The 57,671-nt window shown below is 54.4% G+C and carries 42 protein-coding genes (1 of these 42 running past the window's edge); 13 read left to right on the plus strand and 29 right to left on the minus strand.

The annotated features are described in order from the left end of the window. Positions 1–235 precede the first annotated feature (235 nt). From PXG97_RS16130 to PXG97_RS16155, 6 genes are all read right to left on the minus strand, one after another. Positions 236–1,519, minus strand: a complete 1,284-nt coding sequence (locus PXG97_RS16130) for a M16 family metallopeptidase (RefSeq protein WP_276498824.1) — start codon at positions 1,517–1,519, stop codon at positions 236–238. A 21-nt stretch (positions 1,520–1,540) separates the two neighbouring features. Beyond that, a complete protein-coding gene (porV, locus tag PXG97_RS16135; RefSeq protein ID WP_276498825.1) occupies positions 1,541–2,674 on the minus strand; it encodes a type IX secretion system outer membrane channel protein PorV in 1,134 nt (377 codons plus the stop codon). A 50-nt stretch (positions 2,675–2,724) separates the two neighbouring features. Then, positions 2,725–6,177: a type IX secretion system sortase PorU gene (gene porU / locus PXG97_RS16140; RefSeq protein WP_276498826.1), complete on the minus strand. Its 3,453-nt coding sequence runs from the start codon at positions 6,175–6,177 to the stop codon at positions 2,725–2,727. Between the two features lie 107 nt (positions 6,178–6,284). Further along, positions 6,285–6,536 carry a phosphoribosylformylglycinamidine synthase subunit PurS gene (gene purS / locus PXG97_RS16145; RefSeq protein WP_276498827.1) on the minus strand — a complete coding sequence of 84 codons (252 nt, stop codon included), beginning with the start codon at positions 6,534–6,536 and terminating at the stop codon, positions 6,285–6,287. Beyond that, a complete protein-coding gene (gene pssA, locus PXG97_RS16150) occupies positions 6,533–7,240 on the minus strand; it encodes a CDP-diacylglycerol--serine O-phosphatidyltransferase (protein WP_276498828.1) in 708 nt (235 codons plus the stop codon). The genes purS and pssA overlap by 4 nt, the downstream gene beginning before the upstream one ends. A gap of 21 nt (positions 7,241–7,261) precedes the next feature. Then, positions 7,262–7,897 carry an MBL fold metallo-hydrolase gene (locus tag PXG97_RS16155; protein ID WP_276498829.1) on the minus strand — a complete coding sequence of 212 codons (636 nt, stop codon included), beginning with the start codon at positions 7,895–7,897 and terminating at the stop codon, positions 7,262–7,264. 84 nt (positions 7,898–7,981) lie between these two features. Between PXG97_RS16155 and PXG97_RS16160 the strand changes: the two genes are divergently transcribed. Genes PXG97_RS16160 through PXG97_RS16175 form a run of 4 tightly spaced genes read left to right on the plus strand, consistent with a single transcriptional unit; the run spans position 7,982 to position 14,009 of the window. Next, a complete protein-coding gene (locus PXG97_RS16160) occupies positions 7,982–9,073 on the plus strand; it encodes an NAD(P)/FAD-dependent oxidoreductase (protein ID WP_276498830.1) in 1,092 nt (363 codons plus the stop codon). A gap of 4 nt (positions 9,074–9,077) precedes the next feature. Then, the gene (locus PXG97_RS16165) at positions 9,078–12,284 is read left to right on the plus strand and encodes a hypothetical protein (protein WP_276498831.1); all 3,207 of its coding nucleotides are present in this window, start codon (positions 9,078–9,080) and stop codon (positions 12,282–12,284) included. Between the two features lie 16 nt (positions 12,285–12,300). Beyond that, positions 12,301–13,458 carry a serine hydrolase domain-containing protein gene (locus tag PXG97_RS16170; protein WP_276498832.1) on the plus strand — a complete coding sequence of 386 codons (1,158 nt, stop codon included), beginning with the start codon at positions 12,301–12,303 and terminating at the stop codon, positions 13,456–13,458. Next, the gene (locus PXG97_RS16175; RefSeq protein ID WP_276498833.1) at positions 13,455–14,009 is read left to right on the plus strand and encodes a hypothetical protein; all 555 of its coding nucleotides are present in this window, start codon (positions 13,455–13,457) and stop codon (positions 14,007–14,009) included. Before PXG97_RS16170 ends, PXG97_RS16175 begins: the two co-directional genes overlap by 4 nt. An 87-nt stretch (positions 14,010–14,096) precedes the next feature. On the opposite strand, the gene PXG97_RS16180 is transcribed toward PXG97_RS16175, so the two are convergent. Then, positions 14,097–15,638, minus strand: coding sequence for a SulP family inorganic anion transporter (locus PXG97_RS16180; RefSeq protein WP_276498834.1), 1,542 nt, complete (start codon positions 15,636–15,638; stop codon positions 14,097–14,099). 296 nt (positions 15,639–15,934) lie between these two features. Beyond that, positions 15,935–16,627, minus strand: coding sequence for a phosphoribosylformylglycinamidine synthase subunit PurQ (gene purQ, locus PXG97_RS16185; protein ID WP_276498835.1), 693 nt, complete (start codon positions 16,625–16,627; stop codon positions 15,935–15,937). A 132-nt stretch (positions 16,628–16,759) separates the two neighbouring features. On the opposite strand from purQ, the gene PXG97_RS16190 reads away from it, so the two are divergent. Continuing rightward, positions 16,760–17,641, plus strand: coding sequence for a YicC/YloC family endoribonuclease (locus PXG97_RS16190; RefSeq protein WP_276498836.1), 882 nt, complete (start codon positions 16,760–16,762; stop codon positions 17,639–17,641). Positions 17,642–17,715: 74 nt separating this feature from the next. Here the strand turns inward: PXG97_RS16190 and PXG97_RS16195 are convergent, their stop codons facing one another. The 17 genes from PXG97_RS16195 to PXG97_RS16275 form a co-directional block, all read right to left on the minus strand. Then, a complete protein-coding gene (locus tag PXG97_RS16195; RefSeq protein WP_276498837.1) occupies positions 17,716–19,014 on the minus strand; it encodes a M28 family metallopeptidase in 1,299 nt (432 codons plus the stop codon). A gap of 681 nt (positions 19,015–19,695) precedes the next feature. Continuing rightward, a complete protein-coding gene (locus tag PXG97_RS16200) occupies positions 19,696–20,031 on the minus strand; it encodes a VanZ family protein (RefSeq protein ID WP_276498838.1) in 336 nt (111 codons plus the stop codon). Between the two features lie 64 nt (positions 20,032–20,095). Beyond that, positions 20,096–20,476, minus strand: coding sequence for a glycine cleavage system protein GcvH (gcvH, locus tag PXG97_RS16205; RefSeq protein WP_276498839.1), 381 nt, complete (start codon positions 20,474–20,476; stop codon positions 20,096–20,098). 59 nt (positions 20,477–20,535) lie between these two features. Continuing rightward, positions 20,536–27,708, minus strand: a complete 7,173-nt coding sequence (gene sov, locus PXG97_RS16210; protein WP_276498840.1) for a T9SS outer membrane translocon Sov/SprA — start codon at positions 27,706–27,708, stop codon at positions 20,536–20,538. A gap of 19 nt (positions 27,709–27,727) precedes the next feature. Further along, on the minus strand, positions 27,728–28,318 hold the full coding sequence (gene ruvA, locus PXG97_RS16215) for a Holliday junction branch migration protein RuvA (RefSeq protein ID WP_276498841.1): 591 nt from the start codon (positions 28,316–28,318) through the stop codon (positions 27,728–27,730). Next, positions 28,319–30,592: an NADP-dependent malic enzyme gene (locus tag PXG97_RS16220; protein ID WP_276498842.1), complete on the minus strand. Its 2,274-nt coding sequence runs from the start codon at positions 30,590–30,592 to the stop codon at positions 28,319–28,321. It abuts the gene before it with no gap. A gap of 258 nt (positions 30,593–30,850) precedes the next feature. Further along, positions 30,851–32,380 (minus strand): lytic transglycosylase domain-containing protein, encoded by a 1,530-nt coding sequence (locus PXG97_RS16225; RefSeq protein WP_276498843.1) that lies wholly within the window; start codon positions 32,378–32,380, stop codon positions 30,851–30,853. An 8-nt stretch (positions 32,381–32,388) separates the two neighbouring features. Further along, a complete protein-coding gene (gene gatA, locus PXG97_RS16230) occupies positions 32,389–33,825 on the minus strand; it encodes an Asp-tRNA(Asn)/Glu-tRNA(Gln) amidotransferase subunit GatA (protein WP_276498844.1) in 1,437 nt (478 codons plus the stop codon). Beyond that, the gene (locus PXG97_RS16235) at positions 33,822–34,040 is read right to left on the minus strand and encodes a Sec-independent protein translocase subunit TatA/TatB (protein ID WP_276498845.1); all 219 of its coding nucleotides are present in this window, start codon (positions 34,038–34,040) and stop codon (positions 33,822–33,824) included. The genes gatA and PXG97_RS16235 overlap by 4 nt, the downstream gene beginning before the upstream one ends. Positions 34,041–34,081: 41 nt before the next feature. Continuing rightward, positions 34,082–34,297, minus strand: a complete 216-nt coding sequence (locus tag PXG97_RS16240; protein ID WP_276498846.1) for a Sec-independent protein translocase subunit TatA/TatB — start codon at positions 34,295–34,297, stop codon at positions 34,082–34,084. A 777-nt stretch (positions 34,298–35,074) separates the two neighbouring features. Further along, complete coding sequence (locus PXG97_RS16245) at positions 35,075–36,310, minus strand: murein hydrolase activator EnvC family protein (protein ID WP_276498847.1); 1,236 nt, start codon at positions 36,308–36,310, stop codon at positions 35,075–35,077. A gap of 80 nt (positions 36,311–36,390) precedes the next feature. Next, the gene (gene lolB1, locus PXG97_RS16250; protein WP_276498848.1) at positions 36,391–37,140 is read right to left on the minus strand and encodes a lipoprotein insertase outer membrane protein LolB1; all 750 of its coding nucleotides are present in this window, start codon (positions 37,138–37,140) and stop codon (positions 36,391–36,393) included. Further along, positions 37,133–38,890, minus strand: coding sequence for a tetratricopeptide repeat protein (locus PXG97_RS16255; protein WP_276498849.1), 1,758 nt, complete (start codon positions 38,888–38,890; stop codon positions 37,133–37,135). Before PXG97_RS16255 ends, lolB1 begins: the two co-directional genes overlap by 8 nt. Before the next feature lie 3 nt (positions 38,891–38,893). Further along, entirely contained in the window at positions 38,894–39,901 is a 1,008-nt protein-coding gene (locus PXG97_RS16260) for a sugar phosphate nucleotidyltransferase (protein ID WP_276498850.1), read from the minus strand. Between the two features lie 154 nt (positions 39,902–40,055). After that, positions 40,056–40,505, minus strand: a complete 450-nt coding sequence (gene dut / locus PXG97_RS16265) for a dUTP diphosphatase (protein WP_276499083.1) — start codon at positions 40,503–40,505, stop codon at positions 40,056–40,058. An 18-nt stretch (positions 40,506–40,523) separates the two neighbouring features. Next, positions 40,524–42,020 (minus strand): lipopolysaccharide biosynthesis protein, encoded by a 1,497-nt coding sequence (locus tag PXG97_RS16270; protein ID WP_276498851.1) that lies wholly within the window; start codon positions 42,018–42,020, stop codon positions 40,524–40,526. 34 nt (positions 42,021–42,054) lie between these two features. After that, the gene (locus tag PXG97_RS16275) at positions 42,055–42,837 is read right to left on the minus strand and encodes an enoyl-CoA hydratase/isomerase family protein (protein WP_276498852.1); all 783 of its coding nucleotides are present in this window, start codon (positions 42,835–42,837) and stop codon (positions 42,055–42,057) included. A 271-nt stretch (positions 42,838–43,108) separates the two neighbouring features. Between PXG97_RS16275 and PXG97_RS16280 the strand changes: the two genes are divergently transcribed. Together PXG97_RS16280 and PXG97_RS16285 are read left to right on the plus strand one after the other, a co-directional pair. Beyond that, complete coding sequence (locus PXG97_RS16280) at positions 43,109–44,068, plus strand: DUF3078 domain-containing protein (RefSeq protein ID WP_276498853.1); 960 nt, start codon at positions 43,109–43,111, stop codon at positions 44,066–44,068. Between the two features lie 92 nt (positions 44,069–44,160). Then, on the plus strand, positions 44,161–44,511 hold the full coding sequence (locus PXG97_RS16285; RefSeq protein WP_276498854.1) for a hypothetical protein: 351 nt from the start codon (positions 44,161–44,163) through the stop codon (positions 44,509–44,511). 296 nt (positions 44,512–44,807) lie between these two features. On the opposite strand, the gene infB is transcribed toward PXG97_RS16285, so the two are convergent. The 3 genes from infB to PXG97_RS16300 form a co-directional block, all read right to left on the minus strand. Next, positions 44,808–47,801, minus strand: coding sequence for a translation initiation factor IF-2 (gene infB, locus PXG97_RS16290; RefSeq protein ID WP_276498855.1), 2,994 nt, complete (start codon positions 47,799–47,801; stop codon positions 44,808–44,810). A gap of 121 nt (positions 47,802–47,922) precedes the next feature. After that, entirely contained in the window at positions 47,923–49,176 is a 1,254-nt protein-coding gene (nusA, locus tag PXG97_RS16295) for a transcription termination factor NusA (RefSeq protein ID WP_276498856.1), read from the minus strand. Between the two features lie 7 nt (positions 49,177–49,183). Beyond that, positions 49,184–49,657 carry a ribosome maturation factor RimP gene (locus PXG97_RS16300; protein ID WP_276498857.1) on the minus strand — a complete coding sequence of 158 codons (474 nt, stop codon included), beginning with the start codon at positions 49,655–49,657 and terminating at the stop codon, positions 49,184–49,186. Between the two features lie 345 nt (positions 49,658–50,002). Here PXG97_RS16300 and PXG97_RS16305 point away from each other — a divergent pair, with 345 nt between their 5' ends. The 3 genes from PXG97_RS16305 (at position 50,003) to PXG97_RS16315 (ending at position 53,744) form a co-directional block, all read left to right on the plus strand. Next, positions 50,003–51,136 carry an endonuclease/exonuclease/phosphatase family protein gene (locus tag PXG97_RS16305; RefSeq protein ID WP_276498858.1) on the plus strand — a complete coding sequence of 378 codons (1,134 nt, stop codon included), beginning with the start codon at positions 50,003–50,005 and terminating at the stop codon, positions 51,134–51,136. A 108-nt stretch (positions 51,137–51,244) separates the two neighbouring features. Beyond that, positions 51,245–52,741: a cysteine--tRNA ligase gene (gene cysS, locus PXG97_RS16310; protein WP_276498859.1), complete on the plus strand. Its 1,497-nt coding sequence runs from the start codon at positions 51,245–51,247 to the stop codon at positions 52,739–52,741. Then, positions 52,731–53,744 carry a M28 family peptidase gene (locus tag PXG97_RS16315; RefSeq protein ID WP_276498860.1) on the plus strand — a complete coding sequence of 338 codons (1,014 nt, stop codon included), beginning with the start codon at positions 52,731–52,733 and terminating at the stop codon, positions 53,742–53,744. Before cysS ends, PXG97_RS16315 begins: the two co-directional genes overlap by 11 nt. A 108-nt stretch (positions 53,745–53,852) precedes the next feature. On the opposite strand, the gene PXG97_RS16320 is transcribed toward PXG97_RS16315, so the two are convergent. Next, positions 53,853–54,515: a hypothetical protein gene (locus tag PXG97_RS16320; RefSeq protein ID WP_276498861.1), complete on the minus strand. Its 663-nt coding sequence runs from the start codon at positions 54,513–54,515 to the stop codon at positions 53,853–53,855. A gap of 159 nt (positions 54,516–54,674) precedes the next feature. On the opposite strand from PXG97_RS16320, the gene PXG97_RS16325 reads away from it, so the two are divergent. The 3 genes from PXG97_RS16325 to PXG97_RS16335 form a co-directional block, all read left to right on the plus strand. Further along, positions 54,675–55,976, plus strand: coding sequence for an amidohydrolase family protein (locus PXG97_RS16325; protein WP_276498862.1), 1,302 nt, complete (start codon positions 54,675–54,677; stop codon positions 55,974–55,976). 90 nt (positions 55,977–56,066) lie between these two features. After that, positions 56,067–57,281, plus strand: coding sequence for an amidohydrolase family protein (locus tag PXG97_RS16330; protein WP_276498863.1), 1,215 nt, complete (start codon positions 56,067–56,069; stop codon positions 57,279–57,281). Positions 57,282–57,571: 290 nt separating this feature from the next. Beyond that, positions 57,572–57,671, plus strand: the start of a protein-coding gene (locus PXG97_RS16335; protein ID WP_276498864.1) for a class I fructose-bisphosphate aldolase. 959 nt of this gene lie beyond the right edge of the window; only the first 100 of its 1,059 coding nucleotides appear in the window; it begins with the start codon at positions 57,572–57,574; the stop codon falls past the right edge of the window.

Consider the following 57,671-nt stretch of genomic DNA (forward strand, 5'->3'; position numbering starts at 1 on the left):
CTTCTTCTTTTTCCCACCCCACCCACCCCACCGCCGCCAGCCTAACCGGCAAAGGAGACAGGCCAGCCAAGGCCGCAAAGCCAACTTCTCCCCCCCAATCCCAGTATAGCCTCTGGGCACGTTGAGAACGCGTTGAAAAAATGCAGGCCACCTACATTTATGGGAAACATATAAAAAGCCCCTGCCAGCGAGGGCAGGGGCTTTATTGTTTTAGCGAAGGAAGATAACTATAAAATTACTCTCTCCTGCCTGCTACAGCAGTGTATAGTTCTTCTTCCTTATAGTACTGGTTTGCAAGCGCCTGTAGCTCAGGTGCTGTTACCGTGCGAATTGTTGTTATGTAGTTATTATAGTGCTCAGGAGATAACTCGTGCAACACGACGCGCTTATATCTGTCACATTGGTCGAAGATAGTGGAGATGTCGTTGAGGAATTTTCCCAGCATGTAGTTTCTTACTGTTTCCAGCTCTTCTGCCGGTATTTCTTCTTTCTGCAGCAGTCTTACTTCTTTCAAAACCTCCTCAATGGTGTTTTCAGTCACGGCATAATTCACATCTGTTCCGATGTAAAAAACACTATCCTGTTCTTTGGGAGAGATAACAGAATAGATTCCATAAGTATAGCCTTTGTCTTCGCGGATGTTGCGCATCAACCTCGATCCAAAATAACCGCCTAACACCTCATTTAGCACCAACAGTTTCTGGTAGTCGGGGTGGTTGAGATTAGGAAACCTTTTACCAATACGGATAGAGGACTGAAGGCTGTCGTCAACCTTAACGAGTTTATATTGATCTGTAGGTGCCGCATCTACAAAAGGTGCCGTTACTGAGGCGGTAGAAGGCTGCAGTTGCAAAGCAGCGATTTCGTGCTCCAGCTGTTTCTGTAGCAACTCATCTATGGCACCACAGGCGAATACCTCTAATTCCTGTGTTAAAAATCTCTTTCGGTAGTAGGCTTGTACATCTTCTTTGGTGATGGCCTCCAGCACCCCATCGTCGAATCCAAAAGTATAGGGGTGGCCTGGACCATAAACCTGCTGCGTAAAGCTGTGCGTGGCCAGGTAGTTATTCTTTTGTCGCTGTACTTTTAACGATTGTATCGTCCGCTGCTTCAGTAGGTTAAACTCCTCCTCCGGAAAGGCAGGGTTCTGCAGTACATCCAGCACAAGGGCCAGTAGCTCAGAAGTATACTTGGCAAGGCAATAGAGGGTAAATTCGGTACGGTCGTAGCCATGGTTGTTGTCAAAAGAAGCGCCATAATAGGCTACTTTGTCCGCTATCTGCTTTGCGGTATGGTTAATGGATCCCTCCAGCAGCATTTTAGCCGCCAAGTCAGAGGAGCCTTTCTTATCCTCAAACCACTTGCCGGCCTTAAAAACAAAATCCAGCCTTACTACAGGCTGGGTTTCGCTTTTGATGACATGCAGTCTCGCTCCATTGCTCAGGTGGTTTACCTCGGCTATCTGGATACTGACGGCATCTATCTCATATGTTTCAGGAGCTTTTGTTCTGTCAAGCATTCTATTCTTTAAAAGTATTTACTATTCAAGGTTTAAGGCAAGCGTAAAGCGCCAGGTATCTGCCAGCGGATTGCCTTGGTCATTCGGGATAAGGTATGCAGCATCTAAGCCAAACTTCTGGTAGCGAATTCCTAAACCAGCAGAGACATACTTTCTGCCGCCTTTGTCAGGATGCTCGTAGAAGTAACCCAGGCGGGCTGCAAACAACTCATTATACCAGTACTCTACTCCCGTGGAAAGGTTTACTTCTTTTAGCTCTTCGCTGGCGCCTCCCTCAGCATCGCCGAATGAGGAGAAGATGCCCCCAATCACGCTTTGGTTCGTGTCAGCACCTGGCGATGGCACAAGCAATTTGTTGGCGTCAATCAGGAGGGTAAGGGAGTTGTAAGCGTCCAGGTTATACTTCAAAGCCGTACCCAGCTTTAGGTTAGTAGGCAGGAAGCTCTTGTCCTCGTCTTCGGAATAAGCAATCTTACCACCGATGTTAGAAATGTTAGCCCCAAGTGCCAGGTTCAGGTTTTGGCTCAGGTCACGGTTATAATATACGCCTACGTCTACAGCGGCCGTGTTGCCTGGCTGCGACTCGGTATTAGTGCCGCTTACGTTTACGTCACCGGCCAGGTTAGAGTGTATGAAGCGGGCTGAAACACCAACGCTGAAGTTCTCGCTCAGAGCCTGTCCATAAGATATAGCTACGGCATACTCTTTTGGGTTATAGTTCTGCAGCGGGTTTTGGTCTGCGTCAATAAATTGAATCTCTCCCAGGTCAAAGTACATGAGCGAAACAGAAAGCGCAGAAGTCTCATTCAGCTTTTTATACCCTGACAGGTAGTTGAGCGACATGTCGTCCACGATGTTGCGCAGCCACGGGGAGTAGGAGAAAGAAACGCTTAGGTCGTTCTGCACAAAACCAAGTTTGGCAGGGTTCCAGTACGAGGCATTGGCATCAGGCGAGGCCGCCACGCCGGCATCACCCAAAGCAGCCGCACGGGAGTCGGGGCCAACGGTAAGAATCGGAACGGCAGTGGTAACAGCGTTCAGGTCAGAGCCTGTGGAGGTGGCAGGAGGCGGTGTTTGCTGTGCGAACGCCGCTGGCGCTGAGGATAAGGCAAGTGCCAACGCAGCCGCCTTCAGAATCTTACTTTGTTTCTGCATATAAAGGGTAGTAATAGCTATATCAAATATAGAAAATATGTACTATTTATCTAATTTATAAGAACAAGTTTCTCCACTTGGGAGGCTGTTGCGCCATCCCGCCTCGACCGCACAGTTACTCTATAAATGTAAACGCCCGGTGTCAGCATATCATTGTATTCACTGCGGCCATTCCAGGATATTTCTGCCACACGTGTGGTAGTGCTGTAGCTGGTTGTACGCAGTGTTGTCACAAGCTTCCCGGTAATGTTGTAAATCTGCACCTGAACATCAAGGTCTTCGCCGGCTCTGTTATGGTCAAAAAGGAATGTTGTCTCTGTTGAGAACGGGTTAGGATAGTTTATAACCTGCTCTAACGCAAGAACCGCATCATTAGATACATGAAATTCTATATATGCCTCTGAGGAGTTGTTATGCGTGTCCCAGGCTTTGAAGCGGATTGAGTGCAGGCCAGGCTCCAGGTCCTTTAAAGGATACCTTACCTCTCCCTTTTGATAGTCATCAGGCTCGGAAGTATAAAAGTCGTTGAGCACAACCAGGGAGCTTTGGTCATCATCCAGCACGGCTGTTATTTCGTGGCCGATGCCCCTGCCAACGGTATTGATGCCGTTATCGTCGAAAAGCCTGGCCAGCAGCGTTGTATTTTGCCCGGTAGTGCCACCGGATACGAAGGAGGCATCATCCATAAAAAGACTGATAGTGGGCGGCGTATTGTCTGCCGCTGCATCCTTGGCTGTGCCACCTATTATTACCTCCTGGTCTGCCCCCAAGGCATCCTGGGCCTGGTTGCTGGCATAAAGGCTGATCTTTCCTTGTCCGTAGTGGTAGGCGATATCTTTGGGAACAACAAAACTGGCCTCGAAACGCCCTGCCTGCACACTGGCCTTGCCGTCATAAACGACGCTTTCGCGCACCTGTACCGGTACCGAGGGGCTACCCTCATCCCCCAAAGTGTGGAGTGTAGAAGGTTTCTCGTACACCTTCAGGTGCAGCTGGCCGGAAAAGTCGTTGGCGATGCTGCCATCCATGGTCTGCACCTGCCCCTGCAGGGTAACTGTAGCCAGTGCGCGCAAGGTGTCAGTACTGGTTCCCTGGCCATTTATGCTTGTGATCCTCGCCTCCAGGCTTGGGTAAGCCAGCTGCATGGAAGGGTCGGAGAGTAAGGTGAAGTTGCGGTTATTCACGCCCCTGGAGCCGCTCGCGTTCTCGGTGATGCTGTTGTTCTTTGTCAGCCTCACCACATCGCCGAGGCGCGGCATGCGGCCATATACCGGTGTAAAGGCCGCGTTAAAGAAGTTGCGGTTGAGCACACGGTTGCCATTGGAGTACACTGGGCGGGTGGTGGTGAGCAGGCCTACAGCGCCTCCACCGGCATGCAGCAGCGCCAGCTCTGCGCCAGACGGGCGGCCTGGGTCGTCGTAACGGCCGAACTCGCAGGTGGCGGTAAGCAGAAAGGTAAGGTTATCCTTGTTTTTCCAGTTGCTGATCTGCGGCAGCGTGAGCACCTGCTCCGATGCCCAGCTCACCTCGTTCCCGTGGCCAGTGTAGTTCGTGATCAGCGACCCTTGCTCCACGGCTTTGTCCAGAGCTGCGGAGGCATCCGGAACGCGCTGCCCATTGGCCACGGCCTGCTGCTGGTACAGGTCTACGTATACTTTGTTGGGATTATACTTTGGGTGGTGCGCCACCAGGTAGTTTGCCAAAAACTCCGCGTCGTTCTGGTGCTCGTTGTAATCGCCGTCGTCGGCCACAAAGGTGACTCTGCTGCGCCAGCTGCCGAAGTGGCTCGGGCTGTCATAGTTGATGATCTTGTCGACCATAGTGGCTGCCTCAGTTTTTGTGTGGGCCGGAAGCCTGCCGATGCCAATATCCAGCAAATGGTCGCCCTGCGCGTTCTCTGCCCACTCGCCCTCCTCCTCATCCAGAAAGCCATAATAGTCCTCGGAGCTGTAGCTGCTAATCGGGTGCAGCGACTCCCGTGACTGATACACCGGTACAAAGTTGGTGTTGTTGCGGAGGCGGTCCTTATAGTCGTAGGAGGCATCGCCGAAGAGCAGCAGGTACAGCACATCACCCTCCAACTTGCTGCTACGGCTGTAGAGCATGCGCATAAAATCGCGGATGGCGGTCACGTCCTGCGCCCCTGAGGAAAACTCATTGTATACTTGCTGGGTTGTCACCACCTGCACCTCCATGTGGCTGTGCTGGGCGCGGTGGGCAGCCAGCCGCTGTGCCTCCTGCAGAAAAGCGGGGTGCGACACGATCACGAAATCCAGGGAGCCGCTTTGGTTAAGGCCGTGCAGGTTTTGGTTTTGCACACGGCCCGCGGGCACAGGCTTTTTACTGATGCCGCCCTGGAACGCCACAAACTCGCGCAGTACGTCGGTCGACACACTGAAACTGCCACCTGCGTGCTGCTGGGCCACCGGCTGAGTCGGATTCGTCACGTCCCAGATAGTGGTGTTAGCCGGGGCGCCTGCCACAGCAAAAGTGCTGGCCGGCTGGTTTATACTTTGGATGGAGCGGAAGGAGATCTGCTCCCCGTCTAGCTTGAGCTGGCGCTCGTAGTGCAGCTCCAGGTAGTTGAGGTAGCCCAAGGCCGAGGAACTGCCGCCGGGGCTGAAGTTGATGGATACAGTGTACTCACTGGCGTCGCCCAGCTTTTGCTGATTTATAGTATAAGCCTTGGTGCTGTTGATGCCATCCGGGTGATACTTTTGGGAGCCGCGGCCGGCAATGTCCTGTGAGCCGAGGGGTTGGTTGTTGAGCTGCAACGCAAAGCTGCTGCCGGTGGGGGAGTTGGCCATCAGCGCCGCCTCCAGCTGCACCTCAGCGCCTGCCACCACACCCGTTGCCGGGAAACTGAACGTGCGGCTTGTCTGAAAGGAGCTGAACTCCTCGCCGTACCATTCCCGGCCGGAGAAAGCCATGTTCTTCAGATCCTTCTCATGAAACAGGCGCTCGTTGTAGCTGGTGATGCGTTGTGCTGCCCCTGCCGCCTGGCCGCGGGCGGTAATGCGGGCGCCGGGGCTGTGGTTGACGCGCAGGAAATAGAAGGCTGTGTCGGAGTAAACGTTGAACTCGTGGCGGAAGCGTTTCGCTGTTTCGTCATACGTCCAGGTATGCGGCCCCTGGGCGTAGAAAAGTATAAAGTCTGCGTCATCGAACCTGCCATCCTCCTCACCTATAACGGCAATGGCGTTTTCCTGCAGGTCGTCGGGGCGGGGGGCGCTGTTGGGCTGGGGCAGCATGCCGCCGCCGTTGCCGTAAAGCTGAACTTTCCTGGGGTCTATACTTTGGGGAGAGATGCCAAGCGCCTGCAGCACGCTTTTGTCTATCTTGTAAACGCCGCTTTCGGTTACGGCCAGCTTATACCACTCGCCATCGCTAAGTACAGATTGGCTGGCAAAAGAAGTGGGGGCTGTGGTTTGCGCGGTAGCGTTTGTCAGGCAGGTAAGCAGACAAAGAGCACACGCATAAACCAACCGCTTGGGCCACATCATAAGCAAGTATAAATTATGAAAAGCTGCCTGCTTATACGTAACGTACAGGCAGGCAGCATCCTTATATCTTCAAAGATACGGCTAAAATATTGAACGGCAGCGGAGTGCTACGCTTGTTTCAGCTCGAAGGTGTAAGACTCCATGATCAGGTTCGCCAACAGCTTGCTGCAGGCCTTCTCCACCTTCTCACGGGCAATTTCCTCAGTCTCTGCCTCCAGGTTCAGGGTAATGTGCTTGCCAATGCGCACATCGTCTACCTGGTCCAATCCAAGGTGCTCCAGGCCCAGCAGTACGGCCTTGCCTTGTGGGTCCAGTAACTCAGGGCGGGGCATTACGTCAATTTCAGCAACAAATTTCATGATGTATGGGATGTTTTTTTGATGATAGACAATAGTACGTACAGCAGAATGATCAGCGGTATGGCCGCGAATTTAAGCATAGCCGCCAAGATAACCGACAAGCCCAGGAAAATAAAGCGCACGGCGTTATCCTGCCAGGTAAAGTTCTTGAACTTAAGGGCGAACAGCGGCAGCTCGGCCACCAGCAGGAACGAAAGTATGACCGTGAGCGAAAGCAGCACCACCGGGTTCAGGATGATCTCAAAGGCCAGCAGGCCCTCCGTATCGAGTATCAGCGGCAGCGATGCCACAAACAGCGTACAGGCCGGCGTGGGCAAACCGATAAAAGAGGTGGTCTGGCGGGTGTCGATGTTAAACTTGGCCAGTCGCAGCGCCGAGAAAATGGTGATCAGAAAGCCGAAGAAAGGCAGTATATCCGCAGGGATGCCTAAAATAGAAGCCTCAGCGCGCTGCAGCAGGATGAACATCACCGTGCCCGGCACCACCCCAAACGACACCATGTCGGCCAGCGAGTCCAGCTGCTTGCCAATCTCAGAATAGGCATGGATTAGTCGAGCCACCATGCCGTCCAGAAAATCGAACACGGCGGCAAGGCCCACCAGGTAGGCGGTGGTAACCAGCTCTCCTCTAAAGGCAAAGTACAGCGCCAGGCAACCTGCAAACAGGTTAAGGCAGGTGATGGCGTTCGGAATGTGTTTTTTCATGCAGCAAGTATGGCGGCAGGGCTACCGTAGAAAGGGGTTATACTTCTTCTCGTAGCCGATGGTGGTTTCCGGGCCGTGGCCAGGGTATACCGTTACCTCGTCGGGCAGCGTGAAAAGCTTGGTTTTTATACTTTGGATGAGCGTGTCGAAATCACCGCCGGGAAGGTCGGTGCGGCCAATGCTGCCCTGGAAGAGCACATCGCCCCCGATCACGGTCTTGTCCGCCTTGTTGTAGAACACCACGTGGCCCGGCGCGTGGCCCGGCGCAAAGAGCACCTCCAGCTCCGTGTTGCCAAATTTTATGCTTTCTCCTTCTTTTAGATAAGAGGCCGGCAACTGCTCGGCATACTGCGGAAAGCCGTAGTTGGAGGCGTAGGTCGGCACGGCGCGGAGCACCTGCTCGTCTTCCGGGTGTATCTCCAGCCCCACGTTATAGGTATCGGCCACAAACTTGTTGCCCAGCACATGGTCGATGTGGCAGTGGGTGTTAAGCAGGCGCACCACCTTCAGGCTATTGTCGGCAATATACTTTTTTAGCTGCTCCTGCTCCTGCCGCTCGTAGCAGCCGGGGTCTACCACCACGCACTCGTTGGTGTCGTCGTGCAGCAGGTAAGTGTTCTCCTGAAAGGGGTTAAAAGTAAGGCAGGTAACCTTCATAGCTTTCTTTTCTGATGATCAGGTATGCGCAAAATCGTGGCTCTAAGTTACTAATTTACGCGGTACATCTCGTAACTTGCCCCTATGAAATACGATTTTATAGTGGTAGGCCATGGCCTGGCCGGCGCCATTTTGGCCGAGACGCTGCGCGGCCGCGGCCGTAAGGTGCTGGTGATCGACGAGCCCAAGGAGAACTCCGCCTCCCGGGTGGCGGCCGGTCTGCTGAACCCCGTGGCGGGCAAGCGCTTTGCCAAATCGTGGCTGGCCGATACGTTTATACCGGCCGCCGATGCCTTTTACGATGCCCTGGAGGCGCGCTACGGCCAGGAGCTGTTCTTCCACAAGCCCATCTATAAGATATTCTCCTCCATAGAGGAGCAAAACACCTGGATGGCCAAGAGCGCCGGCGGAAACTGGGGCGACTATATTCTGGCCACGCATACCCAAAGTATAAACCAGCCTGGCATCGACGATCCGTTTGGCGGCATCATGATCGGGCGCGGGGGCTACCTGCACGTGTTCGCCCTGCTCGACCTGCTTACCGAGGACCTGCTAAAGCAGCAGTTATACTTGCCCGAGCGGTTCGACATGCAGGAACTGCAGCTGACGGAGCGCGGCGTGAAGTATAAAAGTATAGAGGCCGACCACCTGGTCTTCTGCGAGGGGTACCAGGTGGTGCACAACCCATACTTCAGGTGGCTGCCCATTCAGTCTACCAAGGGCGAGGTGCTGGAGGTGCAGACCGAGCAGAATTTCGTCCCGGAATGCATCTATAACAAAGCCGTTTACGTTGTTCCCGAAGGAGCAGGCCGCTTTATAATCGGGGCGACCTACGACTGGCGAAACCCCGATGAGGAGCCGACACCGCAGGGGCAGGAAGAACTGAGCGAACGTTTCGGGCAGATCACACCACAGCAATTTGAGGTAACAGGCCACTGGGCAGGCATCCGGCCTGCCGTGCGCGACCGCAGGCCGCTGGCAGGCACGCACCCCAAGTATAAGCAGCTGAGCGTGTTCAACGGAATGGGTTCTAAAGGTGTGCTGATGGCCCCTTTTCTGGCGCGGCACTTTGCTGCTGCCCTGGCCGGGGAAGAAGAGCTGATGCCGGAGATACACATTTTTAGATATTTATCGTTATATTACGAGTATATAGATCAACAGAACCAGCAACCCTAAGCGCATGCGTTTTACCTCCAGATTTCTACCGCTGTTCCTCCTCTGCCTTCTGGCGGCTTCTGCTGTGCAGGCGCAACGTAACGTGGACACCTTTGGCAAAAGCCGGATACAGTATAAGAATTTCAACTGGAAGCTCTACAGCACCCAAAACTTCAACGTTTACTTTTATCAGAACGGGCAGGAGCAGGCGGTAAACGCCGCGGCCTATGCCGAGCGGGAGCTCAAGCGCATCACCAGCCTGATCGGCTACTACCCGTACGCTAAGATCACGCTTATCCTGTACAACTCCCCCTCAGACCTGCTGCAGAGCAACATCGGCCTTAACAACGACCAGTACCAGACCGGCGGCGAGACGCTGTTCATGAAGAGCAAGATCGAGCTGGCCTATGGCGGAAAGCAGACGGAGTTTAAGCATGACCTGAACTACCAGCTCACGGAGCTGCTGATGAATGACATGATGTATGGCGGCAGCCTGAAGGAGGCCCTGCAGAGCAGTTACCTGCTGCGCCTGCCGGAGTGGTTTATCTCAGGGGTGTCGGCCTACACGGCGGAGGGCTGGAGCATAGAGATGGACAGCTACATGCGCGACATGCTGCTGAAGCAGCAAGGAACGCCAAAGCCGGAGAAGATCTTTCTGAAAAGCCCGATGCTTACGGGCCAGAGTGTCTGGAACTACATCGCCGAGCGCTACGGCTATACCGCCATCCAGAACATCCTGAACCTGACCCGCATCACCCGCGATGTGGAGATCGGCATTACCAGCAGCCTGAACATCCCGTACAAACGCTTCCTGCAGGACTGGTACAATTACTACCTGCAGATCAACACGAGCTCCGAGAGCCCGTTGGTGCAGCTGCCGGACGGGGCCAAGCTGTTTAAAAAGAACAAGGAGGGGCACTACTACGGTAAGCCGGTGCTAAACCCCGACGGCACCATGCTGGCTTATGTGAAGAACGACAACGGCATTTTCAAGATTTTTGTGCAGGATGTGCGCACGGGCAAAGACCACGTGGTGTGGCGCGCCGGCTATAAAAACCTTGACCAGCGCGTGGATTTCGACATGCCGGTGTTGGCCTGGCGGTCTAACGCACAGCTGGGCCTGATAGAGGCCAGAAGAGGCAAGATCGTGCTGCGCCAGGTAGATGCCCGCAGCCGTTACACGTTTATCCCCTTCTACGAGAACCTAACCACGCCTGCCGCCACCCTGGAGCAGTTTGTGCATGTGAACAGCATGGACTACGCAGAGGACGGGCAATCCATCGTGGTGAGCGCGGTGCGCAACGGGCAGACGGACCTGTACTTGCTGGGGGCGAACGGGCGCCTGCAGCGGCAGCTCACCGATGATATCTTTGATGACATAGATCCGGTTTTCCTGCGCAACAACGGTGGCATCGCCTTTAGCTCTAACCGCTGGCAAGACACTTCTGCCACCGCCGCCAAGCCCGATTTCAACAGCATCGTAAACAACTACGACATCTTTTTGCTGCAACAGCAAGGGCCGGATAACAAGGTGGAGCAGCTGACCAGCTCTATCGCCAGTGAGGTGAAGCCGCGCCCTACTGCCGATGGTAACCTGGTATACCTGGGCGAGGAGAGCGGCATCCGCAGCGTGTACCGCTACGACCTTAGCACCGGTGCCAGCACACCGGTTACCAATTTTGTGCAAAGTATAGCGCAGTATGACTATGTGCCGTCTGCCAATGTGCTGGCGGTGGTAGCCGACGACGAGGGCAACAGCTTTGTGTACCTGCTGCCCAACTATGCTGCCGCTACGCTGGATGAGTTGCCAAAAACCTCCCGCCAGATCATACTGGAGACGCGCGCCCGTACCTCCCAGGAGGCCGCTGCCGCCGCTACCCGCCGCAGGCTGCTGGAGCAGGAAAAGAAAGGGCAGAGTAAGGTCCGTGAGGAAGGGGAGATCAACATAGAGGACTATGAGTTTAACGATGCCCAGCGGCAGGCCCAGGAACAGAAGCGTAACGCGGCGCCGGTGCGCAGGGCCAGCAGCGGCAATACCAATGTAGATTTGATGGGCCCGCTCAACTACGACCTGCGCTTTAGCGTGCAGGAGATCATCACCTCGGTGCATGCCGACCCGCTGCTGGGCTTCGGCATTGTGGCGGGTGTGGAAATGGCCGATCTGTTCGAGAACCACCGCATCCGGGGCACGGCCTTTATGCGCACCGACTTTGAGACGAACAACTTCTTTGCCGAGTACATGAACCTGACCAACCGCGTGGACCTGGGCATACAGTTTGAGCGCTCCACGTTGCGCGGAAGCTTGCTGAACGCACCCGGCTCTATCGTGAATTTTACCAAGAACGAGCTGACGCCAGTGCTGAAGTATCCTTTCAGCCACAGCACCAGCCTCCACCTGAAGCCGAAGTTCGTGAGCACGCGCTTTATCTATAAAAACGATTTCTCTATTCCGGATACCGTAGAGACCTTCTGGGGCGGCAATGCCGAACTGGTGTACGACAACAGCGTGGTAACCGGGGTAAACCAGCGCGAAGGCACCCGGTTTAAAGTGGGGCTGATGTCGCTGAAAGGCTTTGAGGGCTCTCAGGGTAACTTCAGCAAGTTCTACGCTGACTTCAGGCATTACCTTAAGATCCACCGCCAGATCATACTGGCCACGCACGTGAGCTACGGCAGGTTCTTCGGCAACTCCCCTAAGAAGTTCCTGATTGGCGGTATGGATAACTGGCTGCTGGCGGACGAGGACGATGAGGCTGAACTGAACGATGTGCAGGTAAACTCGCCTGCCGACCTGTTTTACCTGGAGTACATTACGCCGCTGCGGGGCTTTAACTTTAACGTGCGCAGCGGTAGCAACCACTTGTTAGCCAACGCCGAGCTGCGCATCCCGATTGTGCAGTACCTGTACAATGGGCCGATCGGCTCCGGCTTCTTCCGTAACCTGCAGCTCACGGCCTTTGCCGATGCGGGCTCTGCCTACAGCGGCGCCAACCCATTCTCCGGCGATAACTCCATCAACACGCGTATTACCGGCGGTCCTTCGGGCGAATTCGGCCGTGACCCCTTTGACATTACGGTGATAAACTACCGCAACCCCTTCCTGGTGGGGTATGGCTTTGGTGCCCGCACTACCTTGCTGGGGGTGTATGGCAAGCTGGATGTAGCCTGGGGAGAGGCCGAGGACAACCGCGTGGGGCCTAAATTCTACGTAACACTGGGCTACGACTTCTAAATCAACCAAACACTGCATGAACCGCAAAACCAAGCGCTATGGTTTGGGTGCCTTACTGTTACTGGGCTTGTTGGCCGCTTGGATACACATGGCCGATAAGAACTACGTGTATAAGGCCATTGTCTACAACTTTGCCGATATCGACGATAACACCATTTTTGAGCAGCGGCAGGTACACGCTGCGGCCACACCGCACCCATGGCCTCTGGCGGAGAAGTATAACTTGGTGCAACTACCGCATGAACTGGAGCAACTGCACAAGGAGCTGGAGTCGGTGGCGTTTCTGGTGGTGAAGGATGACTCCATCCTGTATGAGCAGTACTGGGAGGGGTATTCGGATGAGTCGCTGAGCAACTCGTTTTCCATGGCCAAGAGCCTGGTGAGTATGCTGGTGGGCGTGGCGATAAAAGAGGGCAAGATTAAAAGCGTGGAGCAGCCGGTGGGCGATTTCCTGCCTGCGTTTAAGGAAGGTGACAAGGGAAAGATTAAAATAAAGCACCTGCTTTGGATGAGCTCGGGCCTGAACTGGGACGAGTCCTATGCTGACCCGCTCTCCATGACGACAGAGGCGTACTATGGCTCTGATCTGGAGAAAATCATCAACAGGCTGGAGGCGGTAGAGGAGCCAGGCAAGCGCTGGGACTACAAAAGCGGCGATACACAGGTGCTGGCGTTTGTGCTGCAGAAAGCCACGGGCATGAGCCTGAGCGAGTACGCTGAAGAGAAAATCTGGCAGCCTATAGGGGCCGTGCGCAATGCCGAGTGGAGTATAGATCGTCCTGGAGGCATGGAAAAAGCCTACTGCTGCTTTTTCTCCAACGCCCGCGACTTTGCCCGCCTGGGCAGGTTGTACCTGCACAACGGCGTCTGGAACGGCGATACCATCGTGCCCCCGGCCTATGTAAGGGCTTCAATCACACCAAACGGCTTGATCAACGCGAACGACGGCAAGAAAGTGAATTTCTACGGGTACCAGTGGTGGCTTATGCCCAACTACAAAGGCCAGGATGTGTTTTACGCCCGGGGTATACTTGGGCAGTACATTATAGTGGTGCCTGAGGAGAACCTGATTATAGTGCGGTTAGGGAAGCAGCGTGCCGAGAAAGTAGGAGAGCACCCCGGAGAGGTCATGGCTATGATTGACGGGGTGAAAAAAATGATCGGTAGCCAATGAAAAAGCTGCCCCTTTGCTTTCTTTCCGGCGCGGTGATATTATCTGGCTGCTCAGAGCCAGCAGAAGGGCTCCTGGAACCTTCTGCTGTTAGGGTAGACGCTGTTGCGGATGCGCCCGTAGCCACTGAGCCTGATGCTGAGTTTACGGGAGAGGAGACCCAAACCTATTACATCATTGTTTCCGGGGAAGGGTATGATTATGACGCTTTGGCGGAAAGGGCGAGCGGAGTAGCCGATTTCCTGCAGGTCAGCTTCGATCAGCAGGGGCGTATTTACGAGAAGGGAAAAGGCATCATCGTGCCCTACGATGATGAAGACGAGATGTACCGTGGCCTCTATTACCCGCGCCGCTTTGAGGGGAGCGAGGTAAGTATTGAGAGGTGTGATTACTACGCCTCAGAGGACGCTGTGCCGGATACCACGAAAATGATGGTAGTGGCAGGTATGTTTGAGGCGCCAGAGAAAGCAAAGGCAGTGCTCCAGAAGCTAAAGCCACACTTGCCGGAAACCAAGCTTATCGAGCGGGATGTATACGTCGGATGCCTGCATTAGCCTGAAGATCAAGTATGAAAGTATAAACCCCGCTGCCGTTCGTTTCTGGAATAGCAGCGGGGTTTATACCTTGGTACTCGCTAGGGTTTAGGTCAGCTTATCTGTTACCACAGCATAGTGAGGGTCCTCCATAATGTTCACCTCAATTACCTGCTCTGCGTTCTTAAGCAACCTTCTACAGTCCGGGCTCAGGTGCTTCAGGTGCAGGGTTTTGCCTGCCGCCTGGTAACGCTCGGTTAGCTTGTTCAGGGCATCGATGCCAGACATATCAGCCACACGGCTTTCCCTGAAGTCTATTACCACCTCAACAGGATCGTTTTGCACATCGAATTTTTCCGAGAAAGCAGCCACTGACCCAAAAAACAAGGGGCCATAGATCTCATAATGTTTTACCCCGGCGGCATCCACATACTTTCTGGCCCTGATGCGCTTGGCGCTCTCCCAAGCAAACACCAGTGCAGAGATGATCACGCCGATCAGTACGGCCAAAGCCAGGTTGTGCAGCCAGATTGTAATAACCGCCACTAAAATGCCCACAAATACATCCTGTTTCGGCATTTTGTTGATGATCCGGAAGCTGATCCACTCAAACGTACCTACGGCTACCATCACCATTACGCCCACCAGCGCGGCCATGGGCACCCGTTCAATAACAGGGGCGCCAACAAGTATAATCACCAGAATGGCAAGCGCCGCTACAATACCAGCCAGCCGCGCCCTGGCGCCAGCCGAGAGGTTAACGAGTGTCTGCGCGATCATGGCGCAGCCGCCCATCCCAAAGAAGAAGCCGTTTAAGAGGTTAGCGCTTCCCTGGGCTATGCTTTCGCGGTTACCGTTGCCACGGGTGCCGGTAATTTCATCCACCAGGTTCAAGGTCAGCAGGCTTTCTGTGAGGCCCACGCCGGCCATGATAAGGGCGTATGGGAAGATGACCTGCAGCATCTCCAGCGTTAGGGGCACCTGCGGTATATGGAAAGGCGGCAGGCTGCCGCTCACGGCGGCAATGTCTTTCACCAGCTTTGTGTCGATGCCGAAGCCCAGCACAATACCAAACACTACGATAATGGCGACCAACGATGGCGGAACGGCCTTGGTGATGCGCGGCAGCAGCACGATGATAGCAATGGTGAGCGCGACCAAGCCAGCCATGATGTAGAGGGGCGTGCCCGACAGCCAGGAAACCTCGCCGTTCTGCACCGTCCTGAACTGCTCCACCTGCGACATGAAGATAATAACCGCCAGGCCGTTCACGAAGCCGTACATCACCGGCTGCGGCACCAGGCGAATAAACTTACCCAGCTTAAACACCCCCACCACTATCTGCAAGATGCCTGCCAGCGCTACGGCTGCAAACACATACTCCAGCCCATGCGTCTGCATCAGGGCGATCAGCACTACGGCGGTGGCGCCGGCCCCACCCGAAACCATGCCTGGCCTGCCGCCAAGTATGGCCGTAACCAGCCCCATGATAAAAGCAGCGTATAAACCGACCAACGGCGGAAATCCGGCAAGTATGGCAAAAGAGAGGGATTCGGGAATCATGGTCATGGCAACGGTTAACCCTGCCAAAACCTCTATTTTATAATCGATCTTCTGACTGAAGTCGAATAAGCGTAAAAAAGGCTTCATCTTGAAAATGAAAATACTTAGGAATTAGAAAATAAGGTACTGCAGCACCGGGAGCCTTGCACTTAGAAAGTTAAAGCGCAAGAGGAGCTGTGAAAGTTTGCCCTTGTCAAAGGGCCATATCAGTAAGAACTCAAGGTGGAGTGAGCTTGAAAAGTGGAGACGGTTTTCTCATAATGCCTGCAAAAGTACGAAAATTACGCCAATAAGTACAGGCGCAGGCGCAGTGGGAGGTCATGTAATGCAAAAGCCCCCTGCTTATCTAGCAGGGGGCTTTTGCTTATGGGTTATACGTACGCTTAAGCGTTCACCAAATCCAGGATAGACTCGAAAATGGCGCGTCCGTCGGTGTTGCCCAGCTCCGGGTCCACGGCACGCTCCGGGTGCGGCATCATGCCAAACACGTTCTTCTGCTCGTTGGCCACACCGGCAATATTCAACAAGCTGCCGTTGATGTTGTAGATATCATGCGTATCGGCAATGTTGCTGCTGTACTTAAACATAATCTGGTCGTTGTCTTCCAGTTTGCGCAGCGTGTCCTTATCGGCGTGGTAGCGGCCTTCGCCGTGTGCCACCGGTATCTTATAGGCCTTGTTCGGGTCCAGGTGGCGCGTTGGCAGCAGGCTGGTAGAAACAGGCTTAATGTACACGTTGTCGCAGATAAACTTTTGGTTAGCGTTGCGCAGCAGGGCGCCCGGCAGCAAGCCAGCCTCCGTCAGGATCTGGAAACCGTTGCAGATGCCCATCACGTAGCCGCCCTTGTTGGCATGCTGCACCACCTCCTGCATAATGGGAGAGAAGCGCGCAATGGCACCGGAGCGCAGGTAGTCGCCGTAGGAGAAGCCACCTGGCAGCAGAATAAAGTCACAGCCTTGCAAATCGTGGTCTTTGTGCCACAGCTTTACGCATTCTTGCCCCATGCCAAGGCTTATGGCATCAACAAGGTCTTGGTCGCAGTTGGACCCCGGGAAAACGACTACACCAAATTTCATGGATCAAAGTTAAGTAATTTATACTTGCACTGCACACATTCGCGGCGGCTTTTAAGCAGCTTTAGCGGCACTGGCTGCACAAATTTGAAGAATTATACCTAATTTGCCAAAGTATCATTTTATAAAGAGCTTATGTTGCAGTCCATGACAGGCTTTGGCAGTGCCCGCCTCGATGCCGACCAGTATTGTATCTCCGTAGAAATCCGCTCGCTCAACTCTAAAAGTATGGACCTGAGCGTGCGTACCCCAAAAGTGCTCTCTGATAAGGAGTACGAAATACGGAACATGGTGCAGAAAGCGCTGGTGCGCGGGAAGGTAACCGTAAACGTGGAGTTCACGAAGAACAAGACGCAGAAGGCACGCAACACGGTAAACAAAGATCTTCTGAAGGCTTATTATAACGACCTGAGCGAGGTAGCCGACCAATTGGGTGCCGACAAAGGCGAGCTCTTCCGACTGGCCCTGCACATGCCGGAGGTGCTGCAGCAGGAGGAGCAGGACGAGGAAACAGCCGAGGCAGAATGGAGCCTGGTGCAGCCGTTGCTGCAGGAGGCGCTGCAGAGTGTGAATAACTTCCGGGCTGATGAGGGCAAGGCCCTGACGACCGAGATCATGTCATACATCGATCGCATCCGCATCCTGCTGGCTGAGATTGACAAGCACGACCCGGTGCGCATGGAGCAGATCCGTTCCCGTATCCGCGGCCATCTGGCAGACATATCCGCCTCCGAGCACTTCGACAAGAACCGCTTTGAGCAGGAAATGATCTACTACATGGAAAAGCTCGACATTGCCGAGGAGAAGGTGCGCCTGGTAAACCACCTGCACTACTTCACCGAAACGGTTTACCTGCCGGAACCTACCGGTAAGAAACTGAGCTTTATCTCCCAGGAGATTGGCCGCGAGATAAACACGATCGGCTCCAAAGCCAACGATGCCACTATCCAGCACCATGTGGTGGAGATGAAGGAGGAACTGGAGAAGATTAAGGAGCAGGTCAACAACATCCTGTAAACATTGCTTATAAGTATAAAAAGCCGGAGCCGCTGTAACGTTGTTGCAGCGGCTCCGGCTTTTTATACTTCATGTCATTCCTGATCCTCTTTACCGGCTACCATTAGCGCCTCGGCAAAATCCGTTATCAGCCTGAATACCTCCGAGAACTTCGTGAGCGGTAACTGCCGGGCGTGGTCCTGCGGGTTGTGGTATGCGGCGGTGCCCCCTAAGGTATAAAAGAAGAACGCGGGCACGCCTGCCTCTGAAAAAGGGTAATGATCGGAGTTCGCAGCCTTGCCACGGCTTTTGAGTTGGGGCAGGTACTGGTGCTGTTTGTTTAGGCACTGCAGCAGCTTAAACGCTTGCTCATGTACTTTGCCGTTCACCACCATCAGGCCGTCATCGCCGGTGCCCAGCAGGTCCAGGTTTACGAGGAAAGAGATCTGGCGGAGCGGAAAAAGCGGGTGCTGCACGTAATGGAAGGAGCCCAGCAGGCCGGCCTCCTCGGCGGCAAAGGCCATGAACACCATGGTATACTTGGGTTGATTTTCAGGAAGGCTGTAATGCTGCGCCAGCTCCAGCAGCATAGCGGTGCCGCTGGCATTGTCGTTGGCCCCCGGAAAGTACACTTCCTCGCCCTGACTGCCCAGATGGTCGTAGTGAGCGGTAAACACCAGCACCGAATCCGACCGTTGGCTCCCCGGGATAAAGCCGATCACGTTTTGTGTCTGGTGCTGCGGGTTCAGGTCGGCCTGCACGCTAAAGGTTACTTTTTTTGCCTGCTGCGGCCAGGCATCCTGCAGCACCTCCAGCACCGGCACCGCCTCCTGCTGCCTGGCCACGGTAGTAAGCAGGCTCTTGGGCTGAAGTATGATGTGCAGCTTTGCCTGCAGCAGCAGTTGTTGGCAGTGCTGCGGGAGCTGGGCCAACCGTTTCTGCTCCTGCTGGGGGTACACGAGGGCTATGTTAGAGAAGTCCTTGCGGAAGAATTTTTGGGCAGCTTTGGGGTTGGTAAAAATAAGCGTGTCCAGCGGCAGCACTTTTGCCTTGCCGGCCCCGGAGCCGGAAGAAGCGCGTGCTACAAAGTCCTGCCCCGGCACCAGCGCCTGCCCGTTTACCTGCAGCTGCGGCGTCTCCACAATGCGGTTTACCGGAAAGCTGAACTCCTGAAAGTATGACTCACCTGCCAATGGCAGCAGCTCCATCTCCTCGAACCTGTTCTTGATGTACAGCGCGGCTTTTAGGTCCCCATCGAAAGTATAGCCGCGGCCATACATGCTCTCGGAGGTGAGGGTATCCATGGTCTGGCGCACCCGCGCCATGTCCTGCGCCTGCAGTAAGGCGGGAGTCGCTAAACAGCAGGTGAGGAGGAAGGTATACAGTCTGTTCATAGATACTAAGATAGGGAGATAATTTGGAGCGTGAGTATAGAGTTTCCCCACCTTATCCTTCTGAGAGGGGAGTTCAGCCCAGCTCTTCCAAGAACAGGGATATGGCTTTCTGTAGCACCAAGTCCAACCACCCCTGTCCCTCAGAGCTGCGCTCGCTATCTTTGAACTCTCGTTCTCGGTAGTTTAAGGAGGGGAGTTCTGTTCCAGCTCCGTCAGCTGTGGCTATCGAACTAGAACCCAGTCTTTGGGTTGAGCGCCTTCTAGATTTCCGGTTTCGCTTTAGCGAAATTGCGACAGCAAAGGAAATATAGACAGCGCGATGCCCGAAGACGAGGCCTCCCGGCCTGGAGGGAGCCAAAGCTTAAGATGAAACGAGCCGCTTGTAAGTCCGTGGATGAGCGGCAGCTAGTAAGGATAGCCTGCTTCCAGTTGCAGGAGGTAGCAGCAACAGGGAAAGCCGCGCCAGCTGGAAGGATAGCTTAGTTCAGACAGCGGCAGCAGAGGTGAGGAAAGGCACAAGCGGACGCTTGCGCCAGCAGAAGTATGAAGTATTGCCCAAGTATAAGGTATGGCTCTGCGAGCCAGTTAAGTCAGAGACTCAACATTATTGGGAAATCCCAAATCTGAAGATTTGCGCCAGGCAACAAACACCCAGAAAACCTTAAACTTAGCTGTTGTACTCTACCACACATAAATCAGCTTGAACAGCAAAATGCCCAACAGACACCCTATGGTGTTCGCCAGCACATCAATGATATCGCCTTGGCGGCCATAGATGAAAAAGTGCTGCATCAGCTCAATGGAGATGCCGAAACACGTGCTGATGAACAGACTGGAGCGGACAGCGTAATTCTTGACTCGCGGAAAGGTAAATTGCTTGGACATCCCTACGGTCATCAGGAAGCAAAGCACACAGAACATGAAGGCGTGTGCAAACGAGTCGAAGGAAAGGAGCTCCCAGATGGAAAGGGAAGCGGGTAGGGAAGTAGAGGGCAGCAGTGTTGTCAGTAGAATCACTGCTGCCCATATGATGGTGAATAGATTGTAGCGTAGTATCAACTCTCTATTCTATACCTCAAGCTTATTGTCCGATTACTTCGCGGTAGCCGTCAGCCGTCAGCAGGCTGTCGATCTGGCTTGCATCGCCTATAGACATTTTAATGATCCAGCCATCGCCATAAGGATCTGAGTTAACCAGCTCCGGGTTGTTCTCCAGCTTCTCGTTAAACTCCTGCACCGTGCCGCTCAGTGGGCTGAACAGGTCAGAAACAGTTTTAACAGCCTCTACCGTGCCAAAAACATCGTTCTGATTGATGTCCTTGTCCACTGTGTCGATGTCAACGTAAACGATGTCGCCCAGCTCGCTCTGTGCAAAATCAGTGATGCCCACATAAGCTACGTCGCCTTCTACGCGAACCCACTCGTGGTCTTTGGTATACTTTAGGTTTTCAGGTAAGTTCATGTGCTATCTTGTTTTAGATTACAACTCAAAAATACGGCCTTTTTCTGAATGCCAAAACTTTATTGCAGGCTTACCCGCAACTGAACGCCGCCCTCGGTAACACTGTTACGGAACGAGGTCGAAATCTTAGGATCCGATACGGTGCGCAGCACATAAAACTGCAGGTTCAGGCGCTGGCTCAGCACATAATCCACGGTTGGGCGCAGCTGCAGCTGCCGTGTGCCGTTCGTAATCTGGTTCTGGCTGCGCTCCACCCCGGTGTTGTCGGTGGAGATAGCGCGCTGCACTGTCTGGTTGTCCCGCACCTGCAGGTCCAGGCGCATGGTCAGCTCGTTATCCAGCGTGGTGTTGGTAAACGGCACCTTAAAGCTGGTGGTGGTGTAGCCGAAGCCTACCACATAGTCCTTCACGTTGGTCTCCGTTATCTGTGCGTTTGTCAGGTTCAGCGACAGGTTCCGTTCCAGCTTATACTCCAGGCGACCGGTAAGGTTGGTCTTTGTCCTGAAGTTTACGCCCAGGAGCGGTGCCAGGCGCTCTACCACCGTCAGCTGGTTTACGATGTAGTAGGGCTCTATGCGGCCAAACTCATTCTTCAGCGTCGGGAAGCCCTGCGGCTCCTGCAGGTACGTCAGCGAGGTAGAGTAGCTGGTGATGTTGTAGCTGGAGTTGTAGGCGTGCAACAGGCTGATCTGGCTAAACCACTTCTGGAAGATCGGCAGGCGCTCCAGCCCATTATACGCCACGCTCCAGTTAGGTATGGGCAGGCGCTTGAACGGGCTCTCAGCCTTGGCCTCGTAGCCACTGATATCGCGGCCCTGGTAAGCGTACAGGAACGACTTCAGCAACACCTCCTGCGAGTTGAGGCTGTAGCCCGAGTCGCCGGCGGCGGTGTTAGCGGCCGTTAGCCTGTCGCGCACCACATGTCGGTTACGGATAAACTGCTCGAAGGCGTCGGACAAGCCATCCTCTGTAGACTCAAACAAGGTGCCCAGCGCCATAAATGAGGTGCTGAACGCGCCGGAGGTAAACGGATTCTGTCGTTGGTCCTCGGTGCCTACGTTGCCAAAATCATCAAACTCCTTGCGGTAGAACACCTCCTCGATCTCCGACTTGGCACGGCGCACGTCCACCGTCACGGTGAAGTTGCGGAACGGCTCCAGGTTGGCACGGCCGGTGAAGGTTTCGCTGTAGATGCCGCTGAACGGCGTGTTTAGGTATTGGCTGCTGTCGGTATACCAGTCGTTGCGGTTCATGCGGCTGTACAGCTCATGCAAATCGTACTGCTTGCCAAGTATAAACGGCAGGCCCGGTGCCTCAAAACGGTCATCAAAGCCAAAGATCTCTGTTTCCGGGAGGTAGCCCGGCAGCATGGAGCCACGGTTCTCCAGGTACGTCACGTTCAGGGAGCGCGTCATCATCAGCACCCGCGCCAAACCCTTCAGGAACTTGAGGTCGGCCGGGGCCTTGGCGGCAGCCGTGTCATTTGCGGCAGGCTGAGCGGGTCTGGCCGGTGTAGGCGAGTTCACGGCTTTCAGGAACTTCACCTTGTTGTAAAGCTTCACCAAATCTACGCGGCCGTTCACGCTAAACTCCACGTTGTTCTCGGCTGTGTTGCCCAGCCTGAAGGTGGTGTCCTGGTTCAGGGCCGTGGAGCCTGCCGTCCAGATGTAAGTGGTGGCGTAGCGGGTGTCGGCGCTCAGCCAGTCCGTTAACGGGAACTTCTCGAACGGCAGTTTGTAGTTCAGGGCGATGAGCTGGTTGAAGTTGGTGTTACGGCCCCCGCTCAATAGGTTCTCGCGGATCGTCTTGTTCTTGTACTGCAGGGAGTCGATCTCGCTGTTGATGCGCCCGTCCGGTTCATCGATTACGGAGCGGTTGGTGGCCGTATAGTCCAGCGACAGGCTCTTTGTCAGGTCCCAGCGCATGTCGTAGATACGGTTAAAGAAGAACGATTTCTGAAACACCGGCTCAATACCGCGGGTAGTCACAAAGCGTGTCTCCGGGTCAGGGCGCTGCAGGTATGTCTCATTGTAGAAGCGATTAATGTCTGCCCTGAACGAGAAGCGGCTAGGCAGCAGCGAAAAATTAAAGTCCTTGATCAGGCGCAAGTATGGCGAATTCAGCTTTTCGCTGTTGGCAAAGGGCTGGTAGTTCCGCGGGGTGTTGTCATAGGTATAAGCGATGCCGCCGGTATAGGTTTTGGTATAGTCGCGGTCGGTTTCGATGTTGGTGAACAGGCGCTCCGAGTAAGAGTAAGAGAAAGCGAAGTTCTCAATGTCGTAGAGGCGTACCTTGTCCTCGGGGTTCGTCCGCTCCTTGCGCACATTCAGCAGGCTTATACTTCTGCGTGTCTCCTGGGTGATAACTTCCTTTTTATACTCATCGCGGGCCTCATCATTATCAAACTTCGTCAGCGATTGCTCCAACGGCATGTCCTTGTCAAGCGGGTCGTACTGGGGCTGGGCAGAGGTGACACCATACTGCACCGTCATCGGTATCTTCACGCCCCACTGCTCCGGCAGGAACTTGTCCAGCACCATGTTGGCGCTCACATCAAACTGGGTAATGTTATCACGCGAGCGCAGCGACAGCGGCTGCTGAAGCCCTCCGAAGCCTACCGTAGTATAGGCACCTGTGGCGGTTACGTTGGCAAAGTCGGCCAGCTTGGCATTCAGGCGGGCGTTAGAGGCCCAGCCGGTGCGGTTCACGAAATCAGTCACGCGCAGCTCGTTTACCCAGATACAGGCCGAGTGGGCGCGGGCATCCTGGTTCACGCCGGAAGGGTTGCGGATACCGATCATGATACCCTCCACCTCGCTAAAGTCCGGGTTGCCCACCACGCGAATGAGTTTCCCATCGGCAGTGGTTACCGTGAAAGGCACGAAAATGCTGCCTGGGGCATCCGCATTGCGTTTTGCTTTGGCATCCACCAATTCCTGCAGTGGGATGTTTACTTCATTCTCAGTTGGCCAGATGGTGGTGGCTGTGTTGCTTCCGGCCGGCGTAAACTTCAGCGGCACCACGTACTCGTAGTAGTTCTGCGTAAAGTCCGTACCGATGCGGATAAAGGCCTGCATCTCGCCGTCCTGTATGCCCGGCTCGTCAGACTGCGCGTGGATAAACATCTTCAGCTGCTTGTAAGCCAGCAGGTCCAGAGAGAGGTTTTTGAACACCGCTTTCGAGAAAGAGTCTTTCAGATCCTCCACACACAGTTGCAGCGACTGCTCGTTTTGGCGGCGGTCGTTGGTGGAGGCGTAGTCGCGGAGGCGGTTGATGCCCGGCGGAACCACGTAGGGGATATTGTTCTCTGAGTTCTGGTTGCTCGGGCCGTTCTCCTCGATGTTCACGGTAGACACGGTAAAGCTGCGGGCATCGTCGGTACAGGTAAGGCACGGGGTGCCCTCTGTCAGCGGCTGCTCAAACTTGCGCCACTGGTTGGCCACGAACTGGAACTGTGCCATGCGCAGTACCACCGGGTCGGCAAACCCCGTCATGTACAGGCGCATGAAGCGGATAGACTTAAAGCCGTTGATATTGCCCACAGAGCCTGTTGGCTGGCGCACCGGTACCCGGAACTGGTACCACATCGCGCCGCCTTCGCCTTCAACCTTGTCTACAACGTAGTTTTGGCCCACTTCCAGTTGGCCCGGCGTCAGGTTAATCTTATACTCATAATACTGCTCCAGGTCCGTGATAACGTTGTCGCCGTTCAGGTCCTCCTTATCCGGGTAGGCATAGTTGGCAAAGCGGCTGTTCTCCGGCGAGTTGTTCTCCATGCCGTTGAAGTTCTTGTAGCGCTGCAATATGCCTGCGTTCTGCTGGTCATAGATTGGGTCCAGGTGGTGGAAGAAGTTATCGGCCGATGGGTCGTCCAACACAATTTGCGGCGGTGCGCCTGGAATACGGTTCAGGAACGAGTTCTGGAAGTATGCACGCTCATCGGCATCATTTAAACCATCCAGACCAATGTCCTGCCGCTGGCGCCCGCCCGGTATGCCTGTAAAGGCATCGGTAAGGAACTGCTGCTGCGTTACGCGGCCCCAGATGGTCTCCTCCAGGTTCTGCACATCACTGGCATCGGCTGGCAGGCCATTCTCAAAGGAGTACTCGTTGTCCTTCAGGATGTCTTCGGACACGCTGCCCAGGTTCAGTACCAACTGGCCCGGGTCTTTAGGGTTAATGTTTCCGCCAAAGGCTCCGTCGCGGCCTTTCGGACCTTCCATAAACGGGTCCATCATCCAGAACTCCACGTACTCGATGTTGGCGTTATCGAAGTCTGTGTCGAAAGAGATCTCGCGGCTGATACCGCCCCAGTTCTTGCGCGGGTCATTGGCCAGCAAGCCTTGTGGCGTCAGGTTCGGGTTATAGTTGTACTGGCCACGCTCGCGGGGGTAGTAAGCCAGGTCAAAGGTATACTCGTAGCTGGTGGTCACCTCGGCGTCGCGGCCCTTAAACACCTCCGTGCGGCGCACAGGGCGCACGTAGTGGTTCTCCAGCTCCTGGTCCGTGATGTTGTCCGGCTTCAGGTTGTTGCTGTTGCGGTAAAAGATCTGGTCGATGGTGTACCAGGCCAGTTTGGCGCGGTTGTAGGAGTAGGCCAAGCTGTCGCCAAGTATAAGCGGGGCAGGGGTGGCGGCCACGCGCCAGGTGCTGTTGTTAAAGCCACCCAGGCTGTAAGGCGTCTCGGCCCCCTCAAAGTCATCCAAATAAGAGGCACCGTCCTCGTTCGCATTGGATTTCGATTTTGCCGGAATGAGTTGGGCAAACTCACTGCTGAACGTAATCAGGGAAGGTGCCTTGGTCTGTATCAGCGGAATGGCATCCACAAAACGCGTCAGCATCCGCGACTCCTTCTGCAGGTTAACATCAAAGCCGTAGATGGTGTTGTTCGTGGGCTCGTCGCCGATACTCACGCGGTTGATAAAGGTCTGCTCGTTCAGGTGCAGCACCGTGGCTCCCAGGTTCACGTCGTCGTTCAGGCGGTAATCGAAGCGGGCGCCCAGCATGGTGCGGGGCTGTATGTTCAGCAGCTCAGCCTTCTCATAGGTCACGCGCAGGTCGTTGGCCGAGTTCAGGTAGCTCGGGTTCAGTATTTTGATGCGGCCCAGGTCATAGAACACCTGGTAGTCGGTGCCCTCCTGCAGGCGCGTGCCACCAGAGTACACCGCCACTGAGCCTTCCGCAATCTGGAAGCCCGGCAGCATGATCTCGTCGGTGGCCGTGGAGCGCACGCGGCCTTTTATATAAAACTTTGCTTTAACGTTATTTTGCTGCACGTCCGTCTGCGTCTGCTCATACAGCTCCTGGAACACGTACTGGTCAACCAGGTTCGGGTAGCCCTGCAGTTTGCTGGCCAGGTAATCGCCGAACGGCTCTACCTGCGGGAAGTACACACGGCCGGTCTCTGTATCAATCGTAATACCGGGCAAAAAGTCGAAGTTGCCGTCGCTCGGCTTGTCGTTGTTCGAGTTGACGTTGTCCAGGTTGAGCACCTCCACCAGCGGGATGTTTTGGATCGGGCTCGGCTCTTTTATACTTGTCAGGTCCACGCCGGTTTCATCATCCTTGTAAACGATTTGCAGCTTAAAGTCCTCGCGGTTTATTTGCGTGGCATCCAGCGCGTACACGTTCTTCATCATCAGGTCCCAGGTAGGGTAGTTCAGCGATGGGCTGGTGGCGCGGAGCAACTTCATGTGGATCACCTGGTCTGACTCCAGGTTCTGGTAATCGTCCATCAGCTCGCCTACCTGGTAGGTCTTGCCATTGTACGTATACTCAAAGGCCACCCCCAGCACCTGGTCGGGCAGGAGAGCAGAGTTCAGGGAGATGTAGCCCAGCTGCGGGTTAAACTTGTACTCGCTTGGCTCCAGCCTGCGGGCGCGTACGTGCTCAAAGTCAATGCCCTTTTCCAAGCCCAGCGACTGCAGGTACCCATCCACGCGGGAGTTGCTGCGGGCAGCGCTATTTTGGGGGGATATACGCCCATACAAAGAGTTTGCCTGGTTATCGGCAGGGGCAGTGCCCGGCCTTCCGGTGTCAAGGCTCTCGCGGTAGGGGTCTGCCTCGCCCAGGTCCATGTAGGCAACCATGTTGCGCAGGTTCTCGGTAGCGCGGTTGTTGTTGGTCACATACAGCTCCACCCGGCGTATCACGATGCCGGAGTTGACGAGCGGCAGGTTCTTGAGCGCATCGTTGTAGCGCCCCCTGAAGAACTGCGACAGGTAGAAATGCCGGTCGCGGTCATAGTTGTCCACCCTGATCTCGAAAGGCTTGTTCTGGCCCCCGTTTTGGATCACCACCTCATCGTTGGTGCCGCGCACACTGGAGGCGATGGTGGTAACGCCCAAACGGCCAAACTGCAGCTGCGCCTTTACGCCAAAGAGGTTCTGCGCACCAGTAATCAAAGAGTTATTGAGCGGCAGGCTTACGTTACCGGCCTCTACCTTGCGTATGATCTCCTCCTCGTAGCCCGTGTAGTCGAGCTTCATGTTGTTCTCGAAGTCGAAATTGGCGTTGTTGTCCCAGTTAAAGTTGAGGCGCATTTTCTCGCCGATCTTGCCCACCAGGTTCAGGGAGATGTTCTGCTCAAAATCGAAGTCGCCGGTGCGCTGCTGGCTGAGCGGTATGGTGGGGTTCTCGTTGCGGTTAAAGCGGGCGCCAAACTTCAGCGACACGTTGCCGTTGGGCTGGATGTCCACATAGTTGCCGCCAAAGATGCGGTCGAACACCGGGCTGATGTACAGCTTCGGGATAAGGCGGTTGCTGCTAACCACGCTCTCGCCGTCCAGGCCGGCGGATTTGGCGCGCCAATAGTCGCGGATGGCCTCCCGCTGCTGCCACTCCGAGTATTCCCGCATCGACATGGAAGAGGGCGGGCGGTACAATACACTGTCGCCGATCGTCTCGGTGATGTTGTACTGCTGCAGGCTGTCGTCCAGCTCCACGTTGAGCCGCAGGTTACTGGGCTGCCCAAGCAAAAGCGGGGAGTTGCTGCTGCGGCTGCCAAACGGGCTTCCGCGGCGGTCGGAGGGGGTAAAGGTGGGCCGGCGGCTTGGAATATACTTTACCGTGTCCTGGCGCACGGTATCTTGCCAGGATAGGAAGCTTTGGAGAGCAGATAGGCTTTTTTGATCTGGCACGCGCAGCCCTTCTGCCCGCGACCACCAGGCCAGCAAAGAAACAGTAGCAACCGTGGCAAGCAGCAGGTTGTGCTTTTTACTTTTCCAGATCAAAATAGGATATTCTCTCTTTTTATGAAGATTTCAACGCAAACTTAATAAGCTCCTCCACACTCAGGTTTCCGCCTTCGCGCTTGATGATTGCGTCCAAGGTTTTCTCTGCCATATTTTTGGCAAAGCCTAATGTCACTAATGCTGATAACGCCTCGGCGCGGTTGGTATTGTACGCCGCAGCAGAGACAGGAGCATCCGCCAGCAGCACCTCCTTCTTCATCTTGTCTTTCAGCTCCAGAATGATGCGCTGGGCTGTTTTGGCGCCTATACCCTTTACATGCTGTATCGTGCGCACATCCTCCCGCACAATAGCCTGCTGAATCTCTTCCACCGATAGGGAAGACAGGATCATCAAGCCCGTGTTCGGGCCTACACCTGAGATTGAGATCAGGTGCAGAAACGCCTCTTTCTCCTGTACCGTGGTAAAGCCGTACAAGGTATGGGCATCCTCCTTGATGTGCAGGTAGGTATGCAGCTTGCAGCGCTCACCAGCCGGCAGCGAAGAGTAAGTGCTCAGGGAGATCTTGATCTGGTAACCTACGCCATTAGCTTCGATAATGACGTAGGTTGGATCTTTGTAGGTCAGCTTACCATCGATATAGGCTATCATCTATATATGTTGATTGTTATAGTTCTGAGCATCTACGACAGCAATGGCCACCATGTTCACGATATCGCGGATGGAGGAGCCAAGCTGTAGAATGTGCACCGGCTTGCGCATACCCATCAGCACTGGGCCAATTACCTCAACGCCACCTATTTCCTGCAGCAGTTTGTAGGCAATGTTGCCCGCCGTCAGCGTCGGAAAAACAAGCGTATTAGCCCCTTTTTCTGCCAGCTCGCTGAACGGGTAATGCTCGCGCAGCAGGTTTTTGTTCAGGGCTGTGTTGGCTTGCATCTCGCCGTCTATGAGCAGCTCCGGGTAGCGTTGTTTCGCCTTGCGCACCGCCTCGGCACCTTTATCCGGAATGTCGCCGCGCACCGAACCGAAATTCGAGAAGGACAGCATGGCCACGCGCGGCTCCTGGTCGAAGAAGCGAACGGTACGGGCTGTCAGGCCAATGATGTCCACCAGTTCATCGGCGGTGGGGTTCACGTTCACCGTCGTGTCAGCGAAAAAGTATGGCTCCTTCTGGCCCAGCACAATGTACATGCCGGCCACCTTGTTTATACCTTCTTCCACGCCGATTACCTGCAGGGCCGGCGATATGGTTTTAGAGTAGTCGCGGGTAAGGCCCGAGATAAGTGCATCGGCCTCCCCGGTATGCAGCATCATACTTCCGAAGTAGTTGCGGTCGCGCATCAGGCGGCGTGCATCGAACAAGGTAACACCCTTGCGCTGGCGCTTCAGATACAGGATATGCGCATACTCCTCCTTCTTCGCCTCTTCCACCACCGGGTCAATAATGATGGCATCATGCAGGTCCATGTTATTTTCCTTGATGATGGCCTGGATGCGCTCCGGGTTACCCAAAAGGATAGGCTTGGCAATGCGCTGCTCCTGCACAATCTGCGCGGCCTTCAGAATCTTATAGTTATCCGCCTCGGCAAATACGACCGTCTTCGGATCTTTCTTAGCCTGCGTGGTAATGCGCGACATCAGCTTCTGGTCGATGCCGATACGCTCCTTCAGCTCCTGCTCGTAAGCCTCCCAATCGGTGATAGGGCGGCGGGCCACGCCGCTCTCCATGGCAGCCTTGGCCACTGCCGGCGATACGGTCGTGATCAGGCGTGGGTCCAGGGGCTTCGGAATGAGGTAGGTACGGCCAAAGTTGATGGTGTTATCGCCGTAGGCCTTGTGCACGATCTCCGGTACAGGCTCCTTCGCCAGCTCGGCCAGGGAGCGCACGGCGGCCAACTTCATTTCCTCGTTGATTTCCGTGGCACGCACATCCAGAGCACCCCTGAAAATGTAGGGGAAACCCAATACGTTGTTTACCTGGTTCGGATGATCGGAGCGACCGGTAGCCATGATCAGGTCCTCGCGTGTAGCCATGGCCACGTCGTAAGGTATCTCCGGGTCCGGGTTGGCCAGGGCGAAGATAATCGGGTCATTGGCCATCAGCTTCACAAACTCCGGCGGTAGCACGTTACCGGCAGAGAGACCTACAAATACGTCCGCATCACGCATGGCTTCCTCCAGCGTCGTAATCTTGCGGGTAGTCACGAACTGCGCTCTGTAAATGTCCAGGTCGTCTCGCTCCGGCCGGATGATGCCGTCCTTGTCGAACATCACGATGTTGTCCATCTTCACACCCAAGGCCACATATAGTTTGGCACAGGCGATGGCAGCGGCTCCGGCACCGTTCACGACCATCTTTATCTTGTCAATCTTCTTGTCTACGAGCTCCAGCGCGTTCAGCAGGGCTGCCGAGGAGATGATGGCTGTTCCGTGCTGGTCGTCGTGCATCAGCGGGATGTTCATCTGCGTCTTCAGCGCGTTCTCGATCTTGAAGCTCTCCGGCGCCTTGATGTCCTCCAGGTTAATGCCCCCAAAAGTAGGCTCCAGCGACTTCACGATACGAACAAACTCCTCCGGATCAGTGCTGTCGATCTCAATGTCGAACACATCGATGCCTGCAAACTTCTTGAAAAGCACGCCTTTGCCTTCCATTACAGGCTTTGAGGCATCGGGGCCGATGTTGCCAAGGCCCAGAACGGCCGTACCGTTAGAGATTACCCCAACCAGGTTTCCCTTGGCGGTGTACTTATATACATTATCCTTATCAGCGTGTATTTCTTTGCAGGGTTCTGCCACGCCCGGAGAGTAGGCCAGCGCTAAGTCGTGCTGCGTGCTCACCATCTTGGTAGGCACTACCTCAATTTTCCCGGGCTTGCCGTCCATGTGGTAGTTAAGGGCGTCCTCTTTGTTAACTTTAATCATTTGTTGTATTGTTGTAAGTAGTATTCGTTCTCAGCCTGTTGTCCAACGGGTCTTTGACTTTTCCCAAAAAAATCTCGCTAAAGACTAATTTTATAAGAATTTACCGTTATTCCAAAGTTGAGCCTCCAAAGATAAGCGGTGCAAAAGTTACGCAGGCAGAAATTGTTAATTTTTTAACATCGGCGGCAGGCTGCAAAGTATAAATAAAGAGCACCTTCTGTCAGGAAGGTGCTCTACGTATCGTTACGTGGCTGCCGCTTAACTGAGGATCAGTTTTTGGCCAGGCTTCAGGCTGTTTGACTTTAGCTTGTTCAGTTTCTTTATCTGCTCCACGCTGATGCCATCATACTTGCGGGAGATCTGCCACAGCGTGTCTCCAGGCTGTACGTGGTAGATCAGCTCCTTTTTCTGCATCTCCTGCTTAGGGCTGCTCTTTGGCTCGTCGTTCGTGGCAAGCATAGATCCCGCCTTGGCTTGCTCATCCTGTAGGATATGGAGCTGCTGGTCAGCTTTGATAGAGCTGCCGCTCAGGTCGTTCCACTCTTTTAGCTGGTCCACCGTCACATCGTGGCGGCGGGCAATGCTGCTAAGGTTATCCCCGCGCTGCACCGTATAGATGACCTTGGCAAGCTTGGCCGGGGCCTTAGGCGCTGCCTCCTCAACTTTGGCTGAGGCGAACATCACCGGCGCCTGCGCTGGCTCGCTAGCCTTAACTGGGGCAGGCGCGGCTGCTAAAAGTATGCAGCTCTTATCCTCGGCAGTAGCCAAGAGGGCAGCAGCCCTGCTCGACGGAACGCGCAGTTTATACTTGTTGCCGGGTATGGTTGTCTTTGTCAGCTCCGGGTTCAGGGCTATCAGCTCCTCCGGGGCTACGTGCAGCTCCGCTGCCAAACGCTCCAGCTCCAGTTCCTGGGTTACCTCCAGGTACGCCACCTCCGGCTGGTAAAGAATGGAGTCAGAGAAGATGTTGTGCTCCCCGGCATAATGCATGGCGTAACGCACGGCCGTCATACTGGGAACATAGCCGCGTGTCTCGCGCGGCAGGTAAGGGAAGATATCCCAGAATGATTTCTTGCCGCCTGCCCTGCGGATGGCTTTGTTCACGTTGCCCTGGCCGCAGTTGTACGCCGCCAGCGCCAGCTCCCAGTCGCCATAGTACCGGTACAGGCGCTTCAGGAAAAGCATGGCCGCCTCGGTAGACTTCTCCGGGTCCAGGCGCTCATCGATGTGATGTGTTTGATGCAAGCCATACTCCTTGCCGGTGGGCTTCATGAACTGCCACAGGCCGGCAGCCCCCACGGGGCTCTTGGCCAGCGGGTTCAGGCCCGACTCTACAATAGAGAGGTACTTGAGCTCATCCGGCATGTTGTGCTTTTTCAGGTACTTCTCAAAAAGCGGGAAGTATACGTTCTCACGCGTCAGCATGGTGCGGGTATACTTGCGGTTGCGGATGGTAAAGTAATCGATGAAATTCCTTACAAAGTTATTGTACACCAGCGGGATGTCGGCTTCCAGGCAGCTGAGCCTGTCAGCAATCACATCATCGGGCTCGTTCGGCACGATCTCTACCATCAGGGCCAGTTCCTCCGGGGAGAGCATGAATACACTGGTATCTGGTCTGGCAATGGCAGAGGCCTTCAGCTTCAGCGTATCTGTGGCAACGGCAAGGGAGTCGTTGGGGAGGGATGGGGCCTCAAGCAAACGGCTATGGCCGAAAGCACTGGCGCTTAACGCACAGATGCTGCCAGCCATAGCCGCAAGCAATGTAAAGAATTTGCTGTAAGTCATGTCAAGGTTTATGCTTCAACGGTTATCTTGTCCAGAATGTAATTTGAGAAGGCCAGCAGCTGCGGCTCCTCAAATGAGCGGGTCATTAACTGCAACCCAATGGACAGGCCGTTGGCATCGCGCCCAACCGGAATAGAGATGGCTGGCACGCCTGCAAGAGAGGCCTGGACCGTAAAGATGTCAGCCAGGTACATGGCCAACGGGTTCGCTGTGTTCTCTCCTATCTTAAAAGCAGTAGTAGGAGCGGTAGGCAATATAAGGAAATCATATTGCTGTAGCAACTCGTCGGTCTTCTCTTTTATCAGGCGCCTTACCTTTTGTGCCTTGGTATAATAAGCATCATAATAATCTGCGCTAAGCACGAAAGTGCCCAGCATAATACGGCGCTGTACCTCGGGGCCAAAACCTTCGGCTCTTGTCTTCTTGTACAACGACGTCAGGTCAATGACATTATCTGAGCGATAGCCATACTTCACGCCATCGTAGCGGCCCAGGTTCGAGCTGGCCTCTGCCGTGGTAAGGATGTAGTAGGTAGGCACCATAAAGTCCAGGTATGGGAAATCCACCCCCTCTACCTCATGGCCCGCGTCGCGCAGCATGTCTTTTACGCCCAGAATAGCGTCTTTCACCTCGGTCTCCAGTCCTTCGCGCTCAAAGCAGTCGCGGATGTAGCCGATCTTGTACTTCTTGTCTGTCTGCAGCAGCTGGCTGTAGGCAGGCACCTCGCGCTGGCTGGCAGTACTGTCCATGCCGTCGGCACCAGCCATCACCTCCAGCAGCAGGGCCGCGTCCTCCACACTCTTGGTGATCGTGCCGATCTGGTCGAAAGAAGAGGCGTAGGCCATAAGGCCATAGCGGGAAATGCGGGAGTACGTAGGCTTCAAGCCGATAACGCCGCAGAAAGAAGCCGGCTGGCGCACCGATCCACCTGTGTCGGAGCCGATGGAGGCCAGGCACAGATCGGCCTGTACAGCCACGGCAGAACCACCTGAGGAGCCACCTGGCACGCGGCTGTGGTCGTCGGCGTTGAGTACGTTTCCAAAAGAGGAGTTCTCGTTAGAAGCACCCATGGCAAACTCATCGCAGTTCTGGCGGCCAATGATAACCGCATCCTCAGCCAGCAGGCGCTGTACTGCCGGGGCAGTGTAAAGCGACTTAAAGCCATTCAGGATTTGGCTGGAGGCCTGCAGGCTGTGGCCCTCATAGGCCAGCACGTCCTTTATACCTATAACCATACCTGCCAGCTTACCAGCCGTGCCGTTGGCTAACTTGCTGTCTACAGCGTCGGCCTGGGCCAATGCCTCTTCCTCAAAAACCTCCAGAAAAGCGTTTAGCTCTGCCTTCTCCTGAATGTTGTGGAGGTACTGCTCTACCAATTGCCTGCACGAAACCTTGCCATCGGCTATGTCTGTGCGGATGTCGCGTAGCGAATTATACTGTCTCAATCTTTTTTGGACTTAGGATCGTCTTTAATGGATTGCTCTAGCTCGTGTTTAATCTCGTCTGTGGCGTCTTTAAACTCCCGAATGCCGCGCCCAAGAGAGCGGGCAAGGTTAGGAAGCTTATCCGCGCCAAACAGCAATAGGATGGCGGCCAATATAACCATCATCTCACCTCCCCCCAGGTCTCCCAGGAAGAGGAAAACATTATTAAGGCACATATGTGCTCTACCTTAAAAAACGTGCTTTTTGCGGGGAGAGATTACTTCGTGGTGCTGCTATCGTCCTTTACGGAATTCTCGATATCGCTCTTGATCTCTTTGGTGGCGTCTTTGAACTCACGGATGCCACGGCCAAGGCCTTTAGCCAACTCAGGAATACGCTTTGCGCCGAACAACAACAGAATAGCAAACAGAATAAGTACTACTTCTGTACCGCCTAGGCCTCCAATGAATAAGAAAATGTTGGTGATACCCATGTCTTTAGTGTTTTAAAGTTATGCTACAAAATTAGGGTTAATATTTTAAATTAACCCATATCAGACGGGATAAGTTTAAATCCTGCAAATTAAGTGTAGCTCCTACGCTCTCTGATTTCTAGTTAAGCCAAGGTAGAGCTTCTAAGGCATCTCCTTGTGTTAATATTTTTTCCAAATATGGGAAAGTAAGCGAATTAAATTTCTCAATAAGGGAACATGCGCCAAATCTTCTTTTGTCAAGTACCTGTAAACCTTAAGGTTATGTGCCTGTTGTATTATGGCATATAACTTGCCAACACAGAAAAACAAGTATAGGCGGAATTGTGTCCTTAGGCCAGTACTTGATTTAGCGGAGCCGCTGCTAAATTTTTGCCTCACATGCAACCTTATTGCATCAAGCGTTGTTTCAAAAATAAAGATTCAAATTCCTGAAACTTTCGTTTTAAATAGCAGTATAGCTATACAAAGATGCTTGACAGAAGCAATTTAGTTTTTGCCGCAATGTTGCATTTTTCCTGACGAGGTCGTAATTTAGTGTTATGAAGTCTCAGCAGCCACAGCGCTGCCTATAGATATAAAATATTAAGTTTGTTTTCATAGCTTGGAAAGGCACCCTGCACTGTGGGGTGTTTTTTTATTTTTACACAGTGCTGTTCGTACCTATACACAAACGGCCTTTAGTTATTTTGTAGTTGGCGTTGCCTGGGGGAGGCAACACCTAAAAAGAAAGCCACAGCATTTGCTGTGGCTTTTTTGATTTCAGGTAGTGCTGCTTTATTAAGGTTTTGCAATCCAGCTCTCCGGGTTCATGTTAGAGCTGTTCTTCCAGATCTGGAACTGTAGCTCGGTGGTGCCGTCACTGTCGGTGTAGATCGTGCCGATCGTATCTTTCAGCTTGATGTCCTGCCCCGGCTTTACGCTTACCGTTTTCAGCTTAGCATACACAGTAAAGTATTCGCCGTGCTGCACCATCACGATGTTGTTCATGCCCGGCACAGTGGCCACTGTCAACACTTTGCCCTCGAAAATGGCGCGGGCGGTGGCTCCCTGAGCGGTTTGTATGTCCACGCCCCGGTTCTCTACCACCACGCCCTTTAAAACAGGGTGGTTGTGGCGGCCAAACTTCTGCGAGACAAACCCTCGTTCCACAGGCCAGGCCAGGCGGCCTTTGTTGCCGGCAAACGAGGAGGAAATAAGCGCGGCCTCGGGCGTAAGGGTAACTTTATTCGGGCTGCCGCTGGTCTCTTTGCCTGCCTCACGTGCCGCACGGGCGGCACGGGCAATCTCTTCCCGCACAATGTCGGCAATCAGCTTGTCAAGCTTTCTCACAGACTCCTGTCGCTGCGCCACCTCTTTCTTCAGGTTGCTTTCCTGCTGGCTCAGGCGCGAAATCATGGTGTTTTGCTGTTGCTGCAGGTTCTGCAGGTTCTTGTTCTCGGCCAACTGCCTGTTAAGCAGGCTTTGCTTCTGCTCCTTTTTCGTTTCCAGCACGGCCAGCTGCCCGCTAAGGGCGGCCTGAACCTTGCTAATCAGCTCCACCTGCTTTTTACGTGCCTCAGAGTACTGCTGCAGGTAACGCAGGCGCATCACGAACTGGTTAAAGGAGTCGGAGGCAAAGAGGAACATGAGCTTGTTGTAGCTGTTGGCGGTTTTAGAGGCTGCATACACCATGGTGGCGTACTCTTCCTTCAGCTTTTGCAGGTCGTTTTGCAACGATCCCACAATGCCCTCAGTCTCCCGCATGTCGGAGTCCAGCAGGCTCAGCTCCCGGGAGATGTTCTCTATAACTCCCTGCTGTACTGTAATTTTCTCTTTGATGGCGGTGAGTTGGCCAATAGAGGCCTGCTTCTGCTTTGTGGTTTGCTGCAGAATGCGGTTGGCTTCTTTAATGCGGGCGAGGTTTTCCTTTTTCTCCTTCTCCAGCTGCGCCTTTGACTTTGCTTTTTGGGCCACGGTTATCAGCGGCAGGCTCAGCAGAAATAGGAAAAGGGCTAATCTGTAAAGGGCGTTCATCAAAAGGTATAGTTCTTCTACTCTCAGTCTACAAATATGGCGAAACTAAAACGGAAGAACCAACGGGCCCTGAAATTTAATTAAAACGTGAGATGGGTGTAGTCGCCGGGGACGCCAAACGGAAAGCTAAGCGGTTCCTCCGAAACAGTAACACGGCTGTGCTTCAAGGTGAAATCAGACACTTCGCCTTTCTGCAGCACCTGTGCCACCAGTTCATAGGCAAAGGGCACCTGCCCGATCGGGGTAAAGCTGTTATACTTTACAGTGATCGTGTTGCCTGTGTTAACATCCTTTGCGTTCAGCTGCTGCAGCTTGTTGTTCAGGCTGCTGATAAAGTAGTCGAAGGTGAGGTTCTGCCGCTGCTGCTGTATGTGGCTGCGGTCTTCCTGCGCCATAATTTTCTCGGAGCCCATTGCCTGGTAGTTGCCTAGCAGGATGGCCTGCAGCACCTCAAAGTTCACATCCACCTGCAGCTTGCTGCGCAGGAAGCGGTAGTCGGTGGCCACATACTCTTTTTTCAGGCGGTTCATGAAGTACACCGAGTCGGGCGTCAGCATCATGCGGGCGGCCTCAATGCCCAACCCTGGTAGCACTGATACCCAAATCACGCTATCCTTCTGCATCCGGATGCTGACGCCGGAGGACAAGTTATCGTTCTTGTCGTTCAGGGTGATCTGGGCCTTGCTGCTGAGGTAGGAAAAATCGAGGTTCTCTACTTTTACGGCGCCAACCGTGGTGGTGGCTGCAGTGGCGGAGGTAGGTACAGTATCTTTCTTACAGCTTGCCAATAGCAGCAAACCGCACAGGAAAAGCAATAGCTGCTTACTCATAAAGTTTTTTCTCTTTTATCTTTCTGTCGATAAAGGCGGAGGCTTCGCCCTTAAGCTTGGCTTTTTGCCATTGGCTTACGGCCTCTTCTTTCTTGCCGAGTTTAAACAGCACATCGCCGTAATGCTCCACGATGGTGGCATCGTCGGAGATGGCCACGGCTTGCTCCAGGAACTTGCGGGCCTCGGTGTAGTTGCCCATTTTGTACAGCACCCACGCATAAGTATCCAGGTAAGTGGGGTTGGTTGGATGTTGCTTTACCAAGCGTTCCGACATTTGCCGGGCTTTTTCCAGCCCATCCCCCCTCAGCGACAGAAAATAGCTGTAGTTGTTGAGTACGTGCTCGTTGTTGGCATCCTGCACCAGCACAGCTTCATAGGCGGCGTCAGACTTCTCGTAATTTTTAAGGGAGTTGTAGGCATCGCCCAGTTGCATGTTAAACTGCATCACCAGCTCCGGCTCGCCTACCGAAAGACGCTTGCCGTACTCCAGGGCCTTCACTGCCTTTTCAAAGTTCTTCTCTATCAAATGGCCGGTGCCGCTGTAAAACCAGAAAACGGCTTGGTTCGGGAAAAGCTCAAGCGCCTGTTCGGCATGTTTCACCATGGCGGCAGGCTCCTCCAGCTCCGCGTCCAGCAGCACAATCTGTTGCCATATCTTAAAATGGGAGTCATCTAGCTTCACGGCCTTCAGGTAATTGTCGCGGGCCACCTGCTTCTTTCCGACAATGGTCTGCAGGTCGGCGGCCACAGCATAGGCCTTGGCTTCTTCCGGATGCTTCTCTATCGTCAGGTCCACCAGTTCCAGGGCCACCGGCTCAATTTTGGGGTCAGGCAGTTGCCGGATGAAATCCACCAGTATGCGTACTTTGGTGTCGATGTCGAGTTCTGCGCTGGCGAAAGCCTGTTTCACCTGGCGCTCAGACTCCTCCAGCTCACCTTTCTGGCGGTACAGGTCGGAAAGCATCAGGTGGGCAAAAGGGTTGCCGGCCTCCAGGCGCAGGGCCTTATTCAGGGTAGAAATGGCATCGTCGGGGCGGCGGGAGGCGTTGTAGAGCTCGGCCTGGGCCAAAAAGTAGCGCACCTCCGTTGGGTAAGCCTTCAGCAGCTTCTCGCCCTCGGCAATGGCCTTGTCCACGTTCTTCTGACGCAGGTAGATCTGCTGGCGGTTTACCAGCAGCTGCTCCATCTCCCCAAACTCTTTCTCAATGCGCTCATAGGTTTTCAGTGCATCCTCGTAACGCGACTGCGACAAGTATAGATCGGCCAGGTTAAAGAGGTACTCGTTGGAGTTGGGCACATTGGCCAACAGGTCATTGAAGGCCTGGGCAGCGGCATCATACTGCTGTAGCTCCGTGTTGAGCTGGGCCAGCAGCAGGTAATAATAGGCGTTCTTCTTCTCCAGCTTCACGGCGGCCTGGGCGAAAGGCATCGCCGACTTCGGCTCCTTCAGTTGCAGGTAGGTTTCGCCGATCTTGTAGTTCAGGGCAGCGTTGTTGGGGGTAACGGTGTAGGCTTTTTGAAAAAGCTGGAGGGCTTGTTGATAGTCCTCCAGCATAAAATATCTCATGCCATCCAGAAACATCGCCTCGCTTATCTGCCTGTCGCGCTCGCTCGGGGCCTGCACTACGGGGGCCGGTGCCTCCTGGGTGGCTTTGGCCCTCTTCTTTTTAGACGATTGCGCCGTGCTTTCGCCAGTGGCAAGCAAGGCCAGGCAGCAGGTGGCAAGTATGATGTTTCTGAATGTAGTCATGTGTTACTCCGCAAGTGTATTGTAGTCGCCGAGGCTGAGGTCAGACTGGCGCCCCTCATACACAACAAAGTTGCCGAGCATTGAGTTTGCAACGTTGCCGTTTTTGAGGATGGTGTTCTCCTGAACAATGGAGTTGCTCACCACGGAGTTTTCTACGCTTGTGCCGTTGCCAATGGAAACATGCGGGCCAACCACCGAGTTGGTGATCCGGGCGTTTTCGCCAATGTAAACAGGCGGGATAATGACTGCGTTCTCCAGCTTTGCCGACGAGGCCACCAGGCCTTCCTCATCCTTTATATACTCTAAATAGCGTTGGTTAGTATAAACGGTTGCGTTTTTATTTCCGCAATCGAGCCACTCCGAGATAACGGCAGGTATAAACTTGGTGCCTTTGTTCTTCATGTTCTCCAGGGCGTTGGTCAGTTGGTACTCGCCTTTGTCCTTGATGTCGTTGTCGAGCAGGTACTGCAGCTCGTCGCGCAGGTATGCCCCGTCGCGGAAGTAGTAGATACCGATAATGGCCAGGTCGGAGATAAACTCCTGCGGCTTCTCCACAAAGTCAGTGATCTCGTTGTTCTCGTTCAGCTTGATCACGCCGAAGGGGCGCGGGTCCTCCACGCGCTGCACCCAAATCGTGCCGTCGGCGTTGGTGTCGAGCTGGAAGTCGGCCTTGAAAAGCGTGTCGGCGAAAGCCACTACCACTTTGCCTTCTAAAGACTCTTTGGCGCAAAGGATGGCGTGGGCTGTGCCCAGTGCTTCCTCTTGGTATACAATCGTGCCTTTGGCTCCGATCTGGGTAGCGATTTCCCTCAGGTCGTTCTCCACTTCCTCTCCGAAGTGCCCGATAATGAAGGCCACTTCCTCAATCGGCTCGTGGCATACTTTAGCGATATCCTCCACCAGGCGCTGCACAATCGGCTTGCCTGCGATAGGGATAAGCGGTTTCGGTACTGTAAGTGTGTGGGGGCGCATGCGCTTGCCCATTCCGGCCATCGGTATGATAATCCTCATAGCTATTTTTTTGTATCTGGTTTTTATGTTCGAGCTACAGCCCTTTGCTGTAGCTTAGTTATTCGGTGTTGACTATCCGTTACTGGTTGTTCGTTACTCGTTGCTTGTTGCTCATTAACCGGATTTATTCTTGTGCGCGATTAACGAGCAACGACTACTTAACCCCGGTGCTGCCGTAGCCGCCTGCGCCGCGTTCGGTGTCGGAGAGGGAGGCGGCTTGCTGCCACGCCACGCGCTCATACTTTGCCACCACCATCTGAGCGATGCGCTCGCCGTCTTCCACCACAAAATCCTGGTCCGACAGGTTTACCAGCAGCACTTTTATCTCGCCACGGTAATCCGCATCAATGGTGCCCGGGCTGTTGACGATGGAGATGCCGTGCTTATAGGCCAGTCCGCTTCTGGGGCGGATCTGCGCCTCGTGCCCCTCCGGCAGCTCTATGAAGAGCCCCGTCGGGATGAGCGCGCGTTGTAGTGGCTTCAACGTAACAGGTGCATCCAGGTTGGCCCGTAGGTCCATGCCCGCGGAATGTATGGTTTGGTAGCCCGGCAAGTCGTGCTTGGATTGGTTAATGACGTTAACCGGGAGGTTCTTGTTGTTCATCATCTCTAAATATACACATTAAAGTTTAAGGAGCCTGGAGCGCTCCCGCAGCCACACAATAACCAGGAAAGCCGCGCAGATGGCCAGGTGGTAGGCATGGCGCAGCCAAAAGTGCTCGATGTCAACGCCTAAGGCCAACCATACTAGCCCCACCGCCAGTAAAATGTAGGCGGTTATACTTTTTACCGGGTAGGGGATAGGGTAGTGGCGCTGGCCCAAAACGTAACTTGCCAGAGCCATGCTAAAGTAGCAGATAAGGGTGGCGATGGCCGAGCCCATGTAGCCGATGACAGGAATGAGCAGCAGGTTGAAAAGTATGGTGACGGCCGCGCCGCCGAAGCTGATGTAGGTGCCGTACGTTGTCTTGTCTGTTAGCTTGAACCACACCGAAAGGTTGTAGTACACGCCCAGGAACAGGTTGGCCAGCAGCAGCACCGGCACCACCATGATACCTTCGCGGTAGGCCTCGCTGCGCAGGAACAAGGCAAAATCCTCAAGGTTCGCCGAGATGAAGAGGAAGATGAAGGCACAGGCGATCACGAACCACTTCATGATAAGGGCAAAGGTCCGCGGCGAGTTCTTGTCCTCAGCTTGCGAGAAGAAGAACGGCTCGGCGGCATAGCGGAAGGCCTGTATGGCCAGCGTCATGAAAATGGCTAGCTTGTAACAGGCGCTGTAGATGCCCACCACGGCCTCATTGCTGTGCTGGGGGTAGAATCCCTCCGGCAGCCACTCCTCCAGCAGGATACGGTCAATCACCTCGTTTACCATGCCGGCCATGCCCATAAACAGCAGGGGGTACGCGTAAGAGAGCATCGGGCGCAGCAACTCCTTGTTCAGCTCGAACCGGAAGATGCTGAACTCGCGCCACAGCATGGGGATGAGCAGCGCATTGGCCACCAGGTTGATCAGGAAAATGTAGCCGATGCCAAAATCCGGGTCATAAATTTGCGACACCAGCGGCCGTAACTCCTGCAGGTAAGCCCCATCGTAAATATGGCGGCAAACGACCAGGAAGAACAGGTTGGCCCCCACGGTTATAAGAATGTTCGCCAGTTTGATGGAGGCGAACTTAACGGCCTTGTTCTGCAGCCGGAGCCAGGCAAAGGGTATGGCTACAATGGCATCAATGGCAAGTATAACTGCCAGCCAAATAATGTAGTTCTGCTCCTGCGCGGAATAGCCCTTGTAGTCGGCAATAGCCCCGGAGCCAAGTATGAGTACAGCCGTAAAGGCTAGGCTGGAGCCAACGATAAGGCTGAGCACCTGGTTGTAGAGCTTTCGCTGATCGGCACCGGGTTTATTGGCAAACCGGAAAAAGGCCGTCTCCATACCATACGTGTACAGTATGTTGAAGAAGCCCACAAAGGCATACAGGTACGACACCACGCCATACTCTGCCGGCAGAAAGACGGAGGTATAAACGGGTACGAGCAGGTAATTTAAGGCTCTGCCTACGATACTGCTTAAACCGTAGGCAGCAGTTTGCCCGACCAATTTCTTGGCTATACTCATGCGTTCTATTTCAGGGTCGGGGAGGGGCTTGTACTTAGTTTCCGGTGAAGTTGGCTTTGCGCTTCTCTATAAAGGCGCTGGTGCCTTCTACAAAATCCTCGGAGGTGCAGCAGCGGGCAAAGGCGTTAGCCTCTGTCTGGTAGCCGTTCTCGTCGTTGTTGAATACCGCGTTCACGCACTCAATCACCAGCCCAACGGCCAGCGGCGCCTTGCTCATGATTTTCTCCATGATCTCCACGCACTTATCCATCAATTGCTCCTGCGGTACCACGTGGTTCGCCAGGCCAAGCTGCAGCGCCTCCTGCGCATTCACCATATCGGCAGTCATCATCAGTTCCACGGCTTTCCCCTTGCCGATGAGCTGCGTCAGGCGCTGTGTGCCGCCGTAACCCGGTATCAGGCCCAGGTTTACTTCCGGCTGCCCGAAACGCGCGTTCTCTGCCGCCACCCGTATGTGGCAGGCCATGGCCAGTTCGCAGCCCCCGCCCAGGGCAAAGCCGTTCACGGCAGCGATCACAGGCTTCGTGCTGCGCTCAATCATGGCAAACACATCCTGGCCGCGCTCGGCAAAGCTGCGGGCGGTCACCTCGCTCAGCTCGGCGATCTCCGTTATATCGGCACCGGCCACAAATGCCTTGGAGCCGGCCCCCGTAATAATGGCACCTTTGATGCTGGCATCGTCATACACCTGCTGCATCGCGTTTCGGATCTCCCGGATCGTCTCGATGTTGAGCGCGTTCATTTTATCGGCGCGGTTGATGGTGATAAAGAGAATGCCATTTTGCTGGTCGAGCAGCAGGTTTTCGTATATTGCCATAGTTGTAGGTTTCAATTCTTATCAGAATCTTTTTTCTTTGCCACAAATATAAGGATTTAGTTCAATCCGGAACAGCGGTGGCGCTTGCTGCCTGTTAGCGGACGAAAGTGTAGGGAGTTTTGTTGCCGGCTTTGCCGCTGCTGCTCTCTTTCTAAAGTATATTATCATGCTCTTTTATTCCCGACGCCCTTTCACGGTTCTTCTTACAGTTTTCTTTGCGCTCTCTTTTTTGGACTCCCTGGCTCAGCGCCCTGATGTTGTGCCGCCCGCTGTGAACCGTGCTGTTCTATTGCCGCCTGTTGATGCAGCGCCCCTTACTGTGCCGCTGGTAGCCAAGCGGCAGATTGCCGCATCCCCGGTCGTGGCGTCCCCCAAGGTAAACATCTGGGACTTTGGGGGTATCGGTTCTGTCAACTTCAGCCAGGTGAGCCTGTCTAACTGGGCGGCCGGCGGCCAGAACACGGTTTCGGTGCTGGGAAATGCTAACCTGTACGCTAACTATAACCAGGGCAAACACACCTGGAACAACTCGCTTGACCTGACATATGGCCTGGTGAAGCTGGAGGGGAAGCGCGTGCAGAAGAGCGATGATAAAATGGAGCTGAACCTGAAGTACGGCTACCGCGCCTCCAAGCGCTGGTTTTACACCGGGCAGATGAACCTGAAAACGCAGCTGACACCCACCTATACCATCACCCGGGACACGTTGCGCTCCAATTTCTTTGCCCCGGCCTTTATACTTGCCTCACTAGGTATGGACTACAAGCCCAACGAGAAGCTGTCGGTGTTTATTTCGCCTTTTACGGGCAAATTTACCATAGTAGAGAGCCAAATGCTGGCTGACAAAGGCGCTTTCGGGGTGGAGCGCGCCCGGAAAGATGCGGAGGGCAACCCAATTCCCGGCACAGGCAAGCACCTGCGCCGCGAGTTTGGTGGCTACGTGAACGTGCGCTACAAGAATGAGGTACTGAAGAACATCACGCTGCAGTCGAAGCTGGACCTTTTCTCCAATTACCTGCGCGAGCCCGAAAATGTGGACCTGAACTGGGAGAACCTGATCAATTTTAAGGTAAACAAAGTGGTATCGGCCAGCTTTTTTGCACACATGATCTATGATGACGACGTGAAGATAGACGTGGACCGGTCGGGCGATGATAAGGTGGACGGAAAGGGGCCGCGCCTGCAGGTGAAGCAGACTCTCGGCATAGGGATATCGTACAAATTTAAATAGAAGGAATTTTCTGCAGCGGCGTTGCGTTTTGCAAAAAATGTATACTTTTAGAACCTGTTTGCGTTGTATACATGAAACGTTAACAAGCTGTTATGAAGAAACTAATTCTGTTGTTGTTTTCTCTTGGAATTGTACTTTGTGTTTCGGAAGCCAAAGCCCAGTCGTCTTTAAGTAGCGATAGCGGGAAGGATGAATATTGGGGAACTGCCAAGGCTGACACCAAAGGCGCTTCTGTAGATGCCGTTGACCGCCGTTCTTCCGGCTTGGATGCCCGCTTTAACACCTATGAGGGTGAAACACGCTCTAGCTTTGCCAAAAGGAGGATTGCCAACAGCAAGCGCATGAAAGAGATTCTGAAGAAGGAGGATAAAATGATGAAGAAGCGTAAGCGTGACCGAAGCAAGCTGAAGCGCATGGGGCTGCTGAAAGGGCCCAACGACTAATGCCTTCACAGAGAACGTAAGAGAAGCAAATACAATGTCCTGTAAAGTATAAAAGGGCTGCTCCCCAAAAGGGAGGCAGCCCTTTCTCTTTTCCAGGCCTTGCTGCGCCTGCACATCCACGCTGCAGCGACTAGAGAAGACGCTACCTTGCTTGTTGGCTTAGTTTACCAGCCTCGGCTTCTGTTGCTATACTCCAACAGGAGGCACAAGTATAGCAGGTGCTTTGGGTACAAAGCCAAAGGGCCCCGGCACTTTCAGTTGCCGGGGCCCTTTTATACTTATGTGCTGCGCTGCTGTTACAGCGTACGCTTCACTTCCTTCTCCACATAGGCCTCGATGATGTCGCCTACCTGGATGTCGTTGTAGCCTTTCAGGCTGATACCGCACTCGTAGCCTTGTCTTACCTCGGCCACGTCGTCCTTGAATCGCTTCAGGGCCAGTATCTCGCCATCATGCACCACAATGCCGTCGCGCACCAGGCGTACCTTGGCGTTACGCTGTATCGTGCCGTCTGTAACCATACAACCTGCAATGGTACCCACTTTGCTGATCTTGAAGACCTCACGTACTTCTACGTTACCGGTGATCTCCTCTTTCAGCGTAGGGGCAAGCATGCCTTCCATGGCATCCTTCACCTCGTTGATGGCGTCGTAGATGATCGAGTACAGGCGCACGTCAATCTGCTCCTGCTCGGCCAGCCTGCGGGCGTTCTGCGACGGACGCACCTGGAAGCCGATGATGATCGCGTCAGAGGCGGAGGCAAGCAGTACGTCAGACTCAGATATGGCACCCACACCCTTGCTGATGATATTTACCTGCACTTCGTTTGTTGACAGCTTCAGCAACGAGTCGGAGAGAGCTTCTACCGAGCCGTCCACGTCACCTTTCACGATCACGTTCAGTTCCTTGAAGGTACCGATTGCCAAGCGGCGACCGATCTCATCCAGGGTGATGTGCTTACGGGTGCGCAGGCTCTGCTCACGCTGCAGCTGCGAGCGGTTGGAGGCGATCTCTCTGGCTTCGCGCTCAGACTCCATCACCACGAACTTGTCACCCGCCTGCGGCGCGCCATCCAGACCCAGCAACTGTACCGGGGTCGATGGGCCAGCCTCTTTCATTTTCTTGCCACGATGGTCGGTCATGGCTTTTACCCTACCGTAGTGAGAGCCAGCCAGTACCACGTCACCGATCTTCAGCGTACCGGTCTGTACCAGTACGGTGGCCACATAGCCACGGCCTTTATCCAGAGAGGCTTCGATCACTGTACCAATGGCCGAGCGGTCAGGGTTAGCCTTCAGCTCCAACAGTTCTGCCTCGAGCAACACTTTCTCCAGCAGGTCTGCCACACCAAGGCCGGTTTTGGCAGAAACCTCCTGTGACTGGTATTTACCACCCCATTCTTCCACCAGTATATTCATCTGGGCAAGCTCTTCACGAACTTTGTCCGGGTTGGCCGAAGGCTTATCAATCTTATTCAGGGCAATGATGATCGGAGCACCTGCAGCCTGCGCGTGGTTGATCGCTTCTTTGGTCTGTGGCATCACCGAGTCATCGGCCGCTACCACGATAATAACCACGTCCGTTACCTTGGCACCACGGGCACGCATCGCCGTAAAGGCTTCGTGACCAGGTGTGTCCAGGAAAGTAACCGTACGCCCGCTTTCCGTCTGTACCTTGTAGGCACCGATGTGCTGCGTAATACCACCGGCCTCACCGGCTGTTACGTTCGCGTTGCGGATGTAGTCGAGCAGGGACGTTTTACCGTGGTCAACGTGTCCCATGATAGTTACGACAGGAGCCCGGTCAGTCAAGGCCTCCTCGTTCTCCTCTACAATATCCTCCAGGCCTTGCTCTTCCTCGGATGTGATGAAGTCAACAGCGTAGCCAAATTCATCAGCTATGATGGTGATGGCCTCTGCATCCAGGCGCTGGTTAATGGAAACGAACATGCCCAGCTGCATACACACCTTGATCACGTCGTTTACGCTCACATCCATCAGGGAAGCCAGGTCGTTCGCCGAAACGAACTCCGTTACACGCAGTGTCTTAGACTCTGCCTGCTCCTGCATGCGGCGCTCCTCGGTTGCATCGGCAATGGCCGAGCGCTTTTCGCGGCGGTATTTGGCGCGGTTGCCCCCGCCTCCTTTGCCCCCGCTAAGCTTGGCAAGCGTAGCCTTGATCTGCTCCTGAATTTCCTTGTCAGTAACCTCCGCTTTCTCGGCTCTGGCTGGTTTGCCTTTGCCTGGCTTGCCCGGGCGTGGGCCTCGGTCTGGGCGGTTGTGCTGCTGGGCAGGCTGTATCGGGCGGTTCGGGCCCTGTCCTGGTCCCTGCCCTTGCTGGCCTCCTTGTTGCTGGCCACCTTCCGTGGCCACCATAATGCGCTTACGCTTCTTCTTCTTACCCTTGCGGTCATCAGACGAAGCAACGGGCTTGGCGCCTTTTCTGCGCGACTCTACCGGCAATTCGATTTTGCCCAGTACAGTTAGACCTTTAAGCTGGTCTGCTTTTGCTGTAATCGTTTCTATATTTTCTCTTGTTTCTGTGCCTTTGTTTGCCTCTGCAGGTGCGGCCGGTTGCTGTGGCTCCTTCTCTGCGGCGGGCTCTTTAGGTGCTGGCGCTGCCGGTTTCTCGGCAACGGGCTCTGCTTGCGGTGCAGGCGCTTCAGGCTGTGGCTTGGCAGGTGCCTCAGGTGCTTTGGCGGCTGGTGCAGCAGGGGCCTCCGGCTCCTGTTTTGCTGGCGCTTCAGCCTTCGGGGCAGCTGCCGGCTCGGCAGTTGCTTCGGCTTTAGGCGCCTCTGGAGCAGGGGCTGGGGCAGGTTTCTCTTCTGCCTTAGGGGCCTCTGGTTTTGGCTCCGGCTGCTTTGGAACAGGTCTGCCTTTGGCATCCAGCTCGATCTTGCCCAGTACCTTTATGCCTGGCAGCTTAGATGCAGGCTCGCCGGCTGGCTCCTCTTTTTTAGGTGCTGCCGGTGCCTCTTGCGCTTTGGCGTTTTTAATCAGAATCTCTTGCTCTGGCTCACTTGCCTTCTTCGGCTCGTGGGCAGGCTCCGACTCAACAACCTGGTTCGTCTGCGGCTTTTTACCAATATGAATCTCATCCGCCTCCTGCTTTTCCTGCATGGATGCAGCGAACTCCTTAGCCAGCATATTGAACTGCTCTGCCGTGATTTTGGTGGTTGGCTTGTTTTCCACCTCAAACCCTTTAGCAGAGAGGTAATCCACGATGGTAGATGTACCAATGTTTAAAGTAGTCGCAACCTGTTTAAGCCTCCTTGTTTTTTCTTCTGCCATTTTGTTCTTATATGCTGTCTAGTTATTCGTATTAAAAGTATAGTTGCCTTATTCCTAAAGGTATAGGTTGTGCTCCTGGCTAACTTTCTTCAAAATTAGCGCAACGAAGCACAACTCACAACTATTGATTATCTTCTTCTTCCAACTCTTCGCGGAGGATTGAAAGCACATCGTCGATGGTCTCCTCCTCCAGCTCCGTACGGCGCAGCAGATCTTCCTTACTTACGGCCAGCACACTCTTGGCGGTATCCAAGCCGATGCGGCGAAGTTCTGCAATCACCCAATCCTCGATCTCATCCGTGAATTCCTCCAGGCTGATGTCTTCCTCATACGTCTCCGACTCACGGAACACGTCGATCTCCATGTCTACCAAACGGCTGGCCAGCTTAATGTTCTGCCCGCCTTTGCCGATCGCCAGCGATACCTGGTCAGGCTTCAGGAACACAGACACGCGCTTGTTCTCGTCGTCTACCTTCATGCTGCTAATCTTAGCCGGGCTAAGGGCGCGCTGAATGTAGAGCTCCAGGTTCTCCGTATAGTTGATCACGTCGATATTCTCGTTCTCCAGCTCGCGCACGATGCTGTGGATACGGGAGCCTTTCATACCTACGCAGGCGCCTACCGGGTCAATGCGGTCATCGAACGACTCTACGGCTACCTTGGCGCGCTCACCTGGCTCACGGACGATTTTCTTGATGGCGATCAGGCCGTCGAAAATCTCCGGCACCTCGTTCTCGAACAGGCGCTCCAGGAAGGTAGGAGAGGTACGCGAAAGGATGATTTTCGGGTTTCCGTTCACGATCTCTACGCGCTGCACCACGGCTCTTACTACGTCGCCTTTGCGGTAACGGTCTTTCGGGATCTGCTCATTTTTAGGGATAAGCAGTTCGTTCTCCTCCTGGTCGAGCAGCAGTACCTCGCGGTTCCATACCTGGTACACCTCACCGGAGATGATCTCGCCTACCAGATCCTTATACTTCTGGAACAGCAACTCCTTCTCCATGTCCTTGATGCGCTGGATCAGCGTCTGGCGGGCCGTGAGCACGGCGCGGCGGCCAAAGTCCTCCAGCTTCACCTCCTCCGACACTTCCTCGCCAACCTCAAAGTCCGGCTCAATCTTGCGGGCGTCAGACAAGGCAATTTTATCATGGTCCCAGATGTCCTCGGAGTTGTCGTCCACGATCTCGCGGTTACGCCAGATTTCCAGGTCTCCCTTCTCCACATTCAGGATGATGTCGAAGTTCTCATCGGTGCCCCACTTCTTGCGGATCATGGTGCGGAACACATCCTCCAGGATGCGCATCATGGTCGGGCGGTCTATGTTCTTGAATTTCGCAAATTCGGCGAACGACTCGATCAGGACTGAACTGTTCATTATCTTATCATTTAAATGAGATTACAACATTTGCTTTTACAATGTCCCCGAAGGGTATCTGCACAGGCACATACGTTGCCTTTTTTCCTTTTTGTTTTACTTCCTCCATCAAGTTTAGCCCGGTGTCGGTTACCTCCTCCAGCTTGCCGGTTTTCTCGGTGCCGTCCTGCAGCTTTACCTTCAGGCTGCGGCCCGTGTGGCGCTTAAACTGCTGCGGTTGCGTCAGGGGGAAGTCCACACCTGGCGAACTCACCTCCAGCACGTAAGCCATGTCTTCGCCAAAAGCCTCGGCTATCTTGGCGTTGATGCGGCGGCTGATGCTAGCGCATTGGTCTATGGTGATGCCCTGCTCGCCGTCGGCCAGCACCGTTATCTTGGGCCTGGCCGGTGAGTCTGACACCGCCACATCCACAATAAACAAGTCACTGTCTGGCAGGCTGGCCTCGGCCATTTCTCTTATATTCTTCGCAGTAAGTGCCATAGCAAACGGATAAGAAATAAAGAAGGGGACTTTGTGTCCCCCTCAGCTCCTTGGAAATATTGCTGCAAATTTACTACAAATTCATTATATACACAACAAATTATGTAGCGATGATCCCTGCGATGATTTAAATCATTGCTTCGCGGGAAATCATGTGTGGGTTTACTCATCGGCCATGGCCAAAAGCGGCAGCCGGAATCTTATTGAAAAACAGTGGCAGGCTGCATTTAGTTCGCCAGTAGTTACAATGCCTATGCAGGCGGTAAGTAACTGTTTGTACGGGCACAGAGATATTCTGTAGGGCAGCTTGGAATAGATAGATGCAGAATTCGTAAGTTTGCTCTCGTGTCAGGAACATTCAAATTAATTCGCAGACGGGTATGGCTTATTCTGAACACCCTGGTGGTGCTTTGGATGCTGTTGGGCGTGGTATGCCTACAGGTGCCACCCAGCAGTTTCTGGCTGGCCGGCTTTGTGGCTTTCTCGCTCCCGGGGGCGCTTGTGCTTAACTTTCTGTTCCTGGTTTACTGGGTGCTGCGCCGCTCGTGGCTGTTGGTGCTGCCGCTCTCGGCGTTTATACTTGGGTGGAGCTACTATGGCCGCCTGGTTGCCATTAACTTTGGCAAGGAGGTTCCTGAGGAAGCCAAAACACTGCAGGTGATGAGCTTTAACGTGCATGTGTTTAACGCCTACGACAAGATTGTAAAGGGCGTGCCCCAGGTGTCTACCGACATGATTGACTGGGTGGCCCAGCATCCCGCCGATGTGTTTTGCCTGCAGGAATTCTACAGCCGCGTGAACTCTGTGGAGTATAATAACTTCAAGCGCATCGGGGAGCGTTACGGGAGGTATAAGTATGCCTCTACCTCTGTAGGAGATAGGATTGCCGCTGACTTGGGAATTGCGATCTTTTCGAAGTACCCGATCGTGGAAAGTGGCACCATCAGGTTTGAGAACACACCGGCGCGAAGCGCCAACCGCGCCGCCTGGGTTGATATTGATGTGAAAGGAGATACCGTGCGGGTATATGCGGTGCACCTGCAGTCGATGAGCATCAAGTCGGAGGACATTGAGAATACTTACTCGGCTATCGGCGACGAGACAAGCTTCAAGAAAGAGAGCCGCAACCTGGCGCGCCGCCTGCGCAGCGGGTTTATCTCCCGTGCCACCCAGGTGCAGCATTTGCTGGAACACGTGCAGGCCTCGCCTTACCCGGTTATTGTGTGTGGCGACTTCAACGACATCCCCTTCAGTTATACTTACAACGAACTGGCAAAGGAGCTGCAGAACGCGCATGAAAAAGCGGGCAACGGGGTGGGGGCCACCTACAACGGCCTGCTCCCGTTCCTGCGCATCGATAACCAGTTCTATAGCCAGGAGCTGGAGGCATACAACTTTCAGACGCACTACGAGATGGGACTCTCTGACCATTTCCCGATTTCGGCAACGTACGTGCTACAGCCAAAGAGCGCTGAATAGCGTTAGGAGAAGGAGCGCAATATTTATTAGTTTTGAGTCACAATCGGCCATGGCGCCGTGAAGATACAAGTACGGCAACTGAAAGAAAGGAGCCTATACTTAAGAATTATGCAACAGAAACTGAACCTGTACAATACGCTTACGCGAAAGAAAGAGGAATTTGAGCCGCTGCACGCCCCTTTTGTGGGGATGTATGTGTGCGGCCCAACCGTGTATGGGGAGCCGCACCTGGGCCACGCCCGCAGTGCCGTTACCTTTGATGTACTGTACCGCTACCTGAAGTATCAAGGGTATAAGGTACGCTATGTGCGCAACATCACCGATGTGGGCCACCTGGAGAACGATGCCGATGAGGGCGAGGACAAGATCCAGAAGCGGGCCAAGCTGGAGCACCTGGAGCCGATGGAGGTGGTGAACCACTACACCAACATCTACCACAACGAGATGCAGAAGCTCAACGTGCTGTCGCCGGATATTGAGCCACGCGCTTCCGGCCACATTATAGAGCAGATCGAGATGATCCAGGAGATACTCGACAACAGCCTGGCCTACGAGGTGAACGGCTCGGTATACTTCGATGTGGCGGCCTACAACAAAGACCACAACTACGGAAAGTTGTCCGGCCGCAACATTGAGGACCTGATCGGCAACACCCGTACGCTGGAAGGGCAGGAGGAGAAGCGCTCGCCGTTTGACTTTGCCCTCTGGAAAAAGGCCTCCCCGACACATATTATGCGCTGGCCTTCACCGTGGAGCGACGGCTTTCCGGGCTGGCACCTGGAGTGCTCGGCCATGAGCCGCAAGTACCTGGGCAAAACCTTTGACATCCACGGTGGCGGACTGGACCTGATGTTTCCGCACCACGAGTGCGAGATTGCGCAGAACCAGGCCAGCTGCGACCACAGCGACGGCGCCAAGTACTGGATCCATAACAACATGATCACAGTGAACGGGCAGAAGATGGGCAAGTCGCTGGGCAACTTCATTAACCTGAGCGAGCTCTTTAGCGGCAACCACGAGATGCTGGAGCAGGCCTATACACCCATGACGATCCGCTTCTTTATACTGCAGGCGCACTACCGCAGCACCCTCGACTTCAGCAACGAGGCTTTGCAGGCGGCGCGCAAAGGCTACACCAAGCTGATGAACGGCCTGCGTGTGCTCAAGAAACTGCGTTACCCGGAGGCGGAAACGGAGGTAGTGCCGGACGAGAAGCTGAACGAGGAGCTGCAGAAGCTCTCCCAAGACTGCTTCCGCGGCCTGAACGATGACCTGAACACAGCCAAAACCATTGCCTCGCTGTTTAACCTGCTCAAGAAAATAAACAGCCTGTACCTGGGGCAGATTGATGTGGCGCAGCTCTCCAGAGGGACATTTGACCTGATGTACGACACTTACCAGGAGTTGGTGCTGGACGTGCTGGGGCTGAAGGAAGAAACGGTAGGCAACATGGAAGAGGTGCTGCACCTGGTGCTCTCGTTCTACAAAGAGGCCAAGGAGCAGAAAGCCTATGACAAGGTGGATGCCATCCGGGCTGAGCTGAAGCGGCAGGGCATCGTGATTAAAGACATGAAAACCGGAATAGACTGGGCTTATGAAGAATAAACTAAATATGCTGGCGCTGCTGCTTTGCGGAACCCTTTGCCTCACGGCCTGCGACTCTGCCGAGAAAAGCGGTAGCCAGGCGAATGGGGTAGAGGAGGAATCACCTACAGCCGTACAGGCCCCGGCCTTCAACGCCGACTCGGCTTATGCTTTTGTGGCAAAGCAGGTGGCCTTTGGCCCGCGTGTTCCCAACACGGGCCCGCACTTCCAGACCGGCGAGTGGATTGTGGCTAAGCTGAAAGAGTATGGCGCGCAGGTGCAGGAGCAGAAGTTCCAGGCCAAGGCCTACGACGGCACGGTGCTGAACCTGCGCAACATCATCGCCTCCTATAACCCGGGCGCAACCAAGCGCATCCTGCTGGCCGCCCACTGGGACACCCGCCCCATCGCCGACAAGGACGAGAACAACCCTGAGGAACCCATAGACGGCGCTAACGACGGTGCCAGCGGGGTAGGGGTGTTGCTGGAGATCGCCCGCACGATCAACGAGGCGCAGCAGAAACCAGAGGTGGGCGTGGACTTGATCTTCTTTGACGGGGAAGACTACGGCCAGCCGGACGACAGCCCGATGCCGTACGTGCAGGACTCCTGGTGCCTGGGCTCACAGTACTGGAGCAGAAACAAGCACAACGCCAACTACCGCGCCAACTTCGGGATACTGCTGGACATGGTGGGAGCCGAGAATGCGCGCTTCACGCGCGAGGGGTACTCCAGGCAATTTGCCAACGACATTGTGAACAAAGTATGGAAGGCCGGCAACAACATTGGCTACTCCGATTACTTTAAGTACCAGAACGCGCCGGCTATTACCGATGACCATTACTACGTGAACACGTTGGCCAAAATCCGGATGATTGATATTGTGGAGCTGCACCCGAACGCCAGTAACGGGGATATTTTCGGCCCGTACCACCACCGCCACACCGACACCATGGACGTGATCAGCCAGAATACGCTGAAGGCTGTGGGGCAGACCGTGCTGCACGTCGTGTACAACGAGTAGTTAAAAAATACTAGCCTGTGAGGCATACAGCCCCGTCTTTCCTGCAGGAAGGACGGGGCTGTTTTTTTCTTGGCCACAGCTGGTGCGCCAGGTATACCTCCTGTGCTGCTACTGCAGCAACCCCTCCTGCGCCAGCCTGTTTATCGTTAGCTCGGCAAGGTTTTCCGAAGCTTTCCGGAGGCTGGCAGGGCTGTGCGACTCCGTCTGGGCAGACCACTGCAGTTGCTCTGTCTTTGCATCGTAGAGGTTTGTTTCCAGGAAGTATATTTTCTCCTCGGCGTAGTAGCCGGGGTCATACAGGGTGGGGTACCAATAGGTGTAATAGCCCCGGAACCTGCCGTACCAGCCAAAGCGGGTCATGGGGGTGTAGCCGTAAGACCCTGGCACGTAGCGTGTCTCCGTCTCCTCATCCAGCAGCGCAATCGTCAGGATGCCCTCATAGCCTTGTTCCTGTGCTTTAGACAAAATCTCGTTCACATCGGGCCCGCCTTTCTGCGCCACGGTAGGCGGAAACATGTCTATACTTCTGACGCTCTCTACCCCATGCTTTTGCAGCTGCGCCTGCATGTCGGTTTCCGCCGTTTGCCTGGCCCGCACGTTGTCCGTAAGGGCCACTACCATCACCTTGCTGTAGTTTTGCGCAGTTGCCTCGGGGTTTTTCCAGGTGCCGGTGATACGGGTAGTGGGAGTGCAGCCCCACAGCAACGCTCCGGCCAGTAAGGCGAGCAGAGCTGTAGGTATACGCTTGATTTTTTGTGGTTTGTGTTTCATAGTAGTAGCATTTGTGGTGTCTAAGTAGTAACGGATTTCTATTCCTTTTGATATCCGCTGTATTGCAGGTGCCTGAGGTAAAGTATAGCGTTTTATTATTATAGAGAAATTAGGTAAGTTGTAGGGCTAAACTAAACTAACCTTATCACCTTACCTTGTATGATTGCCAAAAGTAAATTATGGGCTTCGCTGGGGCTGGCCTTGCTGCTGGGTACTGGCGCAGCCACCGCACAGGAGCAGCCGCACGTTTTTAAAGGAGCCCGCATCATTCCCGTGGTGGGGCAGCCTATCGAAAACGGTGTGCTGGTAGTGCAGCACGGAAAGATCACGGCCGTGGGCGCTGCCGACAAAGTGCGCATCCCTGGAAACGCTAAAGAGTTTGACGTGGCAGGCAAAGTGCTGATGCCCGGCCTGGTGGACACGCACTCGCACCTGGGCGAGGGCTCCGGCGGCGACGGCTCCGCTCCCTTACACCCAGACGTGCGCATCATCGACGCCATTAACCCGCTGAGCGATACCTTTAAACGGGCGCTGGCCGGAGGCATTACCACTGTGAACGTGATGCCGGGCTCGGGCCACCTGATGAGCGGGCAGACCGTGTACCTAAAAATGCGCGATGGCAAGACCATAGGCGACCTGACCTTCTGCGACGACGTGACCAACGGTATCTGCGGCGGCATGAAAATGGCCAATGGTACCAACCCCATGAAATCCGCCCCCTTCCCCGGCACCCGCTCCAAATCTGCGGCCATGGCGCGCCAGCTCTTCCTGGATGCGCAGGCCTACAACAAAAAAGTAAAGGCGGCCAAGGGCAAGGCCGATAAAATGCCGGAGCGCAAGCCCAACCTGGAGCCGCTGGTGGAGATCCTGGATGGCAAGCGCATTGTGCACTTTCACACCCACCGCTACGACGATGTGCTGACGGCCCTGCGCCTGCAGAAGGAGTTCGGCTTTAAGATGGTGCTGCACCACGTGAGCGAGGCCTGGAAAGCTGCCGACGAGATCGCCAAAGCCGGGGTGCCTGCCTCTATCATCACCCTCGACTCGCCGGGCGGAAAATCAGAAGCTGTGGAAGTAAGCAACGCCAACGGCGCCGTGCTGGAGAAGGCCGGCGTACTAACCGCCTTCCACACCGACGACGGCATTACAGACTCGCGCCTGTTCATGCGTAACGTGTCGCTGGCGGTGCGGGCAGGCATGAGCAAAGAAAAAGCTATTGAGGGCCTGACCATTGCCGGTGCCAAGATGCTGGAGCTGGACAGCCGCGTGGGCTCCCTGGAGAAAGGCAAGGACGCTGACTTTATCGTGTTGAGCGGCGAGCCTTTTAGTGTGCATACGAAGGTAGAGCAGACGTGGGTAGAGGGGCAGAAGCGCTTTGACCTGAGCAACCCGGAAGACAAGAAGTTTGCTACCGGCGGCTACAATGCCTACAGCGGAAGCCTGCACTACCACGCACATTAATTGTTGACAAAGGAGTTTATGACAAAGGACTTGTCTGGAAAACTGTTTCTCTTTTGTCCTTTGCCAAATAGTCTTTCATCTTAGAAATACATGAAAAAACATATACAACTGGCTGCGGCCATACTTGCCGGCGTGGCTATACTTGGCGGGCCGCAAGCCGTGGCGCAGATTGCCGTAAAAGGCGAAACAATTTATACTATGGCGGGCGCTCCTATAAAGAATGGGGTGGTGCTGCTAAAGGACGGTAAAATAGAGGCGGTGGGGGCCAACCTGCAGGTGCCGCAGAACTACAAAGTATACAATGCCAGAGTCGTGACGCCTGGCCTGGTAGATGCCCATACCTCGGTAGGCCTGGCCGGTATCTACAACATTCCGGCCGACCAGCAGCAGCTGGAGAAAACAGCGCCCATACAACCTGAGCTGCGCGCCATAGACTCGTACAACCCCAACGAGGAACTGATAGCGTGGGTGCGCAGCTATGGCGTGACAACTGTCAACACCGGCCATGGGCCCGGCGCCCTCATCAGTGGGCAGACCATGGCGATCAAAACATCGCCCGAAGGATTCTCCACCCTGCTCGACACCACCAGCATGATCGCCTTTACCCTAGGGGCCACGGTAGGGGAGAACTACAACTCGCCAAAGACCTCGGCCAAAGGCATGGCCATGCTGCGGGCGGAGCTGCAGGCGGCGCAGGCTTATGCCAAGAAGATGGCTAACTCTGACCTTAGCAAGCGCCCCGACCGCAACCTGAAGATGGACTACCTGTCGGACTTGCTGAACCGGAAGTATAAAACGCTGATCACGGCTAACCAGGCACACGACATCATGGCGGCGCTGCGTCTGGCCAAAGAGTTTAACCTGGACCTGGTGCTGGACGGAGGAGCAGAAGCTTACCTATTGGTGGATGAGCTGAAGGCCGCCGGGGTGCCGGTTATACTTCACCCCACCATGGCGCGCTCGTACGGCGATAGCAAGAACATGTCGTTCGAAACGGCTGGGGTGCTGGCAAAAGCCGGTGTGCCGGTGGCGATACAGAGCGGCTTTGAGCAGTACGTACCCCGTGCCCGCGTTATACTTTTCGAGGCGAGTGTGGCTGTGGCCAATGGCATGAGCACCGACCGGGCGCTGGCCTCCATCACCTCCACACCGGCCAGCATACTTGGCCTGAGCAACCGTGTGGGCTCGTTGGAGAAAGGTAAGGATGCCGACCTGGTGCTGTTCGACGGCGACCCGTTTGAGTATACTTCGCATGTGTGCGCCGTGATGATTGACGGAAAAGTGGTGAGCGAGGAATGTAAATAGCTTTTTGCTGATTTTTTATACTTTTACGGAGAAGTATAAGATGCTAGCGCAAGGTAGGACAAAGGCTTTTATAGCAAATGCAGGCACAACTTTTTGGGCTAGTTAAAGTATAGTTGGGAGCAAGCCCCTGCGCTTGCGCCACCATAAAGGTGCCTGCCATGCTATAGAAAACGCCGCGGTTTAAAGCCTGAAAAGGCTTTGCCGCTTTGGTAGATCCCCATAATCTGAACAAAGGCTTTAGTAATATTTAGTTCTTCATTTTACATTCTACCCAAAAACTATCAAAACGAATGAGTTACGAGAAAATCGTTTCGCTACTTGGTTCCGATGCTGAGAACCTGCTGCAGCACAAGAGCCAGACCATTTCCAAAGAGCAACTGCATGCGCCGG

The sequence above is a fragment of the Pontibacter litorisediminis genome (assembly GCF_029360645.1).
GTDB classification, from domain to species: domain Bacteria; phylum Bacteroidota; class Bacteroidia; order Cytophagales; family Hymenobacteraceae; genus Pontibacter; species Pontibacter litorisediminis.

Excerpts from the sequence above, each read along its gene's own strand:
- PXG97_RS16325 (WP_276498862.1), top strand. The coding sequence starts at position 54,675 with ATGATTGCCAAAAGTAAATTATGGGCTTCGCTGGGGCTGGCCTTGCTG.
- pssA (WP_276498828.1), bottom strand. The coding sequence starts at position 7,240 with ATGAAAAAACACATTCCGAACGCCATCACCTGCCTTAACCTGTTTGCA.
- PXG97_RS16175 (WP_276498833.1), top strand. The coding sequence starts at position 13,455 with ATGAAAAAGCTGCCCCTTTGCTTTCTTTCCGGCGCGGTGATATTATCT.
- dut (WP_276499083.1), bottom strand. The coding sequence starts at position 40,505 with ATGAACAACAAGAACCTCCCGGTTAACGTCATTAACCAATCCAAGCAC.
- PXG97_RS16170 (WP_276498832.1), top strand. The coding sequence starts at position 12,301 with ATGAACCGCAAAACCAAGCGCTATGGTTTGGGTGCCTTACTGTTACTG.
- PXG97_RS16165 (WP_276498831.1), top strand. The coding sequence starts at position 9,078 with ATGCGTTTTACCTCCAGATTTCTACCGCTGTTCCTCCTCTGCCTTCTG.
- nusA (WP_276498856.1), bottom strand. The coding sequence starts at position 49,176 with ATGAACAGTTCAGTCCTGATCGAGTCGTTCGCCGAATTTGCGAAATTC.
- PXG97_RS16190 (WP_276498836.1), top strand. The coding sequence starts at position 16,760 with ATGTTGCAGTCCATGACAGGCTTTGGCAGTGCCCGCCTCGATGCCGAC.
- PXG97_RS16315 (WP_276498860.1), top strand. The coding sequence starts at position 52,731 with ATGAAGAATAAACTAAATATGCTGGCGCTGCTGCTTTGCGGAACCCTT.
- ruvA (WP_276498841.1), bottom strand. The coding sequence starts at position 28,318 with ATGATAGCCTATATCGATGGTAAGCTGACCTACAAAGATCCAACCTAC.
- PXG97_RS16180 (WP_276498834.1), bottom strand. The coding sequence starts at position 15,638 with ATGAAGCCTTTTTTACGCTTATTCGACTTCAGTCAGAAGATCGATTAT.
- porV (WP_276498825.1), bottom strand. The coding sequence starts at position 2,674 with ATGCAGAAACAAAGTAAGATTCTGAAGGCGGCTGCGTTGGCACTTGCC.
- PXG97_RS16195 (WP_276498837.1), bottom strand. The coding sequence starts at position 19,014 with ATGAACAGACTGTATACCTTCCTCCTCACCTGCTGTTTAGCGACTCCC.
- PXG97_RS16300 (WP_276498857.1), bottom strand. The coding sequence starts at position 49,657 with ATGGCACTTACTGCGAAGAATATAAGAGAAATGGCCGAGGCCAGCCTG.
- PXG97_RS16220 (WP_276498842.1), bottom strand. The coding sequence starts at position 30,592 with ATGATTAAAGTTAACAAAGAGGACGCCCTTAACTACCACATGGACGGC.
- purS (WP_276498827.1), bottom strand. The coding sequence starts at position 6,536 with ATGAAATTTGTTGCTGAAATTGACGTAATGCCCCGCCCTGAGTTACTG.
- infB (WP_276498855.1), bottom strand. The coding sequence starts at position 47,801 with ATGGCAGAAGAAAAAACAAGGAGGCTTAAACAGGTTGCGACTACTTTA.
- PXG97_RS16270 (WP_276498851.1), bottom strand. The coding sequence starts at position 42,020 with ATGAGTATAGCCAAGAAATTGGTCGGGCAAACTGCTGCCTACGGTTTA.
- PXG97_RS16330 (WP_276498863.1), top strand. The coding sequence starts at position 56,067 with ATGAAAAAACATATACAACTGGCTGCGGCCATACTTGCCGGCGTGGCT.
- porU (WP_276498826.1), bottom strand. The coding sequence starts at position 6,177 with ATGATGTGGCCCAAGCGGTTGGTTTATGCGTGTGCTCTTTGTCTGCTT.
- PXG97_RS16155 (WP_276498829.1), bottom strand. The coding sequence starts at position 7,897 with ATGAAGGTTACCTGCCTTACTTTTAACCCCTTTCAGGAGAACACTTAC.
- gcvH (WP_276498839.1), bottom strand. The coding sequence starts at position 20,476 with ATGAACTTACCTGAAAACCTAAAGTATACCAAAGACCACGAGTGGGTT.
- PXG97_RS16255 (WP_276498849.1), bottom strand. The coding sequence starts at position 38,890 with ATGACTACATTCAGAAACATCATACTTGCCACCTGCTGCCTGGCCTTG.
- PXG97_RS16260 (WP_276498850.1), bottom strand. The coding sequence starts at position 39,901 with ATGAGGATTATCATACCGATGGCCGGAATGGGCAAGCGCATGCGCCCC.
- lolB1 (WP_276498848.1), bottom strand. The coding sequence starts at position 37,140 with ATGAGTAAGCAGCTATTGCTTTTCCTGTGCGGTTTGCTGCTATTGGCA.
- PXG97_RS16285 (WP_276498854.1), top strand. The coding sequence starts at position 44,161 with ATGAAGAAACTAATTCTGTTGTTGTTTTCTCTTGGAATTGTACTTTGT.
- PXG97_RS16275 (WP_276498852.1), bottom strand. The coding sequence starts at position 42,837 with ATGGCAATATACGAAAACCTGCTGCTCGACCAGCAAAATGGCATTCTC.
- PXG97_RS16320 (WP_276498861.1), bottom strand. The coding sequence starts at position 54,515 with ATGAAACACAAACCACAAAAAATCAAGCGTATACCTACAGCTCTGCTC.
- PXG97_RS16245 (WP_276498847.1), bottom strand. The coding sequence starts at position 36,310 with ATGAACGCCCTTTACAGATTAGCCCTTTTCCTATTTCTGCTGAGCCTG.
- PXG97_RS16235 (WP_276498845.1), bottom strand. The coding sequence starts at position 34,040 with ATGTGCCTTAATAATGTTTTCCTCTTCCTGGGAGACCTGGGGGGAGGT.
- PXG97_RS16130 (WP_276498824.1), bottom strand. The coding sequence starts at position 1,519 with ATGCTTGACAGAACAAAAGCTCCTGAAACATATGAGATAGATGCCGTC.
- PXG97_RS16160 (WP_276498830.1), top strand. The coding sequence starts at position 7,982 with ATGAAATACGATTTTATAGTGGTAGGCCATGGCCTGGCCGGCGCCATT.
- cysS (WP_276498859.1), top strand. The coding sequence starts at position 51,245 with ATGCAACAGAAACTGAACCTGTACAATACGCTTACGCGAAAGAAAGAG.
- PXG97_RS16240 (WP_276498846.1), bottom strand. The coding sequence starts at position 34,297 with ATGGGTATCACCAACATTTTCTTATTCATTGGAGGCCTAGGCGGTACA.
- purQ (WP_276498835.1), bottom strand. The coding sequence starts at position 16,627 with ATGAAATTTGGTGTAGTCGTTTTCCCGGGGTCCAACTGCGACCAAGAC.
- PXG97_RS16225 (WP_276498843.1), bottom strand. The coding sequence starts at position 32,380 with ATGACTTACAGCAAATTCTTTACATTGCTTGCGGCTATGGCTGGCAGC.